A 55,391-nucleotide genomic window follows, 5' to 3' on the forward strand; every position below is an offset into this window, starting at 1 on the left:
CGCCGTCGGTCCGGGTGCTGGAGGACCGGACGGCAACAAGGTGTGCCTGGCACGGCAGCGACTAGCCTCGCCGCGGGCGGGCGCGGTCACTTGGTGAAGGTGAAGTAGCTCCACGCCCCGTACGTCGTGTAGTTCACCGTGTCGCCGGCCGTCGTGCCGCTGATGTAGGCCGAGCGGACCCGGTAGCGGACCCCGGTCGCATGCGTCCCGGTCAGCGTGTACGTCGAGTCGGCAGCCAGCACGGCACTGCGCCACGCCGTCCACTTGCCGCCCGTGTACGACTCGAAGAACAGCTTCTGCTTCCGGTTCGGGTAGTCGGACATGGCCGTGACGACGCGCGGGTTGACGGTCTTGCGGAAGGAGCCGCTCTTATAGGTGCCCACGAGGGTCGTCGAGATCGCGACCTTCGTGTTGGCGACCGCCTTGACCGTACGCGGGGCGTAGCGGGCGTCCCCGGTGAACACGGCCGACACCGTCGTCGTGCGGCGCAGGGCGAGCGAGGCCGTCACGTTGCCCTTGCTGTCGGCGGTCGCGCGGCGCAGCAGCTTGTTCGGCTGGTCGGCGCCGTACGGGTCGGCCCAGATCTCGACGACCCTGTTCTTGTACGTGGCACCCAGGTGCGCCGTGAACGTGGTCGTCGAGTTGTACGCGTGCACGACCCCGTTGCCGCTGATCGTGACAGCGGGTGTCAGCCGGGACACCGCCACGGCACGAGCTGCCGTGGCCGGCTTGTGCAGGGCGTCACCGGCGTACGAGGCAATGTACGTCACGGTGCCACCGACCGCCGGCTTGTCGGACACGGTGAACGCCCCGCCGGCGCCGACGAGCACCGCCGGCAGCTTGACGCCCGCCGGGCTCTCCAGGTCCTTGCGCACCACGGTGACCGAGGTTCCCGCAGCCACGCCGCCGATCGTCCCCTTGAGCGTCAGCGCCGCCCCGCGAGCCGAGGTCGCCGGTCCGGTCAGCGTGAGCGTGGTGGCGGCGGCAGCCGGCGCGTCCAGCTCCCAGAACAGGTGCTCGCCGATCAGGTTTGACTCGATCACGAACGCCCGCGCCCCGCCTGGTTCCCAGGCGACGGTTCCGGGGCTGTACGGATAGCGGCCGGTGAGCGGGAAGCTCCACTGCTGGGAAGCGGTCACGGCGCCGGGCCGATAGAGCGAGGCCTGGCCCCAGCTGTCGGTGACCATTGTCCCGGCGCCCGCGATGCTGTCCACCCCGGCGAAGCCGCCCATGTTCACAGTTCCGGCGAGCGCGAGGCCCGGCACCGACCGGAAGGCCTTGCCCCCGGAGCCGCCGAGGAACAGCTGCTTGCCGTCGCCGGTGAAGGTGAGGGCGGCGTAGTTCGAGATGTCGTCGTCGTACTGGGACTTCCGCTCGACCTCGTGCTCGACGTCGCCGGACACGTCGTAGAGGACGAGGTCGCCCTCGGTCAGCGCCCGGCCGGTGACCGCCAGCAGGTTCGGGTCGGCCGGCGACACGGCGAGCAGCGAGTCCTGCGCGATGTCGCGCGGGTCGGTGTCGTGCACACGGACGGTGCCGTCGGACTCGAGCGAGCCCCAGTTGCCGTACCCGCCGTCCTGCCGGAAGCTGACCCAGATCTTGCCGCCGGCGGGTACCACAGCGGTGGGCGTCCGTGACTCCCCCAGCGGGTAGTGGCGCACGCCGAGCGTGGCGACGTCCACCACGGCCACCTCGTGATCACCGGTGGCATAGAGGGTGCCCCGGTCCGCCGACATCGTCAGGGCACCGGCACCCGGCACGCTGACGGCGGCGGAGCGGACGCCCGCGTAGGTCAGGGCGACGACCTGACCGGCGGCGGTGTCGCTGATCAGCACCCGGCGCCGCGGCGCGTCGACGACCATGTCGCCCGGTGACGACACCGTCGCGGCCGGCAGCGGGATGCCCGCCGACTCGGGCAGGGCGATGGGACCGTCGGCCGCCGAGGCGGAACCCGTGGCGAGACCCCAGGCGGCGAGGGAGCCGCCCAGCACGACGGCCGCCAGTCCGGCCCGGACAACTGTATTGCGCACCTGGCCACGATAGGCGCCGCCGGCGCCGGGATGATCATCCGATCGGACGATACGCGCCCGTACCGACGAGCACAGTCGGAAGTCGCACCACGTGTCGTCAATGTTTCGTGGCCATTGACTCTCCGTCTCAAGAATCTACACTCAGGCTGCAATTTCCAAAAAGGACATAGAGGGGTGCTGATGACCGCCCTCGCTCTGCACGACATCGGCGTCCGCTTCGGCGGCCTGACCGCGCTCGACGGAGTCACGCTGACGGTGCCCGAGGGGCGTACGGTCGGGGTGATCGGTCCCAACGGCGCCGGCAAGACCACGCTCTTCAACGTCGTCTGCGGCTTCGTGCGCCCCTCCGCGGGCCACCTCACCCTCGGCGGCGAGCGCTTCCGCCCCCGCCCGCACCGGCTGGCCCGGCTCGGCATCGCGCGCACGCTGCAGGGCGTCGGCCTCTTCCCCAGCCTCACCGTGCTGGAGAACGTGCAGATCGCCAACCCCGCCACGGCCGGAGCGGTGCTCGAGCGGTGCGGCGTCACGCAGCACCTGAACAGCAGACCCATGACCCTCCCGTACGCGGTCCGCAAGCGCGTCGCCCTCGCCCGCGCCCTGGCCGCCGAGCCGCGGCTGCTCCTGCTGGACGAGCCGGCGGGCGGCCTCGGCGCCGAGGAGATGGCCGGGCTCACCGCCTTGATCAAGGACCTGTCGTGCGGCGTCCTCCTCGTCGAGCACCACATGGACCTGGTGATGGCGGTCTGCGACGAGATCCTGGTCCTCGACTTCGGCAAGCCCATCGCGTACGGCACCCCCGACGAGATCCGCGCCGATCCCAAGGTCGCCGACGCCTATCTGGGGGAGGGCTGATGCTGCGCGTCGAGAAGCTGACGGCCGGCTACGGCGGCATCCCCGTGCTCGAGGACATCGATCTCGACGTGCGCGCCGGCTCGGTCGTCGCCGTGCTGGGCGCCAACGGGGCCGGCAAGACCACGCTGTTGCGTACCCTCTCGGGTCTGTTGCCCCTGCAAAAGGGCCGGATCGTCATCGACGGGCAGGACATGCGCGGGGTCCGCACCGAGGAGATGGTGCGCCGCGGCGTCGCGCACGTGCCCGAGGGCCGCGGCGTGGTGACCGAGCTGACCGTCGACGAGAACCTCCGGCTCGGCGGCCTCTGGCGCAGGGACCGGGCGGACGCCAAGCGCGCCCTCGACGAGGTCTACGAGCTCTTCGAGCCGCTCGCCCGGCGCCGCCGCTTCGCGGGTCACCAGCTCTCCGGCGGCGAGCGGCAGCTCCTCGCGCTCGGCCGGGCCCTGGTCGGGCGCCCGAAGCTGCTGCTGCTGGACGAGCCGTCGCTGGGGCTGGCGCCCCGGATCACCGCGCAGATCATGACGCTGCTCGCCGACCTGCGCGACCGTACGGGCCTGACCGTCCTCCTCGTCGAGCAGAACGTCCGCAGCGCGCTGGCCGTCGCCGACGAGGCCGTGGTCCTGGCCGTGGGCCGCGTCGTCAGCCGGGGCACCGCGCTGGACGACGACCTCCGACACGCATACCTGGGGTTCTGAGTGGACCGATTCGTGTACCTCACCTTCGACGGCCTGAGCCGCGGCGCCGTCTTCGCCGCCTTCGCCCTGGCGCTGGTGCTCATCTGGCGCGCCACCCGCATCGTCAACTTCGCGCAGGGCGCCATGGCCGTCGCCACCGCGTACGCCGGCTTCTCGGTCTCGTCGGCCACCGGCTCGTACTGGCTGGGCTTCGCCGTCGCGATCGTCGCCGGCATCGCGCTGGGCGCGGTCACCGAGCGGGTGGTGATGCGGTTCGTCGACCACTCCAGCCACCTCAACGGCGTGGTCGTGGCGCTCGGGCTGGTGCTGGTCATCCAGGGCGTGCTCGGCATGGTCTACGGCAACGAGTACAGGCCGGCCCCGGCGCCGTTCAGCCGCGAGGCGTTCACGGCCGGCGGCGTGGCGTTGCTGTCGCGCTTCGACCTGTTCGTCTTCGCGGCGGTGGGCACGGTGGGCGTGCTGCTCGCGCTTCTCTTCACCCGTACGGCCGTGGGCCTGCGCATGCGTGCCGCCGCCTTCGCCCCGGACGTCTCCCGGCTGCTCGGCGTGCACGTCGGCGGCATGCTGACCCTGGGCTGGGCGCTCGCGGCGGGCGTGGGATCGCTGGCCGGGATGCTCGTCCTCCCCACCGAGCTGGGCCTGCATCCGAACGCGATGGACGTCGTCTTCGTGAGCGCCTTCACCGCGGCGGTGGTCGGCGGCCTCGACAGCGCCCCGGGCTCGGTCGCGGGCGGGCTGGTCGTGGGGCTGCTCGTCTCCTACGTCAGCGGCTACCTCGGCGCCACGGTCGCGCCCGTCGCCGTCCTGGTCCTGCTGGTCGTGGTCCTGCTCGGGCGCCCGGGCGGCCTGTTCTCGCGCGGAAGGGCCCGAACGGTATGAGCCTCGCCCTCCGGCTCACCCGGCCCCGGCAGGTGACGGGCGTGTGGGCCCTCGCCGGCGTCACGCTGATCCTCGTCCTCACCCTGATACTGCCGCCGTTCCGGACGTACCAGCTGGCCACGGTGGGTGCGTACCTGTGCGTGACGGCGGGGCTGACCGTGCTCACCGGACTCAACGGGCAACTGTCGCTCGGGCACGGCGCACTGATGGCCACCGGCGCGTACACCCTGGCCCTGTGCTGCAACGCGGGCTGGCCGCTCACGCTCGCCTTCGCCGCGGCGATCCTGCTCACCACCGCGGCGGGGGCGGTGATCGGGCTGGCGGCCGCCCGGCTGCGCGGCCCCTACCTGGCCGGCCTGACGCTCGCGGTGGCGGTGGTGGTGCCCGCGATCACCAGTACGTTCGACGACACGTTCAACAGCGATCAGGGCCTGCCCGTGGCGCTCGAGCCGCCGCCGGCGACTGTGACCGTCGAGCAGTGGCAGGCGTGGCTCAGCTGGGGCGGCGCCCTGATCACGATGCTGGCGCTGACCGTGGTGGTCCGGGGGCGCTTCGGGCGGGAGCTGCGCGCGGTCCGCGACGACGAGACGGCCGCCCGGCTGGCGGGCGTGAGCGTCGCCCGTACGCAGGTCCTGGCGTTCGTGATCAGCGCGGCCTGCGCCGGGCTCGGCGGCGCGCTGTTCGCCGTGCTCTCGCAGAGCGTGTCACCCGGCGCCTTCCCGCTCTCCCTGTCGCTCTTCCTGGTCATGGCCGTCGTGATCGGCGGGCTCGGCCGGCTCGCCGGGGCGGTGTGGGGCGCGGTGCTGCTCGTCGCGCTGCCCGCCCTGGCCCACTCGGTCACCGACGGCATCGAGGCGCAGCGGCTCGAGGGCAACCTCCCGCTGGCCCTCTTCGGCTTCGCCCTCATCGCGGTGATGCTCGCCGCCCCCGGCGGGATCGCCGCCCTCAGAATCCCTTGGAGGAGAAAAGCATGAAACGCCTCTGGCCCTTGCTTCTCGTCGCGACCCTCGCCGCCGCCTGCAGCGACAGTGGCGGCGGTGGCGGCACCGCGAGCACCCCGGGCGTCACCGGCAGCGAGATCCTCGTCGGTACGCACATGCCACTCACCGGCCCGGCCGCGGCCGGCTACTCGAAGATCGCGCCCGCCTCCAAGGCGTACTTCGACTTCGTCAACGCCGCGGGCGGCGTGCACGGCCGGAAGATCACCTACAAGATCATGGACGACACCTACAACCCCGCCACGACCCAGCAGGTGGTGCGCGAGCTGGTGCTGCAGGACAAGGTGTTCGCGATCCTCAACGGACTCGGCACGCCGACGCACACCGGGGTGCTCGACTTCCTCAAGACCAACCGGGTGCCGGACCTCTTCGTCGCCTCGGGCAGCCGCAGCTGGGACCAGCCGGACAAGTACCCGGGCACGTTCGGCTTCAACGTCGACTACACCGTCGAGGGCAAGATCCTCGGCACGTACATCAAGAACGAGCAGGCCGGCAAGAAGGTCTGCTTCCTCGGCCAGGACGACGACTTCGGCCGCGACGCCCTCGCCGGCTACGAGAAGATCCTCGGCCCGGTCGCCGCGAAGCAGAGCTACGTCACCAGCAACCCCAACGTCGGCCCGCAGATGGGCGCGCTCAAGCAGGCCGGCTGCCAGGTGGTCGCGCTGGCCACCGTGCCGGGCTTCACCGCGCTGAGCCTCGGCACCGCCGCGAAGATCGGGTTCAAGCCGCAGTTCGTCGTCTCCCAGGTCGGCGCCGATCTCACCACGCTGACCAAGCAGCTCGGGCCCGCGGCCGCGCTGACCGAGGGCCTCGTGTCGGCGAACTACCTGCCGCTGGCCACCGACACGGCCAACCCGTGGATCCAGCTCTTCAAGAAGGCGCACGACCAGTACAACGCCGGCGCCGAGTTCGACAACAACGTCGTCTACGGCATGTCGGTCGCCTATCTCTTCGTGCAGAGCCTGCAGGCCGCCGGCCAGGACCTGACCCGCGACGGCCTCGTCGGGGCGGTCGAGAAGGGCGGCTTCCAGGGCCCCGGACTGGTCCCGCTGCGCTTCTCCGCCGACGACCATTCCGGGTACGGCGGGGAGCAGCTGAGCCGGGTCCAGGGCGGAAAACAGGCGTACTTCGGCACGCCGTACGAGACTGATTCGGAGGACGGGCCCGTCAACGCGTACACGGCAGCGCCCGCCGCCCCGCCGGCGAACGGCGTTCCGGCGGCCTCTTGACAGGCCTGAAACGCTCAAGAAATCTTGCGTACCGATGGAGGCATGATGTCGCAGTTGTCCGGGGCCGTCGCCCTCGTGACCGGCGCGAGCCGGGGAATCGGCTTCGCCATCGCCCAGCGATTCGTCGCGGAGGGTGCACGCGTGTGCATCACGGGGCGTGACGCCGCGGCCCTGGAGACGGCCGTCAAGGACCTCGGCGGGCCCGAGGTGGCGATCGGCGTGCCCGGCAAGGGCGACGACGCCGATCATCGCGCGGCCGTGATCGACACCGTGCTCGGGGCGTTCGGGCCACTGTCGATCCTGGTCAACAACATCGGCATCAACCCGGCGTACGGGCCGCTCGCCTCGCTCGACCTCGGCGCCGCGCGCAAGATGCTCGACGTCAACGTGCTCGGCACGCTCGGCTGGGTGCAGGAGGGGCTGCGCGGCGGGCTGGCGGAGAACGGCGGCTCGATCGTGAACATCTCGTCGGTGTCCGGCGTGCGGCCCGCGCCGGGCATCGCCTTCTACGGCGTCACCAAGGCCGCGCTGATCCACCTGACCGAGGAGCTGGCGGTCGAGCTCGCCCCGGAGGTACGCGTCAACGCGGTGGCCCCCGCCGTCGTGAAGACCCGCTTCGCCACGGCGCTGTTCGAGGGGCGCGAGGAGCAGGTCGCCGCCACGTACCCGTTGAAGCGGCTGGGCGTACCGGAAGATGTCGCCGGAGCCGTCGCCTTCCTCAGCTCGCCCGACGCGGCCTGGATCACCGGCCAGACCATCGTGATCGACGGCGGCAGCACGCTGACCGGGAACATGGGATGAAGCGGGTCGTCGTGACGGGCGCGGGTGGCGGGATCGGCGCCGCCCTCGCCCGCCGGTTCGCCGCCGACGGTGCCCGCGTGATCGTCAACGACGTCGACAGTGCCGCGGCCGACGCGGTGGCCACCGACATCGGCGGGATCGCGGTGCCGGGCGACGCCGCGAACGAGGCCGACGTGCACCGCCTGGTCGAGACCGCGTGGTCGGAGCTGGGCGGCTGCGACCTGTTCTGCGCCAACGCCGGCATCCTGGCCGCGGGTGCGCCGGACGCGCCGGACGCCGAGTGGGAGCGGGCGTGGCAGGTCAACGTCATGTCCCACGTGTACGCGGCCCGCGCGCTCCTGCCCCGCTATCTGGGCGCCGGCCAGGGCCGCTTCCTCTTCACCGTCTCCGCCGCCGGCCTGCTGACCCTGCTCGGCAGCGCGCCCTACTCGGTCACCAAGCACGCCGCGCTGGCCTTCGCCGAGTGGCTGCGCGCCACCTACGCCCACCGGGGCATCACCGTGCAGGCGCTGTGCCCGCAGGGGGTCACCACGGCGATGCTGGCCAACGACGGCGAGAGCGCCAGCAAGGCCCTCCTGGCCCAGGGCGCCCTTTCCCCCGAAGCCGTCGCGGACGTGGTTCTCGAGGGCATCAAATCCGACAATTTCCTCATCCTGCCCCACCCCGAGGTTGCCGACTATTACCGGCTGCGCGCCACGGAGACCGACCGCTGGCTGGGCGGCATGAACAAGATCCAGCGCGCCTTCGAGGGTCTCGCGTGAAGGGCCTCGACCTCTCCTCGCTCCAGGCCTACCTCGGCACCGGCGAGCTGACCGCGACCATGTTCGCCGGGGGACGGTCCAATCTCACGTACGCGGTCACGGACGGCACCCACCGCTGGGTCCTGCGCCGGCCGCCCCTGGGCCACGTCCTGCCCACGGCCCACGACATGGCCCGCGAGCACAAGGTCCTCGACGCGCTGTCCCGGACGGGCTTCCCGGTGCCGCGTCCCGTCCGCCTGTGCACCGACCCGGACGTCATCGGCGCGCCCTTCTACCTCATGGACCACGTCGACGGCACGATCTACCGGGCCGTCGCCGACCTGGAGGCCCTGGGCCCGGACGCGCTGCACGACCTCGTCCTGTCCCTGGTGGACACGCTCGCCGACCTGCACGCGCTGGTGCCCGCGGAGATCGGGCTCGGCGACTTCGGACGGCCCGAGGGCTTCAACGAGCGCCAGGTCCGCCGCTGGAAGAAGCAGCTCGACGCCTCCCGCAGCCGCGAGCTGCCCGGCATCGAGGAGCTGCACGACCGCCTCGCCGCGGCCGTCCCCGCGGGCGGCCGCGGCACGGTGGTGCACGGCGACTACCGCCTCGACAACGTGCTGATCGGCGACAAGCTGCAGGTCAACGCCGTTCTCGACTGGGAGATGTCCACGCTCGGCGACCCGCTGTCCGACGTCGCCCTGATGCTGGTCTACACGCAGCGCCCCCTCCTGCAGCAGGGAGGCACCGCCCGCACGCCGGTCAGCGTCCCCGGCCACCCCTCGCAGGCCGAGATCGCCGAGCGCTACGCCCGGCGGTCCGGCCGGGACCTGTCCGCACTGAACTGGTACATCGCCTTCGCCGCGTTCAAGCTCGCCGTGATCCTCGAGGGCGTCCACTACCGCTTCGTCCACGGCCAGACGGTCGGCGAGGGCTTCGACACCGTCGGTGCGCTCGTGGCCCCGCTGGTCACGCAGGGACTCGCCCAGTTGGAGACGGCCTGATGGATTTCGCGTACGACGAGAAGACCGAGGACTACCGCAAGCGCCTCACCGCCTTCCTCGACAACCACGTGCTCCCCGCCGAGCAGGAGTTCCACGACACGTACGCGGGCGACTGGTCCCCGCCGCCGGTGCTGTCCCGCCTCCAGGCGCAGGCCCGGCTCGCCGGTCTCTGGAACCTCTTCCTGCCCGGCGAGCACGGCGCCGGGCTCACCAACCTGCAGTACGCGCCGCTGGCCGAGCTGACCGGCCGCAGCCCTGCCCTGGCCCCGGCCGCGCTCAACTGCGCCGCCCCGGACACCGGCAACATGGAGGTGCTCGCCGAGTTCGGCAGCCCCCGGCAGCAGGAGCGCTGGCTGCGGCCCCTGCTCGACGGCACGATCCGCTCCGCCTTCGCGATGACCGAGCCGGAGGTCGCCTCCTCCGACGCCACGAACATCGGCACCCGCATCGCCCGCGACGGCGACGACTACGTGATCACGGGCCGCAAGTTCTACATCACGGGCGCCATGAACCCGAACTGCCAGGTCTTCATCGTCATGGGCAAGACCGACCCGTCCGCCGCCCGCCACCTGCAACAGAGCATGATCCTGGTGCCCCGGCACACCCCCGGCGTCGAGGTGCGCCGCGGCATGACCGTGTTCGGCTACGACGACGGCGACCACGGCGGGCACGCCGAGGTGATCTTCGACGAGGTGCGCGTACCGGCGGCGAACCTGATCGGGGACGAGGGCTCGGGCTTCGCCATCTCCCAGGCCCGGCTCGGCCCCGGCCGCATCCACCACTGCATGCGGCTCATCGGCATGGCCGAGCGCGCGATCGAGCTCATGTGCAAGCGGGCCCTGACCCGCACGCCCTTCGGCAAGCCCCTCGCCGAGCAGGGCGTGGTCCAGGAGTGGATCGCCGACGCCCGCGTCCGCGTCGAACAGGCCCGGCTGCTCGTCCTCAAGGGCGCCTGGCTGATGGACACCGTCGGCAACAAGGGCGCCCACACCGAGATCCAGGCCATGAAGATCGTCGTCCCCGCCACCGTCGAGCACATCCTCGACAAGGCCATCCAGACGTACGGCGCCGCGGGCCTCGGTCAGGACACACCGCTCGCCCGGCTCTGGGCCGCCGCCCGTACGCTGCGACTGGCGGACGGTCCCGACGAAGTCCACAAGCGATCCCTCGCCCGCCGCGAACTCCGTCGACATGGAGGACAGTGATGCCGGCCGCCTCGCCCCGCCCGCCCCAGCGCATCGACGGCCGCACGGCCCGCTCCGAGCGCACCCGCGCGGCCATCGTCGAGGCCCACGTCGCCCTCATCCGCTCCGGCGATCTGCGACCGACCGCCGACCGCATCGCCAAACAGGCCGGCGTCTCCCTGCGCGCCCTGTGGAGCCACTTCGCCGACATGGAGGCCCTCTTCGCCGCCAGCGGCCAGCTCATCCTCGAGCAGCGCGACGCCGCCCACGAGCCGGTCCCGGCCGGCCTTCCGCTGCCCGAGCGCATCGCTGCCTACTGCCGCCAGCGGGCCCGGCTCCTCGAGGCCATCGCCCCGGCCGCCAAGGCCTCCTCCCTGAAGGAACCCTTCTCCGAGGCCCTCCAAAGCTACCGGCGCAACCACGTGCAGCGGGTTCGTGACGAGATCGCCGACCTCTTCAAGCCCGAACTCGGCGGCGACAAGCACCTCCTCGACGCCCTCACCGCCGCCAGCATGTGGCCCACCTGGGGCACGATGCGCGACGCGATGGGCCTCTCCCCCGCCGAGGCCGAAGCCGCCCTCACGCGGACGATCACCGCCCTCCTCGCCTCCCGCCCGTAACCCCGCACGCCCTCCCAACCGCCGCGCGGCCCAACCTCCCACCCATGCCCGCGCGGCCCTGTCCGCGCGTGCCCCTCCGCGCGTGCCTCTGCGGCGCCCCTGTCCGCGCGGCCCCTCCGCGCGCTCCTCTCCCTGAGCGGCCCGCCGGCCCCGGCAGCGCGGTGGCAACTGCCGGGGCTCTGCTACCGCAGGTGGTCAGCAGGCGACCCAGGTGCGATTCGTCTTGGACTTCCAGCTGCAGGTGTCGACCTGCTTGCCCGACGCGTTGCGCAGGTAAGCCGTGTCGCCGGTGTTGTTCCAGATGTAGTTGCCGCTGTTCCAGTAGCGGTTCTTCGTGGTGTTGGTGCCCTTGCCGGTGTGCAGCCAGACGCGGCCACCCTTGGCGGCGATGGACACCTTGCCGAACTTGTAGACCCGGCCGGACTTGTCCCGGACCGTGTAGCCGTTGAGGTTCACGGCCTTCGCGCCGGTGTTGACGAGCGAGATCCACTCGGCGTTGAGGCTGGCGTTGCTGCGGTTGTCGGAGCCCGGGGAGTCGTACTGGGCACCGTGGAACCGCAGAGTGGGCGTGGCGGCCGAGGCCGGAGTGCTGACGGCGAGCGTGCCGCCGAGGGCCAATGCTGCTGCCGCGAGGATGCTGACTGTTCTGCGCACCGGACCTCCTGGTGATCAATTGACGGGTGCGTTCCCGCCGCCTGGTTCTGACGGACAGCCGGGCGCGGGAAACGTGTTCGAGCATTCTCGAAGCGTGACGACGTGCCTCCGAAAACCGGCGCCCAGCGGGTCGGGTGGTGTCGCATACCCGTCGGTCGGCCCCACGGTCATCCGTTCGGGTGCGGTCCGGACAGTGGCGCTCGGCGCCGCGCACCCCACAATGCTTTAGTGCCAAACCAGACATCTAGCGATTCCTGGCAACATTGCCTCGAAATGCCGCGAAAGTCGTTCTGGGCCCGGCTTCCGTTCGGCGTCCGCATGACCACCGCCGGCCTCGGTGTCCTCGCCGTCGTGGCGGGCGCCGCAGGGGGCATCGCCGCCCTGACCGGCAAGAACGACCCCGATCGCCGCGCCGGTGACACGGCGATGACGGCGCCCCTGCAGATCCCGGGCGAACCCCGCACCGCCACCGGAGCCGCCGGTGCCGCAGCCGCAGGAGCCGCCGGCGCCGGAGTCGCCGGTCCCGGCGCTGCCGGTGCGGGAGCTGCCGGTGCCGGAACGTCAGGCGCCGGAGCGCCGGGGGCGGCGGCCGCCGGGGCAGCTGGCGCGCCCGGAAAGACGACCGGTCTCCCCGGCACGGCAACCGGCGACGATGCGACCGGCGACCGCGGCGTCCCGCAGCAGGCCGACCGCACAGCGACCCGCGCACCCCGCACGACCGGAGGCGCACCGGAGTCCCCGGCCGGAGCGGGCGCGACCACAGGCACCCGCACCGAACAGGTCACGGAGACGATCCCGTTCCGCACCAAGCTGGTGCGCGACCCGTCGCTCCCCCGCGGCACCAAGCGGGTCCAGAGCCAAGGTGTCCCCGGCGAACGGGTGCTGCGCTACGACGTCACGTACGTCGACGGCCGCGAGACCGGGCGACGCCTGACCGGGTCCACTGTCACCCGCGAGCCCCAGCCCCGGGTGATCGCCTACGGCAACAGCCGTTGGAACGGCGACCAGGGCGGCCGTGGAGACTTCGGCGGCCGCGGCCCGCACGGCGGCCGCGGCGATTTCGACGGCCGTGACGGCCGCGGCGGCCCCGGCGGCCCCGGCGGACCCGGCGGCCGTGACGGTCGCGGCTGGCGGGGCAACCACCCCGGCGAGGACCACCGCCCGGGCATCAACTCCCGGGCCGGCAACAACATCGGCATCGGCAATGGCCGCAGATTCGCCACCGACCAACGCCCGGCCGGCCGCGCCCGCTCCGGCACCAACTCCTGGCGCGGCAACGACCGAGCTTCCGCGGACGGCGGCTTCGGCGGACGCCAGGGCAGCCACCGGGCCGGCGGCTGGGCCGGAGGCTGCGGCCCGGGGGCGGAGTGCCGCCCCATCGGCCGCCACGCTGCTTGCAGCGACGAGAGCACCCCGGCCGAGGAAGAGCTGGTGGGTCGCAAGCTCGGGCTGCTGACCGACGACCAGCTGAACGCCATGCAGGTCACGCTCCCCTGCAACGCAGTCACGCAACTGCCAGGCAACAACAAGCCCGCCCCCGCACCCACCACCGCAGCCGCCGCCGGCACCAGCCCCGGCAAGCAGCAGCCCGGCAACAACAAACAGCAGCCGGGCAACAACAAGCAGCAGCCGACCGGCGACGCGGGCGCTCATCGGCCGGCCGGCAAGGGCAACGCGCAGGCGCCCGGCAGCAACGTCCGCCCCGGCGGCCGGGACATCAAGAACGGCATGCCCGGCAAGCACGGCGTGGACAGCAAGCCGGGAGCCGCGCCTGCCGCTCAGCCGGACGGGGCACCGAAGGCCGGTGACACCGGCGCAGCAAGCCTGATCCCGGGCGAAAGCGCTGCCGGCTCCAGCAGGAACGACGGCGAAGCGGCCGGCACGAGCGCGCCTGCGCCGCGATAGACGAAAGCCGGGCGGGCGCGCGGAAAACGGGTCGCTCCAGGCGGGCGGTGGGCGGAGACTGCGAACTCGTGGACCGATTCGAGGAGTTGTTGGACGAGGCCGCGGCCGTGCCGGTGGAGGGCTGGGATTTCTCCTGGTTCGCGGGGCGGGCGACCGAGGAACGGCCGGAGTGGGGTTATGCCCGGCTCATGGGGGCGGCCATGGCAAAGGCGACGGCCGCTCTGGATCTGCAGACCGGCGGCGGCGAGGTGCTCGCCGGGGTGCCAGTGCCGCCGCCGGTGCTGGTGGCCACCGAGTCGTGGCGGCCGAATGTGCCGATTGCGGCGCGGAATCTACGGGCGGCCGGCGGGGTCGTGGTCGAGGCGGCGGCGGGGCCCTGCCTCCCCTTCCGCGCGGGCTCGTTCGATCTGGTCGTCAGCCGGCATCCCGAGCACACCCCGTGGGACGAGGTGGCCCGGGTGCTGCGGCCGGGTGGCACCTTTCTCTCGCAGCAGATCGGCGCGGGCACGAATCGGGAGTTGTCCGAGGCGGTGCTCGGGCCGTTGCCTCCGCCCGACCGCAACAGTCCCGGGCAGCTGCGGGCGGCGGCCGAGGCCGCGGGGCTGCGGGTGCTGCAGGCGCGGCCGGCCCGGTTGCGGGTGGAGTTCTTCGACGTGGCTGCTGTTGCCTACTTCTTGCGCAAGGTGGTGTGGACGGTTCCCGGCTTCTCCATCGAGCGGCACCGGCCGCAGTTGCGTGCCATCCACGAGAGGATCCAGGCCGAGGGCAGCTTCGTCTCCCACTCCACCCGGGTCCTCATCGAGGCGGTCAAGCCCGGCAACAACGAGCGCGCAGCAACCGGCCACGACAGCAACAGCAACAGCAACGCCGGCAGCAACAGCAAACCTGACGGCAACAACACAAGCGAAGGCAACAACTGAATCTGGGCAACAACTCCCGCGAACGAAGTCCGGCAGCTGACGGGCAAGCATGGCGGGGACGGTGCGGCGGGGCGTGCCGGCGACGATGGCAACGGCCGCCTGCGGGTCGGCGTCGATTCCGGCGTGCGGGCCCACGCGCGGGCCACGCCCAAGCGCGGCGAGACGCTGCACGAGCATGGCGAGGGCAACACAGGCATCGGTAGCGACGAAGCAACAACGGCCCGGGAGGCTGGCCAGGCATGGTGACGGACGCACGACTGCACGAGATGGCCACCCACCTGGTCGAGATCCCGGGCGTGGAGGCCGTACTCCTCGGCGGCAGCCGCGCCCGCGGCACCCACACGCCCGAGTCCGACACCGACCTCGGCCTCTACTACCGCGAGCCCCTCGACCTCCCCGCGCTGGCGGCAGCGGCCCGGCACTTCGCCGGCCCCGGCGCGCAGATCACCGCGCCCGGCGAGTGGGGACCCTGGGTGGACGGCGGCGGCTGGCTCACGGTCGACGGCAGCGCCGTGGACTGGATCTACCGCGACATCGGCCGGGTCGAGCGGGCCTGGTCCGACGCCCGCGCCGGCCGCTACGAGTTCCACGCCCAGGCGGGCCACCCCCTGGGCGTGCCCGACTTCGCGTACGCCGGCGAAGTAGCCCTCGGCAAAGTCCTCGCCGACCGCACGACCACCGTGACCACCCTCCGCGACCAGGCGCAGACCTACCCGCCCGCCCTCCGGGAAGCCCTGGTCGCCGGCCTCTGGGAGGGCGACTTCCTCGTCCGCCTCGCCCGCAAGGCCCTGCCGCGCGCCGACACCAGCTACCTCGCGGGCTGCCTGTTCCGGCTGACCGGCGTGTGCGTGCACGCCCTGCACGGCGCCGCCGGCCGCTGGCTCGTCACCGAGAAGGGCGCGGTGGCCTCGGCCGCAGCGCTGCCCGGGGCGCCGCCCGCGCTGGCGGCACACGTGGACGCGTTGTTCGCGGCGCCGCCGGCCGAGGCGGTGGACATGGCTGCCGACCTGGTGCTGGCGACGGCCGACGCGTGCACGATGATGGGCCGGTGACCGCTGCTGAACCTACCATTCTTGCCACGAGCGCCGGTTTCACCGCCGGGGAGCACGGGCTGTTCGACCTGACGCCGGGGCCGATCCATCATCTGGCCGCGGAGTTGTCCGGCGCCGGGGAGACCGCCCGGTTCTGCATGCTGCACCAGGCGACCGGCGATCCGGAGATCCGGATCGGTTACACGTACGCGGCTTTCGCCAAGACCCGCTACCGTGCGTCGCATCTGCAGCTGTTCCCGATGCCCAATCACCGGGACATGCGCAAGTTCCTGCTGGCGCAGGACGTGATCTGGGTGGGCGGCGGCAGCGTGGCCAACCTGGTCGCGGTGTGGAAGGTGCACGGGCTCGACGAGATCCTGTACGAGGCGTGGCAGTCCGGCGTGGTGCTGGGCGGCGTGTCGGCGGGGTCGATCTGCTGGCATGCCGGGGGCAGCACGGACAGCTACGGCTACGACCTGCGCGCGTTCACGGGCGGGCTGGGCTGGCTGCCGTACAGCAACGGGGTGCACTACGACAGCGAGGCGCAGCGCCGTCCGAAGATGCACCAGTTCATCGCGGACGGCACGCTGCCCGACGGGTACGCGACCGACGACCACGCGGGGCTCGTCTACCGCGGCACCCGGATGGTGGAGGCGGTCGCCGACCGGGAGGGCCCGAGGGCGTACGAGCTGAAGCGGGCAGCGGACGGCACGGTGACCGAGACGCCGCTGCCCACCCGGGTGCTCAGCAGTCCGGGAGCTCCTTGATCCGCACGTGGCGGAAGGACACCTCGTCGTCGGTCCCGTGGTTCTGCAGGCCGATGTGACCCGCCAGCGACCGCGCGGGATCACGGGAGACGAAATCATTGATCAGTACGCCGTTGAGGTACACGCGCAGCCGTGACCCCTGCACCAGCAGCTCGTACGTGTTCCACTGCCCGGGCGGGTTGAGCGCCGCGTCCCGGGCCTTCGCGCGCGGCGCCTGGAACGTGTAGACCGAGCCGGTCGTGCGGTCGGCGGCGTCCGTGGCGTCGATCTGGATCTCGTAGCCCTTGTCGACCGCGGACCACGGGTCGTCGGACGGCGGGAAGCCGATGAACACGCCGGAGTTGTCGTCGCCGGCCATCTTCCAGTCGAGCTTGAGCGAGTAGTTCTCGAACTCGGCGGCGCTGTACCAGAGCAGCCCCATGCCGCCGGTCGACGTGAGCGTGGCGTCGGTGTTGGTGAAGCTGCCCGGTCCGGCCTGCGTCCAGCCGGTGGTGTCGCCGTCGTAGAGCGTCGTGTAGCCGTTCTCCGGCCGGCAGTCGGCGTTGACCAGCCCGGCCGCGTATTCGATGCCGCCGCGCAGGTGGGCCAGGAAGGCCGGGTCCGAGTACGACTCGGCGGTGTGGCCGCCGCCGGTGTAGAAGGACCGGCCGGGCCCGAGCGTCTTGCACCAGGCGTGCGGGTGGTCGGCGCCCATGACCCCGCCGGTGTACGTGCTCTCGTCCAGCGTGGCGAGGATGTGGGCCGTGGTGCGCGGGTTGGTGCGGTAGTCGTACCACTCGTCGGTGCGGTGCCAGCGTTGCGGGAGGTGCGCCGTGGCCGCGTGGGCCCGGTCCTCGAGCACGACGTCGGCTTCCTGGATGGCCGGGTGCTGCCGGAAGTACGCGCCGACGAGCCGGCCGTAGAAGGGCCACTCGTACTCGGTGTCGGCGGCGGCGTGGATGCCCGCGAAGCCGCCGCCGCGCCCGATGTAGCGCTCGAAGGCCTTCTGCTGGCTGTCGTTGAGCACGTCACCGGTGGTGCTGAGGAACACCACGGCGTCGTACTTGGCGAGGTTGCGGGTGGTGAAGGCGGCCGCGTCCTCGGTGGCGGTCACCTGGAAGCCGGGCAGCGCCCGGAGGGCCGCGACGCCGGCGGGGATGGAGTCGTGCCGGAAGCCGGCTGTCTTGGAGAAGACGAGGATCTGAGAAGGGTCGTCGGAGGCGTGGGCGGCGGCCGGCCCGGTGACGAGCGTGGCCGCCACGAGCAGGGCCGCCGCAGCGGCAGATCGCATTCTCATTTCGTACGTGTAACAGCCCAGCGACCACTTTCGATGGATGGCACCGAACTTTTGTCGTGGGCGAAAAAACTACGACGCGTAGTGCAAGATCACGTTGTGCACGTGGTGGGTCTTCTCCGAGCCCCGGAACTCGACCTCGTAGAGGTGCTGGCCGACCGTGATGGCGATCGTGCCGGTCGAAAAGTACTGCCCGGCGAAGCTCTTGTTGCTGACCACGCTCACGGCGCTGATCTTCGAGTAGGGGATGCTCGTGATCGCGAAGCGCTTCCCTGCGAACGACTTGTCCTGGATGATCACCCGGCGCGTGGTCAGCCCGATGAATCCGGTGCCGACGCCGACCGCGTCGTACACCGCGATGATCTGTTCGCCCTCGAGCAGGCCGGAGGCGATCTGCTCGTACTGGCCCTTGCTGTCGTACACCGGTGCCGTCATGGCAGCCAAGATTACTGAGGGCCGACAACCGTCCGGTACGCGTCCTCGATCCTCGCCGCGAGCGCGACCTCACCGTCCGTGATCGCCTCGCCGTCCGACGCGCCCAGCAGGATCTGCGTCTGGCCGTCCGTCCGGTTGATGCGCGGCCGCAGGTGCAGTGTGTCGGCCGCCACCTTGATTCGCTCCGTGAGTGCGGCATGCTGACTGTCGTCACATGCGAGCACGCGCTTGAGCTGAACGCCGTCCTGCGTCCAGCCGCCGAGCACCGCAATAGCGTCGCTCAGGTAATCGGAGCGCGTGGATCGTGTCTTCCAGCCGCGCATCGAGTGCACCTCCCGGGCGGTCGTTGCCGGCTTGTGGCCAAACTGTCGCCGTGTCGTCATGGTCGGTGCTTCACAGTCTTGTCTGCCACGTCAACGATGTCCACGCCCACATATCCGTGTTCTCGTGACGATCGGGACGTTCTCCTTCAACCTGTTCGGTTAAGTTTTGTGGCACGCTTGTCTGTCGTGCCCCATGGACAGCATGTCAGCGGCCGGACATCACCGAGAGTGATCGTTGCGGCGGTGATCGTCACCGATGGCCGCGTGCTGGCGTGCGAGCGGTCCGCCCCGCCCGAGGTCGCCGGTCGCTGGGAGTTCCCCGGCGGCAAGGTCGAGCCCGGCGAGACCGACGAGCAGGCCCTGGCCCGCGAGTGTCTCGAGGAGCTCGGCGTCCGGGTCGCGGTCGGCGCCCGGGTCGGTCCCGACGTGCCGCTGGCGCACGGCCGTGCCGTCCTGCGCGTCTTCGCGGTCGACCTGCTGGAGGGCGACGTGCCGCGCGCGCTCGAGCACACGGCCATGAGGTGGCTGGCCGTCGGCGAGCTGGACACGGTGCCGTGGCTGCCCGCCGACAAGCCCATCGTTGCCGAGCTGCCCGCCCTACTGGGGGCCGGCAGCGCCGATCGTCCGGCGTAGCTCGCGCTTGAGCACCTTGAAGCTCGGCCCCATCGGCAGCTGCTCCACGAAGCGCACCTGCCGCGGATACTTGTGCCGCCCGAGCCGCTCCTTCGACCACTCGATCAGCTCGTCGGCCGTGAGCTCGGCCCGGTCCTTCACCACGACCGCGCAGATCTCCTCGCCGTGCAGCTCGTCGGGCACCCCGATCACGGCCACCTGGACGACCGCGGGGTGCCGGGCCAGCACCTCCTCGATCTCGCGCGGATAGACGTTGAAGCCGCCCCGGATGACCAGGTCCTTCTTGCGGTCGACGATCGAGATGAAGCCGTCGGCGTCCTTGCGTCCCAGGTCACCGGTCCGGAACCAGCCGTCCACCAGCGCCTGCCCGGTGTCGGCCGGCCGGTTCAGATAGCCCGCGAACACGGCGTGGCCCCGGATCACCAGCTCGCCGAGCTCGCCCTGCGGCAGCAGCTCGATCCGCTCCTCGACCTCGGGGCGGGCGATCTCCACCTCCACGCCCCAGACCGGGTGCCCGACCGTGCCCGGGCGCACGCCGAACGACGGCTGGTTGGTGCTCGCCGTCGGCGAGGTCTCGGACAGCCCGTAGCCCTCGAAGATCTGCGCGTGGAAGATCTCGGTGAACTTCTCCAGCACGGCGACCGGGAGCGAGGCGCCGCCGGAGGAGCAGACCCGCAGCTCCGGCAGCTGCTCGGCCTTGGCGGCCGCCTCCAGCAGGGAGATGTACATGGTCGGTACGCCGTGGAAGATGGTCGCCTTCTCCCGGACCATGAGGTCGATGGCGGCCTCGCCGGTGAAGCGCGCCAGCAGGACGAGGGTCGCGCCCAGCCGGAAGGCCGCGTTCATGGCCACCGTCTGCCCGTACGTGTGGAACAGCGGCAGGCACCCCATCAGCACGTCGCCCGCGCGCACCTCGTTCGCGTCGAAGGCGTTGACCGTCGCGTTGAGCACCAGGTTGAGGTGGGTGAGCAGGGCGCCTTTCGGCTCCCCGGTGGTCCCGCTGGTGTAGAAGACGACCGCGACGTCCTCCGCTTCGCGTGACACGTACGACGGCAGGGGCGCGACCGACGCCGCGAGGTCCTCGAGCCGGGGCGTCGTGCTCTTCTCCGCGGGCCCGACACTCGCCAGTCGCACCCCGGCCTTGTGCGCCGCGGTGGTCGCCGTCTGCAGCTGGCTGGAGTGGGCGACGAGGACGTCGGTCCCGCTGTCGCGCAGGACGTACGCCATCTCCTCCGCGGTCAGCAGCAGGTGCACGGGCACGATCCGGGCGCCCACGGCGAGTGCCGCGTAGTAGACCCGGGGGAAGTCGGTGACGTTCGGGATGAGCACCGCGACCGTGTCGTCCGGGCCGACGCCGAGTTCGCGCAGGCCGGCCGCGTACGCCAGGGATTGCTGCCACAGCTCGGAGTAGGTCGTCCGCAGCGGCCCGTCGACGACCGCCACCTTGTCGGGGTATCGCCGCGCGCTCTCCGCGAGGATCGTGGCCAGCGACAGCATCGTCATGCGAGATGACCTCCGATCTTGGTGTACCCGCGCAGCAGGTCGCGCGAGATGATCAGCCGCTGCATCTCGTCGGTGCCCTCGTAGATGCGCATCAGCCGGACCTGCCGGTACCAGCGTTCGAGCGGCAGCTCACGGGTGTAGCCCATGCCGCCGTGGATCTGCAGCACCCGGTCGACCACGTTGTTGACCATGGCGGCGCCGTGCAGCTTGGCCATGGAGGAGGCGTGCCTCGGGTCCCCGCCCTGGTCGACGGTCCACGCGGCGCGCAGGATGAGCCAGCGGGCGGCCTCCAGCTCGACCTCCGAGTCGGCGATCATCCACTGGATGGCCTGGTTCTCGCCGATCTTGCGGCCGAAGGTCTCGCGCGTGTTGGCGTACTCGATCGCCATGCCCAGCGCCCGCTCGGCGATGCCGAGGGCCTGCGACGGGATCAGGTAGCGGCCCTTGCCGATCCACTTCATGCCGAGCTCGAAGCCCTGGCCGATCTCGCCGAGGATGTTGCGCGCCGGCACCCGGACGTCCTCGAAGATCAGCGACGCCGGGCCACCCTCGCCCATGGTCTGGATGAACTCGGAGCGCCAGCCCATCTCCCGGTCGACCAGGAACGCCGTGGTGCCGCCGCCGCGGACGCCCTTCTCCTTGTCGGTGACCGCGACGACGATGACGAAGTCCGCGTCGTTGCCGTTGGTGATGAACGTCTTCTCGCCGTTGAGCACCCAGTCGTCGCCGTCCTGCCGGGCGCTGAGCTTGATGTTCGCGGCGTCGGAGCCGGCGCCGGGCTCGGTGATCGCGAAGCAGGAGATCCGGTCGCCCTCGATCGTGGGGATCAGGAACTCCTGCTTCTGCTGGTCATTGGCGTAGTAGAGGATGTTGTCGGCGTCGCCGCCGAACTTGAACTGCACGAAGGTCCGGCCGATCTCGGTCCAGATCAGCGACTGCAGCACGGCCGGCAGGTTCATGCCGCCGTACTCCTCGGGGGTCGAGAGCCCCCAGAAGCCGAACTTCTTCGCCTTGAGCTGCAGCTCACGCAGCTCACTGCGGTCCAGTCCGGGCTGATGGGCCCGCTCCCGGCGCAGCGCTTCCTGCTCCAGGGGCATGACCTCGCGGGTGATGAACTGGCGGGCGGTGTCACGAACCGCGCGCTCCTCGTCGCTCAGGGAGAAGTCCACGTGATAAAACTAGCGGCGTAAGTTTTCCCGAGTAAAGAGTTTCAGGAGCGTTAAATGGCCCGGCCGCGGCACACCCTGCTGACCCGCGAGCGCATCGTCGAGGCGGCGAGCGCGCTGGTGGACAGCGAGGGGCTGGAGGCCGTGTCGATGCGCCGGCTGGCCACCGAGCTGGGCGTCGCGGGGCCGTCGCTCTACAACCACTTCCCGACCAAGGGCGACATCCTCGACGCGGTCGCCGACGCCGTGGTCGCCCGCGTCGACGTCTCGTTCTTCGCGACCCACGACTGGGCCGACGCGCTGCGGCTGTGGGCGCACAGCTACCACGCGGAGCTCGCCGCCCACCCCCACATCGTGCCGGTGCTCGCCCACGGCCCGGGCCGGCGTCCCGCCGCGCTCGCGATGGCCGACACCGTCTACGGCGGCCTGATCCGCGCCGGCTGGCCGCCCGCCCGCGCGACCCACATCGGCGCGCTGATGCGCTATCTGGTCACCGGCGCCGCCCTGGGCTCCTTCGCCCGCGGCTTCGACGTCGACCCCGGCCTCTACGCCGGGCGCTACCCCCACCTCTCCGACGCGCACCTGCTGGCCGGGCACCAGCACAGCGTCGACGAGGGGGCCTTCGCGCTCGGCCTCGAAACGACGATCACCGGCCTCAGGGCAATCAAGGAGGGTGTGCTGCGATGAAGCGGGAGAAGTTGTACCTCGGCGGCCGCTGGGCGGAGCCGGACTCGGACGCGACGATCCCGGTGGAGAACCCGGCCACCGAGGAGGTCGTCGCCCACGTGCCGGCCGGCACCGCCGTCGATGTCGACCGCGCGGTGGCCGAGGCCCGGGCCGCCTTCCCCGGCTGGGCGGCCACCCCCCGCGCGGAGCGCGGAGCCGTACTCGGCAAGCTGCACGCGGCCCTCGCCGGCCGCGCGGACGAGATCGCCCGCACGGTCGGCCTCGAGCTGGGCGCGCCCCTCAAGATCGCGAAGGCGGTCCAGGCCGGACTGCCCCTCACGGTCCTCAAGGGGTACGCCGACCTGGCCGCGACGCCCGTGCCGGAGGAGACGATCGGGCACTCCCGCATCGAGCACGAGCCCGTCGGCGTGGTCGGCGCGATCACCCCGTGGAACTACCCGTTGCACCAGGTCGTCGCCAAGGTGGCCGCCGCCCTTGCCGCCGGGTGCACGGTCGTGCTCAAGCCCAGTGAGCTGACGCCCCTGACGGCGTACCTGCTCGTCGACGCGGCCGACGAGGCCGGGCTGCCCGACGGGGTCCTCAACCTCGTGACGGGCACCGGGGCCGAGGTGGGCGCCGCGATCGCCGGGCACCCGGACGTCGACATGGTGTCCTTCACGGGATCCACGGCCACCGGGCGGGCGATCTCGCACGCCGCCGCGGACCGGATCGCCCGGGTCGCCCTGGAGCTGGGCGGCAAGTCGGCGAACGTGGTCCTGGCGGACGCCGACCTCGCCAAGGCGGTGAAGGTGGGCGTCGCGAACGCATTCCTCAACTCCGGGCAGACGTGCACGGCGCTGACCCGGATGCTCGTCGACCGGTCGCTCTATCCGGCCGCCGTCGACCTGGCGGCGCAGGCCGCGGCGGCCTATCGGACGGGCGACCCGTTCGATCCGGCGACGCGGCTGGGACCCCTGGTGTCCGCCGCCCAGCGGGAGCGGGTGCGCGGGTTCATCTCGCGGGCGGACGCGCGCCTGGTGCACACCTCCGAGGAGCTGCCGGAGCGGGGCTATTTCGTCCCGGCCACGGTCTTCGCCGACGTCGACCCGGACAGCGAGCTGGCCCAGGAGGAGATCTTCGGGCCGGTGCTGTCGATCATCCCGGTGGACGGCGAGGACCACGCGGTCGAGATCGCCAACCATTCCCGGTACGGGCTGGCGGGCGCCGTCTGGGGACCACCCGACCGGGCCCTGGCCGTCGCGCGGCGGCTGCGCACCGGAGCGGTCGACGTCAACGGGGCGGCGTTCAACCCGTTCGCGCCGTTCGGCGGCTACAAGCAGTCCGGCGTCGGGCGCGAGCTCGGGGCGTACGGGCTGGCGGAGTTCCAGCAGACGAAGGCGATCCAGCTGTGACGGCGTACGTGCGGGCGCTCGTGGCGCGGGAACCCGGCACCCCGCCGGCGGTCGAGGAGATCCACCTGCCCGAGGTCGGCCCCGGACAGGTGCGGGTACGCATCCGCGCCGCCGGCGTGTGCCACAGCGACCTGTCCATGGTCAACGGCACCCTCGCCCCGCCCCACCCGCTGGTCCTCGGCCACGAGGCCGCCGGCGAGGTCGCCGAGGTGGGCACGGGCGTCACCCGGGTCGCGGTGGGCGACCGCGTCGCGCTCAACTGGGCGCCGCCGTGCCGCGAATGCTGGTTCTGCACGCACGGCGAGCCCTGGCTGTGCCCGACCGCCAACGTGGCGGCGCTCGAGAACGGCGCCACGCTGGACGGCGACCCGGTGTACGTGACGCTGGGGCTGGGCGCGTTCGCCGAGCAGGTCGTCGTGCCGGCCCAGGCGGTGATCCCCGTACCGGCGGCCCTGGACTTCGGCGCGGCAGCGCTGCTCGGATGCTCCGTCCTCACCGGCACGGGCGCCGTCCGCAGCACGGCCCACGTGGCGCCGGAGCAGTCCGTGCTGGTCATCGGCCTGGGCGGCGTCGGCCTGTCCGTGGTCGCCGCCGCCCGGGCCGCCGGCGCCTCCCCGGTGATCGCCGTCGACGTGTCCCCGGCCAAGAAGGACCTCGCCGCCGAGGCCGGCGCGACCGATTTCGTGGTCGCCGGCGAGACCCTGTCCAAGGACGTCCGCGCCCTGACCGGAGGCCGCGGCGCCGACCACGCGTTCGAGTGCGTGGGCCGCGCGGCGACCATCCGCTCGGCGTGGCGGGCCACCCGCCGCGGCGGCCAGGTCACGGTCGTCGGCATGGGCCGCGGCGACGACATGCTGCAGCTGAGCGCGCTGGACATCTTCTCGTCGGCGCGGACGCTGCGATCGTCGGTCTACGGCTCGTCCGACCCGGACGTGGAGCTGCCCGTCCTGGCCCGGGAGGTGGTGGCGGGCGAGCTGCGCCTCGGCCACCTGATCACCGACCGCATCGGTTTGGCGGACATCCCGGCGGCGTTCGACCGCATGTCCCGCGGCGAGGGCGCCCGGTCGGTGGTGCTGTTCGGCTAGCCTTCCGAGGTTCCGTCCCGGCGTGCGAAGATCGTCCGATGTCGCTGAGTGCGCTGCCGGCCCGGCCGCCCCTGCGCCCCGTGGAGCTGGTCGAGGTCGACCGGTCGCACAGGTCGGTGCTCGAGAACCTCGGCCAGCTGTTCCGGCACGATCTGTCCGAGTCGTACGGGCTGCTGCCCAACGACGACGGCACCTTCAACAACCGGCCGCTGGACAAGTTCCTGGCCGGGGAGGACCCGGACCGGCGGGCCTTCCTGATCAAGGTGGCGGGGCGCCTGGGCGGATTCGTCCTGACCATGGCGGCGGAGGGTGGCGGCACGGCGATCGACGGCTTCTTCGTCGTCCGGGCCCTGCGGCGCAGCGGCGTCGGCCGGGAGGCGGCGTTGCGGACGATCGCGCTCTTCCCGGGCCGGTGGTGGATCGGCTTCCAGCGGTACAACCCGGGCGTGGAAGCGTTCTGGTCCGACGTCGCCGCCGCCGCGGCGATCGGCGAGTGGCAGATGCACGATCTCCTGCCGGCGCCGCAGGACCGGCCACCGGACACGGTCGTCGTCTTCCACTCCGCGACACCGCCCCCGCACTGACCCGCGTCATCCCCGCGCCCGGGTCGCTCGCGTGTGGCCGCGCGTCGCCCTCGTGGCCGCGTCGCTTTCCCCGCGCGGGCAATCTCAGCCGTCACGGGTGTCCGCAGCCCGCCGCACCGCTGTTGCGGAGCACCAGCCCTGCGTCGCACGCATCCACGTCCTGCCCACCGAGCCGCGCCGCGCCGCGCGCAACAACTATGCAATAGCAGTGCTCGTGAGCCGAACCTGCCGCGCGACACCTACCGAGCAGCAACTACCCGGCAACAGCAAACCGGCGCGGGTCAGCCCACGCCGGTTCGTGGTCGGCAAGGCGCGAGCCGCCAGCGGCACTCTGCCTGCACGCCGACGGCTCGCGGGTCGACGACCGGGGCCTCACCGAGACCCGGGTCGAGCCGAGATCAGGCCTGGCGCAGCGGCGCGAGGGCCTTGCTCCACGCGACGGTCTGGTCCAGCACCGTGGTGAGCGCGGCGGCCTGGTGGTCACCCGGGGTGAACTGGCTGTAGTTCACGAAGTCGGTGGCCAGCGACAGCGTCACGGCGGCGCGGACGTCCGCCATCATCAGCTCGCCGACGATGAGGCGCAGGGTCTCGATGGCGCGGGCGCCACCGACCGAGCCGTAGCCGACGAAGCCGACGGCCTTGTTGTTCCACTCGGCGAAGAGGAAGTCGATCGCGTTCTTCAGGGCGCCCGAGGTGGCGTGGTTGTACTCCGGGGTGACGAAGATGTAGCCGTCGAACTCGGCGATCTTGGCGGCCCAGGCCTGGGTGTGCGGCTGCGAGTACTGCGCCATCGACGCCGGGATGGCCTCGTCGAGGTGCGGCAGCTTGTAGTCGAGCAGGTCGACCAGCTCGAACTCCGCGTCGGTGCGCTGCGAGGCGAGCTCGTGGACCCACTTGGCAACAGCCTCGCCGTTGCGGCCCGGGCGAGTGCTGCCGATGATGATGCCGATCTTCGTCATGACGCGGAGCTCCAGGGATATGCGGGTTAATTTGCTTCGTCAAGGAAATACTCTGTCGTCGCCTGGTGTCAAGGCCGTAGGATCTTTGTCATGCCCCCCACACCCCTCACCGGTCCCGAGCTCGCGGTCATGCACGCGTTCGGCCGGCTGATGGTGGTCATGCCCAAGATGCTCGACGCCGACCTGCAGCGCACCCAGCGCATGTCGCTGAGTGAGTACCAGACGTTGCGGCACCTCTCCGAGGCGCCGGGCGGCGTCGTGCGCATGAGCGAGCTCGCCCACCGCTGCGACATGTCGCTCAGCGGGATGACGCGCCTGGTCAGCAAGCTGGAGTCGCTCGGCTACCTGACTCGCCGGCGCTGCGAGTCGGACGGGCGTGGTTTCGACGTCGAGCTCACCGAGGCGGGGCTCGCGCGGTTACGGCAGGCGTGGCCTGACCACCTGGAAAGCGTACGGCGGCGCATCTTCGACCACCTCGGCCCGCTGGACCTGGGTGATCTGCTGAAGGCCCTGGAGGGCATGAACGGATCGGGCGGCCAGGCATGTCACAGTGCCCCCTGTGACGAGTGATGCACCTTTTGCCCCCGGCACCCCGATCGTCCGCCGCTTCCTGCACCCGGACGGCCGCATAGCGGCAGCCTCCGCCGCCTACGTCATCGCCGACGACGAGCGCGGCCTGCTGCTCTGGAGCGACATCGGCTCGGCCGTCATGCGCCGCACGACCCTGTCCGGTACGCCGACCCGCGACCTCCCGATCAGCGAAGAGCTCGGGATGACCACGATGCTCTCGCCCACAGTCCGGGAGCACGTCAAGTCGCTGTTGTTCCTGCCTCGCGACGCCGCGCACGCCGTGTCGTGGAGCTGGCGGGCCGACGGCGCCTTCGCCGGCTGGTACGTGAACCTGGAGACGCCCGCCCAGCGCTGGCCCGGCGGCGTCGACTCGTCCGACCAGGTCCTCGACCTGCTGGTGACGCCGGACCGCGAGTGGCACTGGAAGGACGAGGAAGACCTCGTGGCGGCGTACCCCCGCGCGCAAGCGGCCTTGATCCGCGCCGAGGGTGAGCGGGTCACAAAGCTTGTCGACGCCGCGGAGTTCCCCTTCAACGGCGCCTGGCTCGACTTCACCAGCGAGCTCGGCCCGGCTCCCCTGCCTCCCACCTGGGACGTCCCGGCGAACCGTCCTTGACGTATTCCTTTATGGGTATACGATTGTCGCATGGCACGAGCAGCGACGACGACGGACGCGTTCAACGCGGTGGCGGAGCCTCGCCGGCGGCAGATCCTCGACCTTCTGATGGCGGGCGAGCGGCCCGTGGGCGAGCTGGTCGAGTTGCTCGGCCTCGCCCAGCCGCAGGTCAGCAAGCACCTGCGAGTGCTGCGCGAGGTCGACCTCGTGCGGGTGCGCGACGAGGGGCGCCAGCGGCTCTACCGGGTGCACGCCGCGCCCCTGCAACCGCTGCACGCCTGGCTGAGCCGCTACGAAGCGGCCTGGAACGACCGGTTCGATCTCCTGGAAGACGTCCTCGACGACCTGATCACGGGCGACACCACGGACGACCAGCGAAGCACCGAGGGGGAAGCATGACCACGACGACCAAGGGCACGGCGAAGGTCACCACGCCGGCGGCCCACCAGATCCTCATCACCCGCGAGTTCAGCGCGCCCGCCGCCCTCGTCTGGCGGGCCTACACGACACCCGAGCTGATCAAACGCTGGTGGGCGGGGCAGCGCGGCACCGTGACCAGCGCGGACGTCGACCTGCGCGTCGGCGGCCGCTGGCGCTACGTGATGGACGCGGGCGGTCACGAGGTCGCGTTCCGCGGCGAGTACAGGGAGATCGACGAGCCGGCGCGGCTGGTCAACACCGAAATCTACGAGGGCCTCCCGGACCCGGACGACCACGCGTCGGTGGTCACGGTCACCTTCACGGAGCAGGACGGGCAGACCGCCGTCCGGATGCTGTGCGAGTACCGCGACCAGGCCGACCGCGACGCCGTCCTCGAGTCGGGCATGGAAGGCGGCATGCAGGAGTCGCTGGACGCCCTCGACGAGGTCGCCGCCGGCCTTTGAGATCATGGGGCGGTGCTGTGGGACCGTACCGCCCGGATCGTGACCGAGATTCTGGCCCCGGCCGTGCTGGTCGCCACGCTGATGCTGCTGGTGGGCTGGCACGCCGGGGCCGCGCCGGGCGTGTCCCGGTGGTGGGGCCTGCCGGGCGCGCTGTTCGCAGCGGGCCTCCCGATGGTGTACGTCCTCCGGGGCGTCCGCCGCGGCAAACTGACCAACCACCACATCCCCGAGCGCGAGCACCGCATGGTCCCGCTGCTGGTCGGCATCGCCTCGGTGGCGATCGGCCTTGGTGCCTTGCTGGTGCTGGGCGCCCCGCGCGACGTGGTCGCCCTGCTGGCCGCCGGCGGCACGGGGTTGCTGGTCTACACCGCCGTGACCCGCTGGTGGAAGATGTCGATCCACGCCGGCGTCGCCGCCGGGACCAGCGCCACACTGGTCGCCCTGTACGGCCCGCTGTTGCTGCTCACGGTCCCGCTGGTCGTGCTGGCGGGCTGGGCCCGCGTCCGCCTCTCGGCCCACACGACGGCTCAGGTCGTCGCCGGAGCCCTGGTCGGCGCGGTCATCGCGGGCTCGGTGTTCCCCGCCCTACGCTGACGGGCCGTTTGGCCTTTGTTGTTGCAAGCGCGTGGCAACTGCAGTGCTTGCGGTGAGCGCGGCACTTGCTATGCGCGGTACTTGCCGCGGCTCGGCACTTGCCATGCGGCACTCGCCGCGAGCTGGGCACTTACCAGGCGGCACTTGTCGCCAGCTCGGTACTTGCCAGGCGGCGGCTCTTGCGTGAGCGCGGCACTTGCCGTGGGCGCCGCTATTGCAGGACCGGTGTTTCCTGGTCGGCGTCGGCAGGTTGTTGCACACGCATGGCAACTGCCACCAGCGCCACGCTGAGCAGGGCGGTGCAGAGGAACGGTCCGGCTCCCGTCAACAGCCCGGTCACTGCGAGAGTCGCGCTCGTCCCGATCGTCTCGGAGATGCTCTTGGCCGCCGTGTGGAAGCCCTGCTGCCCCGGCTCCGACCAGCCGAGCACGAGCGCGCTGATCCGCGGATACATCGTGCCCATGCCCGCCCCGGCAACGAACCAGCCCACCACAGCCACGGCGAGCGGCAGACGGGCGACCACGGTCAGCAGCACCACGCCCGCGCCGACGGCAAGGAGCACCGCACCGGCCCGTACGGCCAGGCCCGCGTCCAGCCGGTCCCCCAGCCGGCCCTGCATCATCGACGCCCCCGCCCACGCCACCGCACCGACGGTGAGCGTGATGCCGGACAACCACGGCGGCAGCCCGTACCTCTCCTGCAACAACAGCGGCAGGTACACGTCCGTACCGATGAAGACCCCACCGGCAAAGGCGGGAAGCGCCACGGCAGCGGGCAGCCCCCGGCGCAGCCGGAAGGTGCCGCCGGGAACGAGCGGACGCAGCGCAATCAGCGTGACCACGAGCGCGACCGGCATCCAGTACCAGCTGACCGCCCCCATCGCGACGACACTGACGGCCGCCACCGCCGCGGTCGCGAGCCGCCGCCCGTCGAACGGCCCCGGCTCGCCCGTGGTGTGCCCGGCCAGCGCCGGCAGGATCAGCACGGTGGCAACAACCACCAGCGCGACCACGCCGAGAAAGACCCACCGCCACCCCACCGCGTCGGCGACGAGCCCGGCGACGAACGGCCCGATCAGCGACGGCAGCACCCACGCGGTCGAGAACGCCCCGAAGACCTTGAGGTGCAGGTCCGCCGGATAGACGCGCGCCACCAGCACGTACAGGACAACGGTGTGACCGCCCGCGCCGAGCCCCTGCACCAGCCGCCCGGCGATGAACGCGGGCATCGATGTCGCCGTGCCCGCGATGACCAGGCCGAGCGCGAACACCGCGACAGCCGTCAGCAGCGGAACCGCGGGCCCGCGCCGGTCGGACCAGCCGCCGAAGCCCACCATGCCGATCACGCCGGTGGCGAGCGCGGAGGAGAAGGCGAGCGCGTACTGCCCGCGCCCACCCAGCTCCGCGGTCACCTGCGGCATGACCGTGGTGACGGCCAGCGACTCGAAGGCGGCCAGGAAGACGAGGCTCCACGCCCCGGCTGTGGTCAACGTGTACGGCCGCCGCAAGATCATGGCAGCACGCTAAAACCTCGAGCGCACTTGAGGTCAAATCGCTCAGTCGCGCTGGGTCAGTCCGCTCACCAGCGCCGTCGCGCCCGAGATCGCGCCCATCCGGACACCCAGGGCGCGGTAGGGGTGCGGGTGGCCCTTCCGCTCGAGCCGCGCCAGCCACCGGCGCTCCAGGAAGCGGCGGCCGACGATCGCGCCGCCGGAGATCGCGAACGCCAGCCCGGTGGCAACGAGCTTGCGCTTGTCGACGGCGGGCTCGTCGGCGATCTTCAGGTCGGCGGCCGCGCGGGCGTCGGCGAGCTCCTGCCGGGCGGCGTTGCCCCGCAGGCCGGCGTCGGTGTGCAGCACGGCTTCCTGCAGGTCGGCGGCCTCGTCGAGCCAGCCTTCGTCCGGCGAGCGCTCCGCCGCCGGCTTGGCGGCGGTGATGCTGGTCCCGACCAGGGCGGCGGCGGCCAGGCCGGCCACCGCGCCGGCGCGCACCAGCCGGCGCCGGCTCGGCGACAGCCCGCCGGCGCCGACCCAGATCCCGGTCAGCACGCCCTGGGTCACGGCCGTCGAGGCGGTTCGCACGTAGAAGTTCATGCGACGACCCTATTTCAGGCCGGCAGGTGCCCGTCGAAGTCGATCGACGAGTAGAGCTTCAGCTTCTCCAGCCGGTGGTAGGAGTCGATCACCCGGATCGTGCCCGACTTGGACCGCATCACGATCGACTGGGTGTGCGCGCCGCCGGAGCGGTAGCGGACGCCCTTGAGCAGGTCGCCCGAGGTGACGCCGGTGGCGACGAAGAAGCAGTTGTCGCCGGTGACCAGGTCGTCGGTGGTGAGGACGCGGTCGAGGTCGTGGCCGCCGCCGACGGCCTTCTCACGCTCGGCGTCGTCGCGGGGCCAGAGCTTGGCCTGGATCTCGCCGCCGAGGCACTTGATCGCGCAGGCGGCGGTGATGCCCTCCGGGGTGCCGCCGATGCCCATGAGCACGTCGACGTCGGACTCGGGGCGGGCGGCGGAGATGGCCCCGGCGATGTCGCCGTCGGCGATGAACTTGATGTTCGCGCCCGCCGCGCGTACCTCGTCGACCAGGCCGCGGTGCCGCGGCCGGTCCAGGATGCAGACGGTCACGTCGGAGACATCGGAGCGCTTGGCGCGGGCGATGCGGCGCAGGTTCTCGGTGGCGCCGGCGTTGATGTCGATCACATCGGCGCAGTCCGGGCCGACCGCGATCTTCTCCATGTAGAAGACGGCGCTGGGGTCGAACATGGCGCCCCGCTCGGCGACCGCGAGCACGGCGACGGCGCCGGGCATGCCCTTGCTCATCAGGGTGGTGCCGTCGACCGGGTCGACCGCCACGTCCACCTCGGGGCCGGTGCCGTCGCCGACGCGTTCGCCGTTGAAGAGCATGGGCGCCTCGTCCTTCTCGCCCTCGCCGATCACGACGACGCCGCGCATCTGGATCGAGTTGATCAGTTTGCGCATGGCGTCCACCGCGGCGCCGTCGCCTCCGTTCTTGTCGCCGCGGCCGACCCAGCGGCCGGCGGCCATGGCGGCCGCCTCGGTGACGCGGACGAGGTCGAGGGCGATGTTGCGGTCGAGGTCCTGGGGGTTGGCGGAGACGGGCACGGGGGCCTCCTCGCGACGGTGCGGGGCTGGTGGTTGTCCCGATCCTCACATGTCCGACCGGCGAAGTCGCTGGGGAAGCGACATGGGTAACAATGGTGAGGTGTCCAGCACCGAAGCCCCTGCCCTCGGCAAACGGGGCGAGCGCCGCCCGCGCGACATGGCGTTGTCCCTGGCTGTCCTGCTCGTCCCCATCGCGCTGGGCATCTTCATCTACCAGTTCTTCCTCGACGGCAACAAGCCGGTGAGCTATGACGCCCAGCCGACGCTGGAGACGGCCCGCGCGGCGGCGTTGTTCCCGGTCAGCGAGCCGCAGGGGCTGGGCGACGACTGGCACGTGCAGAGCGCGACGTTCAAGCGGGAGGGCACGGCCGGCACGCTGCGCCTCGGCTATTCCGATCCGGACGCCAACCCCGTCCTGCTGGTGGAGAGCAACGTCGCCACGGCGAGCTTGATCCCGGCCGAGCTGGGCGACAACCCCAAAGCCACCGGCACCGTACGGGTGGGAGCGCGCGCGTGGCAGCAGTATGACGGCCGCCCGGGCGAGACGGCGCTGGTGCTCCTGGAAAAGGGGCGCACGATGCTGATCGTGGGCTCGACCAAGTCCGACGAGCTGGAGGAGTTCGCCGCCGCCCTGCCGTGACGGGCACGGGGCAGCGCGCCGCAGGGGTCATCCTCTACGCTCCCGCAGTCTGTTTCGCACTGCGTTCGGAGCACCCCTCATGAATCGTCGGCTCGTCGCCGTCCTCGTTCCCGTCGTCGCCCTCGGGCTGACCGCCTGCACCGGCAACGATCCCAAGACGGAGCTGCAGGAGTCGACCTCCGGGCTCCAGGCCGGCAACTACAGCTTCTCGGTGGCCATGCCCGGCGGCAGCAGCGCCAAGAGCGTCGTGCACAAGCCCAGCCACACCGCTTCGATCGACTACGTGTCGAAGACCGCGGACGGCGACGCCACGGTCAACCTGCGCTTCGTCGAGCCGGACCGGTTCATGAAGCTGACGGCCGACATGGGCGACTCCGCCAAGCAGCTGCAGGCCATGCAGGCCGCGGGCGCCGGCGCCAACCCGGCCGACACCAAGCTGGTCCAGGGCCTGCAGGCGATGGTGGACATGTTCAGCGGGAAGACCTGGATGAAGGTCGACATGAGCAAGGTCACCGAGAACGCGGAGCTGAAGGTCGACTTCGCGAACCCGGACCTGACCGGCGTCTCCGACCTGCTCAAGACGGCGGCCACCGCGGAGCGCAAGGACGACGTCATCACCGGCAAGCTCGACGTCACGGCCGCCGGTGACGACACCCACCTGCTCGGCAAGAGCGCCTTCGCGGGTGTCGACGCGACGGCCGGCAAGTCCGTGCCCTACGAGGCGACGCTCGACGACGACGGCCGCCTCACCAAGCTGGTGCTGGACATGCCGAAGACCAGCGAGGCCGAGGCCGGCAAGTGGACCGTCGAGGTGTCGCAGTACGGCAGCGCCGCGCAGCAGGAGGCACCGCCGGCCGACCAGGTGCAGGAGGCGCCCGACTCGGCGTACGAGATGCTGAACTCCTAGCCGTCGCCGCGGGCGGCGCGTGCGGTCTCGATGCGGTCGCGCGCGCCGTCCAGCCAGGTCTGGCAGACGTCCGCCAGCTTCTCGCCGCGCTCCCACAGCGCGAGGCTCTCCTCCAGCGAGGCCCCGCCCTGCTCGAGCTTCTCGACGACCGTGGCCAGCTCGGCGCGGGCCTGTTCGTAGCTCAGCTTCTCGTCGCTCATCAGCCCTCCCGGACCTCCGTGTGCAGTTCACCTTCGGCCAGCCGCACGCGCAGCTGGTCACCTAGGCCCACTTCCGCGGCGCTGCGGACCACGTGACCGTCCGCGCGCTGCACGATCGCGTAACCGCGCTCGAGAGTGGCCGCGGGGGACAACGCCCGCAGCCGGGCCAGGGTGTGCCGCAACTCGTCGTCGGCACGGCGTACCCGATGGTCGAGGCTGCGGGTCGCCCGGTCCCGCAGCGCACCCACCTCGGCCGACCGCTGGTCGATCAATGTCTCCGGCCGGGCCAGGACCGGGCGGGACCGCCACGCCTCCAGCCGGTGGGTCTCCCGGTCGATGTGCGTGAGCACAGCCCGGTCCAGCCGCCGCCGGGCGTGCTCGATCAGCCGGCTCTCCTCCTCCAGGTCCGGCACGATCCGCTTGGCGGCGTCGGTCGGCGTCGAGGCGCGCAGGTCGGCGACGTAGTCGAGCAGCGGCGCGTCCGTCTCGTGGCCGATCGCGCTGACCACGGGCGTGCGGCAGCCGAAGACAGCCCGGCACAGCGCCTCGTCGGAGAACGGCAGCAGGTCCTCGACGCTGCCCCCGCCGCGCGCGATGACGATGACATCCACGCCCTCGTCGTTGTCGAGCACCTTGAGCGCGTCGATGATCTGCGGCACGGCGGTAGGCCCCTGCACCGGCACATTGATCACGCGGAAGTCGACACCGGGCCAGCGGCGGCGGGTGTTCATCAACACATCGCGCTCGGCCGCGGACGCCCGGCCGGTGATCAGCCCGATCCGCTGCGGCAGGAACGGCAGGCGCCGCTTCCGCTCGCGCGCGAAGAGCCCCTCGGCCGACAGCAGCTTCTTGACCTGCTCCAGCCGGGCCAGCAGCTCGCCGAGGCCCACCTGCCGGATCTCGTCGGCACGCAGGCTCAGCGATCCGCGCGCCGGGTAGTACTCCGGCTTGGCGTGCAAGGTGACCCGCGCGCCCTCCGCCAGGTTCGGCGCGCCCGCGTCGAGCACGTCGCGGTGCGCGGTCACGGTGAGGCTGAGGTCGGCGGAGGGGTCGCGCAAGGTCAGGAAGACCACACTGGCGCCGGGGCGCCGGCTGATCTGCGCCACCTGCCCGTCGACCCAGACCCATCCCAGCCGGGCCACCCAGGCGCCGACCTTCTGGCTGACCACGCGGACGGGCCAGGGCGCGTCGGCGGTCGACTTCGGCTCGGGCTCGGTCACCCGCCTACCCTACGGGCGGCGCCTCAGCGGGTCGGGTGGTGGTGCGCGCCACGCTGCCGCGTGTCCTGCTGGGTCGCGCGCTGCAGCAGCGAGACAGCGAGCAGCGCCACGAGCCCTAGGAAGCCCCAGAACAGCAGGTCGGCGAGGAAATGCTGGCTGTCCACGTGCCACCGGCTGCCCACGTCGCGGGCGACGAGCGTGAACGGGTAGCCGTGCCGCTCGTCGAACGCGCTCATGCAGCAGACGGTGTTGTTGCGCGGCAAGGCGCTGAGCACGACGCCGGCGATGAGCACGGCGGCCCCGGCGGCGTACCCGGGAATGCCGGGTCTGGGGTCGAACCAGCCGAGCGCGACCAGCAGCGCGCCACCCACCAGCAACACCGCGTGAAAGAGCAGGTAGGCGCCGTCCGGCGTCGCGTCGGAGCGGTCGATCTCGACGATCAGGTTGAGGATGCCGATCGCGACGGAGAACCAGCCGACGATGAGCCGCAGCGCCGCGCCGAAGGAGCCCCACAGGCCGGGAGCCTCTTCCTCCTCCTCGTCGAGGGCGGGATCCACGTTGCCGACGGCGCTCATGGCCCGAGTATCACCCGCAACCGCCCCCTTACGGGCCAAAACGCCCTTCTCGTGCCTTCGGCCGGAGGTTGCTGTGGTACAGGTCGCAGCCGGGCGACATGCGGCGCGGGGTGCGTACCATTGCCGGGTGACCTCGAATGCCGCTGCCCCCGTCCGCAAGCGTGTGCTCCTCGCGAAGCCGCGGGGCTACTGTGCCGGCGTCGACCGCGCGGTGCAGACCGTCGAGGAGGCGCTCAAGCTCTACGGCGCCCCGGTCTACGTGCGCAAGCAGATCGTGCACAACAAGCACGTCGTGAGCACGCTCGAGGCCCGCGGCGCGATCTTCGTCGAGGAGAATTTCGAGGTGCCCGAGGGCGCGACCGTGGTCTTCTCGGCCCACGGCGTGGCGCCCGAGGTGCACGAGCAGGCCCGCGAGCGCAACCTCAAGGCGATCGACGCGACCTGCCCGCTGGTCACCAAGGTCCACCACGAGGCGAAGCGGTTCGCCAAGGAGGACTACGACATCCTGCTCATCGGTCACGAGGGCCACGAGGAGGTCATCGGCACGGCGGGCGAGGCCCCGGCGCACATCCAGCTGGTCGACGGCCCCGACGACGTGGACAACGTCGTGGTGCGCGACCCGTCGAAGGTGGTCTGGCTCTCCCAGACGACGCTGTCCGTGGACGAGACCATGGAGACCGTCGCCCGGCTCAAGACCCGCCTGCCGCTGCTGCAGTCGCCGCCCAGCGACGACATCTGCTACGCCACGTCCAACCGGCAGCACGTGGTCAAGGAGATCGCGCCGGAGTGCGACGTGGTCATCGTGGTCGGCTCGGCCAACAGCTCCAATTCCGTACGCCTCGTCGAGGTCGCCCTCGGCGCCGGCGCGCGGGCCGGGCACCTGGTCGACTACGCCGCCGAGATCCGGGACGAGTGGCTCGAGGGCGCGACGACCGTCGGGGTGAGCTCGGGGGCCAGCGTGCCCGACGAGCTGGTCATGGAGGTCCTGGCGCACCTGGCCGACCGCGGCTTCGGCGAGGTCACCGAGTTCACGACCGCCGAGGAGCGGCTGACCTTCTCGCTGCCCCAGGAGCTGCGGCGCGACATGCGGGCCGCGGCGGCCGCGCAGGGCTGACCCTTCTCAGCGGGGGCTCGGTGCCGGCCGGCTCGCCTGCCTCTTTCCGCGGCACCTGGCCGCACCACGTAGCGCGGTCCTGATGGCGCTGCACGTCCCATCGCTACCTCCCCCGTTCGCCTGCCTGCTTTCCTGTACGCGCGGGCGCGCGCCTTCGCTGTCTGCCCGGCGTCGTGGCGGCCCCCGGGCCGGGCTGCCGTCCCGCCTTCCCGCGCGTCCGCGAGTCGTGCGCGCTCCTTCGTTGTCTGCCCGGCGTCGCGGCGGCCCCGGCCGGGCTGCGCTGTCCCGTCTTCCCGCGCGTCCGCGAGTCGTGAGGGTGCCCGCGGGCCGGCCTTGCACGCTGCAGGTTGCCCGCGGGTGCCGGAAGCGTAGCGACCGTACCTGGGGTCCGGCGGGTTATCCACAGTTCGCGGTTGTCCACAGGCCGGGCGCCGCCCGGAGGCCGAAAAACATACGGTTCCCCCGACTCCGAAGAACGGGGGAACCGCTGATGTCCTGCTCTACTCGTGCCCCGGGCGGGCCGGTCGGCTCAGAAGTCGCCGCCGAAATCTCCGCCGCCACCGAAATCTCCGCCGCCGCCCCAGTCGCCGCCGCCGAAGTCGCCGCCACCGCCGCCGAAGTCACCGGCCTGGTTGCCGCCGAAGTCGCCGCCCGGATCCCCGCCGAAGTCGTTGCCGCCGAAGTCACCGGCGGCGTCCTGGAAGCCGTCCTGATAGCCGTCGCCGTAACCCACGTCGCCGAAGGCCGGCGAGAAGAGCGCGTCGAAGAGCAGCATGCCGCCGAGCACGCCGGCGCCCGCGCCGAGCGCCGTCTTCCACACCGGCGTCGAATACCAGCCGGCCGGCACCGGGCGGCCCTGCACGCGCCCACCGGGGTAGTAGTAGGGCATGTCCGGACGCGGCTGCGGCCCGGCCTTGTAGTGCTGGCCCTGGACCGTGACCTCGCGCTCCTTGGTCAGCTGGCCGGCGCCCTGTGCTCCGGTGAGGGCGGGCAGCTCGGGACCCGGGTCCAGGCCCATGGCGGTGCGGGCGGCCCGGATGTAGGCGAGCCCCTCGAGCGCCGACTCGCGGGCCAGCTCGAACTGCCGGACCGTCTTCGCCTGCTGCAGCTGGCCGCCGGCCGCGTTGTAGCGCTCGCCGGCGTCGGCCAGGGCCTGACGGGCCGCGGGGTCGTCGCCGTGCAGGTTCATGACCTGGCCGCCCAGCCGCTCGTACCAGCGCTGGGCGTCGGCCCGGGCGTCGTCGAGGCGCTGCTGCTCGCGCGCCGCGCCGCCGCGACGGGCCACCACCACCATCCCGACGACGGCGACCAGCAGCACGAGGACGACCAGCAGCAGAAACACGCTCATGTATCCGACGGTACCCGCGCCGGGAAAGTCGTACCCCTCTGGCAAGCTCGCAGAGTGACCTTCTCGACGCTGGCGGTCGTGCTCCTCTGTCTGGCGGTCGGCGCCGCCCTGGGCTGGCTCGCGGCGCGGTTGCGCGCCGCCGCCGACATCGCCCGGCTGGAGGCGACGGTGCAGGCGCGGCGCGAGGGTGAGCAGCAGATGGAGCAGTCGCTGCGCGCGCTTTCGTACGAGTCCACGGCCCAGTCGCAGGAGGCGGTCGCGCGGGCCGTGGCGCCGCTGCACGACGCCCTGCGCCGCTACGAGGAGCGGGTCGCCGAGCTGGAGCGCGACCGCGTCGACTCCTACGCGGAGCTGCGCGAGCAGGTGCGCGCCATGGGGCTGGTCTCGGGCGAGCTGCGCACCGAGACCAAACAGCTGGTCGCGGCCCTGCGAGCCCCGCAGGTGCGGGGCCGGTGGGGCGAGCACCAGCTCCGGCGCATCGTCGAGGCGGCGGGCCTGCTGGAGCACTGCGACTTCGCCGAGCAGGTGACGTCGGTCAACGATCGGCAGGTCGTGCGGCCCGACATGGTGGTGCGGCTGCACGGCGGGCGGTCGGTGGTCGTGGACGCGAAGGCGCCCTTCGACGCGTACCTGTCGGCGATGGAGGCCCGTGACGAGCGCACCCGCGACGGGCATCTCGACCAGCACGCCCGGGTCCTGCGCGGGCACGTCGACGCGCTGGCGGCCAAGGCCTACTGGACGGCGTTCGACCAGAGCCCCGAGTTCGTGGTGCTCTTCGTGCCCGCCGACCCGTTCCTCGACGCCGCCCTGCAGCGCGACCCGAGTCTCATGGAGCACGCGTTCACCCGCAACGTCGTGCTCGCCACCCCGGCGACGCTGATCGCGCTGCTGCGCACGGTCGCCTACTCGTGGCGGCAGGAGGCGCTGGCCCGCAACGCGCTGGCGGTGCACGGCCTGGCCCGCGAGCTGTACGGGCGGCTGGCCACGCTGGGCGACCACGTGGGCAAGCTGGGCTCGTCGCTGGGCGGGGCGGTGACGGCGTACAACCGGGCTGTGGGGTCGCTGGAGTCCCGGGTGCTGGTCAGTGCCCGCAAGCTGGCCGAGATGGGCGTCTCCGACGAGGAGCTGGCCGCTCCGGCCCAGGTCGAGATCACCCCGCGCCAGCCGCAGGCGCCCGAGCTGCTCGACGACCCGAAGCTGCCGTTCTAGCCCAGGTGACGCGACAGCTCCCGGCGCAGGGCGCGGGGGCCGGGCCAGACCTGGGTCAGGTCGGCGGTGAAGGCGGTGCTGCCGTCCGGCTCCTGCAGGAGCGCGGGCCAGCCCTCGTCCTCCTCGGAGACGGGGTGGACGCGGTCCAGGTCCACCGGCGTGACGTCGAGCACCATCCGGAAGCCGTCGCGGCGGATGACGGCGTGGTCGATGTCCTGCCAGGCGAGCAGGACCGGGTCGCTGCCCTGCGCGGCCAGCTCCAGGCCGGCCGACGACGAGCGCACCCAGGTCCGCAGCGACGAGCGGGCGGTCACGCCGTAGATGCCGGAGGTGATCACGGCGATCGCCAGCCCCTCCAGCACTGTCTCCCACCACGACTCGGCGGGAGCCCCCAGCAACCAGGCCACAAGCGGCGATACAGCGACGTAGGAGACCAGGAGGGCGGCGAAGATGACCGCGCACGTCCGCAACGGGTGCGAGCGGAACAGCACGGCGTCCTGCGCGGGCGCCTCGACCTCCTCCGGCGGGATGGACATGGCTCCTATGCTGCCGTGTCCGCGGGCCGCGCAGGTCCTTCTTGGCGAAGGTAGGCGCGGTAGCGGCGCACCTGGTTCCACTGATAGGCGGCGAAGAGCGTGAACAGGACAGCGGAGACCAGCCGGAAGACGAGCCCGTCCCAGTCCCTGTCGGCTATGTCCTCGGCGGCCAGGTACACGTCGAGGGCGGCCACGAGGGCGAAGACCGCCGTCAGCCAGCGGGTCCGGATGACGCGGGCGGCGCTCTGCCGGATGATCGCGTCGACGCGGGGGTCGTCCGTGCGCCCGTTCCGCAGCGCGCGGGCCACCTCACGCTGGGACGACCGGTCGAGGCCGGACACCAGTTCGGGATTGGCGAGACGCCTCCGGACGACCAGCATCATGGCTGCCGCGCCGGCGGCGATCAGCACCAGGCCGACGCCGATGAAGATCCATCCCCGGGTGCCGGCCGAACCGTCCATGGCCACGCCGAAGGCGAGAACGACCGTTGCCGCGGCGATCGCCGGTACCAGCAGCAGGAGGCGGATGCGCTTCGCCGCGCGCTCGCGTAGCTCGGCTCTGTCCGGGATCGGGTCGGTGCCGGTCATGGGGAGCCCCCGTCCACGTGCGGCAAGCGGTGCCCGGGACGTACCCCGGGCACCGCTCGGCTACACATTGGACGGTTCAGAAGCCGCAGACGATGACCAGCTCGGGGGTGCGGTCGGGCAGCATGTCGAGCTTCCCGATGCGGCCGGCCGCCTTGACGTCGCCTTCCACCGAGGCGAGCCGGTCGAGCAGCACCGCCGGGCCGAGCGCCTCGGCCAGCGGCACCTCCGCCTTCATCGACAGCTTGCGGTCCGACTTGGCCTTGCGGATCTGGCGCAGCGCCTCGCCCGCCAGGTCGAGCAGCGTGGCGTCACCGTCGGGGGCGACGCGGGTGAGCTCGTAGCGGGTCGGCCACGTCGACTGGTGCACCGAGCCGTAACGCCACCACGACCAGATCTCCTCGGTGGCGAAGGGCAGGAACGGCGCGAAGAGCCGCAGCAGCACCGACAACCCCGCCGCGAGCGAGGCGCGGGCCGAGTCGCCCGCCGGGCCCGGGGCGTAGGCACGATCCTTGACCAGCTCGATGTAGTCGTCGCAGAACGTCCAGAAGAACGACTCCGTGGCGGCGAGGGCGGTCGTGTGGTCGTAGGCGTCGAAGGCCTGCGTCGCCTCCTCGACCACGGTGGCCAGCCGGGCCAGCATCGCCCTGTCCAGCGCCGCGGTCACCGGCTTGCGCAGGGCGTCCGCCGCGCCGAGGCCCAGCGCGAAGCGGGACGCGTTGAGCAGCTTGGTGGCGAGCCGCCGGCCGACCTTGATCTGCGACGGGTCGAAGGCCAGGTCGGCGCCGGGGCGGCCGTTCGCCGCCCAGTAGCGGACCGCGTCCGAACCGCTCTGCTCCAGCAGCGCGGTCGGGGTGACGACGTTGCCCTTGGACTTGGACATCTTCTTGTGGTCCGGGTCCAGGATCCAGCCGGACTGCACGGTGGTGCGCCACGGCAGCGTGTCGTGCTCGAAGTTCGAGCGGACCACCGTGTAGAAGAGCCAGGTCCGGATGATCTCCTGGCCCTGCGGGCGCAGGTCCATGGGGAAGACGCGCCGGAACAGGTCCTCGTCCTCGCCCCAGCCGCCGACGATCTGCGGGGTCAGCGACGACGTCGCCCACGTGTCCATGACGTCCGGGTCGGCGGTGAAGCCACCGGGCACGTCACGCTGCGACTCGTCGAAGCCGGGCGGACACTCCGACGCCGGATCGACCGGCAGCTCCGAAACGTCCGGTATGAGAAGCTGGCCGTAGTCCGGCTCGCCAGCGTCGTCGAGCCGGTACCAGACCGGGAACGGCACGCCGAAGAAGCGCTGCCGGCTGATCAGCCAGTCGCCGGTCAGGCCGCCGACCCAGTGCTCGTAGCGGTGCCGCATGTGCTCGGGCACCCATTGCAGGGCCCGGCCGCGCCTGAGCAGCTCCTCGCGCAGCGCGGTGTCGCGCCCGCCGTTGCGCAGGAACCACTGCCGGCTGGTGACGATCTCCAGCGGCGAGTCGCCCCGCTCGTAGAACTTCACCGGGTGGTTGATCGGCCGCGGCTTGCCGAGCAGGTCGCCCGTCTCGGTCAGGATGCGGACGATCTCGCGCCGGGCGGCGTTGACCGTCAGGCCCGCGAACTGCTGGTAGGCGGCCTCGGGGACGCCGGCCGGCCGGTCGGGCAGGAAGCGGCCGTCGCGCCCGAGCACCACGCGCGTGTCCAGCTGCAGGTCACGCCACCACACCACGTCGGTCAGGTCGCCGAAGGTGCAGACCATGGCGATGCCGGTGCCCTTGTCGGGGTCGGCGAGCGGGTGGGCGTACACGGGAACTTCGACGTCGAAGAAGGGCGTGCGGACGGTAGTGCCCACCAGCGGGTTGTCCTCGGCGCAGACCAGCGCGACGCAGGCCGGGAGCAGCTCGGGCCGGGTCGTGTCGACCTCGACCGGCCCGTCCGGGCCATGAAAGCGCAGCCGGTGGTACGCGCCCGGCCGCTCGCGATCCTCGATCTCGGCCTGCGCGACGGCCGTGCGGAAGCCGACGTCCCAGAGCGTCGGCGCCTCCGACTGGTACGCCTCCCCGCGCGCGAGATTGTCCAGAAAGGCGCGCTGCGACACGGCCTGCGCCCGCCGCCCGATGGTCGTGTAGGTCATGCGCCAGTCGACGGACAGCCCGAGCCGCCGCCACACCGCCTCGAACGCCTTCTCGTCCTCGGCGGTCAGCCGGTTGCACAGCTCGACGAAGTTGCGCCGCGACAGGCCGACCGCCGGCTTGGGCGGCTTCGCCGGCGGCTGCCACTGCGGGTCGTAGGGCAGGGACGGGTCACAGTAGACGCCGTAGACGTTCTGGACCCGGCGCTCGGTAGGCAGGCCGTTGTCGTCCCAGCCCATGGGGTAGAAGACGGCCTTGCCCCGCATCCGCTGGAAGCGCGCGACGGTGTCGGTGTGGGTGTACGAGTAGACGTGCCCGATGTGCAGCTCCCCCGATACGGTGGGCGGAGGCGTGTCGATCGCGTACACGTCCGCGCGCTCCTTCGAGCGGTCGAACGCATACGTTCCTTCCTCCTGCCAGTGGCGCGCCCACTTCTCCTCGAGCCCGTCCAGGGACGGCCGCTCGGGGAGACCGCGCGCGAACTTCTCCGTGTCGGTCATCCCGCGACAGTAGAGCCCCGCAAGGCCCGTTGCCAGGAACTTTCAGGCGCGTTCGTGATTGAGGAGCCACGTCTTGACGCCGAGCCCCCACCGGTAGCCCCGCAGGGTGCCGTCGGTGCCGAGGACCCGATGGCACGGGACGAAGAGCGCCACGGCGTTGCGGGCACAGGCGGCAGCGGCGGCCCGGATCGCGGCGGGGCGCCCGGCCAGCTCGGCGAAGCCGCGATAGGTGACCGGCGCGCCGGGCTTGATGTCACGCATGACGCGCCAGGCGTGCGCGGTGAAGGGGCCGGTGGTGTGCTGCTCGACCACGACGTCGTCGAGGGCCGTGAGGTCGCCTGCCAGATATGCGCGTACCGCCTCGCCCGCCGCGCCCGGTGCGGGTGCGGGCCGGACGTCGTCCCGCAGGCTCGCGTGGACCAGCGGCAGCAGGGCGTCCGCCGACGTCGTGAAGCCGGCTGCCCGGACTGCGCCCGATTCGCTGGTCAGATAGGTGAACGGGCCGGCCGGGGTGTCCAGGGTGGCGCTGCGGATCATGCTGACCTCCAGAGTCGCATCAGGGCGTACGAGCGCCAGGGCCGCCAGGCGGTCGCCCGGGAGGCGAGCGCGGCGGGTGAGTCCGGCAGGCCGAGCGCGCGGGCGCCGCGCCGGGCTGCGAGATCGGTGGAGAGGAAGACGTCCGGGTCGCCGATCGCGCGCATCGCAACGTATCCGGCGGTCCAGGAGCCGACGCCGGGCAGACCCTGCAGCTGTGCGAGAGCCTCGTCACGGTCGGCGCCCGGGTCGAGTGACAGCTTGCCGTCGGCTACTGCCTCGGCCAAGGACCGCAGGGTCGCGCGGCGGGCGGCCGGCATGCGGAACGCGGCGTCGGGCAGGTTCGCGATGACGGCGGCTTCCGGAAAGGGCCTGAGCGTGGAACCGCCGGTCGGGGGGCGGGGCGTCGTTCCGTCGTCCGCTGCTTCGGGCGGCGAGGCTGCGGCCAGGAGGCGGGCCAGCGTGGTGCGGGCGCCGGCGACGGAGACCTGCTGCCCGACGACCGCTCGGACGGCCAGCTCGAAGCCGTCGGTCGCACGGGGGACTCGTACGCCGGGCTCGGCCCGCACCGACGAGGCGAGCGCGGGATCCGCGGCGAGCGTGTCGTCGACGGCGACCGGGTCGGCGTCCAGGTCGAGCAGCCGCCGGCAGCGGGCCACCGCGGGCGCCAGATCCCGTACGTCCTCCAGCCGCAGGGTCGCGGAGACGAACCGCTCGGCGGGGGTCAGCGTGACGACGCCCGTGGCGTGCGGCAGATGCAGCGCCTTGCTGAACGATGTCGCGCCCACTTCCTCGATGCCCGGCAGTGCCCGCGCCCGCAAGAAGCCGAGCAGTGCCTCGGCGTGCAATGGCGCCCGGTACGCGAGGCGGACCGTGATCGTGCCGGCCTCGGCCGGCCGGTTCGGGCGGTGGGTGCGCAGCTGGGTGGGCGAGCGGGCGTACACCTCCTGGATCGTGTCGTTGAACTGGCGGACGCTGCCGAAGCCGGCCGCAAACGCGATGTCGGCGAAGCTCAAGGACGTCGTCTCGACGAGGATCCGGGCGGTCTGTGCGCGCTGGGCCCGGGCGAGGGCGAGCGGGCCGGCGCCGAGCTCGTCCGAGAGCATGCGGTGGAGGTGACGTTCGGTGTAGCCGAGCCGGGCGGCTAGGCCCGGCACACCCTCGCGGTCCACCACGCCGTCGCCGATGAGCCGGACGGCGCGGCCGACCACGTCCGCGCGCACGTCCCACTCGGGCGAGCCGGGCGCGGCGTCGGGGCGGCACCGGCGGCAGGCTCGATAGCCGGCCCGCTGGGCTGCCGCGGCGCCCGGGAAGAATTCGACGTTCTCGCGCTTGGGCGTGACCGCGGGGCAGGAGGGGCGGCAATAGATGCCGGTCGTTCGGACAGCCGTGCAGAACCACCCGTCGAAGCGCGGGTCACGGCTGTCGACCGCCCGGTAGCACCGCTCGAAGTCCAGTTCCATGCCGTCGAGTCTGCCGCGGGCACCCCTGCCAGGGCTGGCGGGATTCGGACATGAGCGTGCCGTTCCGCGCCTGGCCGGCAGCCCGTGCACCCGGCGGCCGTAGACTGGTTTCCCGTGAGCCTCACCATCGGGATCGTCGGCCTGCCCAACGTCGGCAAGAGCACCCTCTTCAACGCCCTGACCAAGAACGACGTGCTCGCCGCGAACTACCCGTTCGCGACGATCGAGCCCAACGTCGGCGTGGTCGGCCTGCCCGACGAGCGGCTCAACCAGCTGGCCGAGATGTTCGGCAGCGAGAAGATCCTCCCGGCGCCGGTCTCGTTCGTCGACATCGCCGGCCTGGTGCGCGGTGCGTCCAAGGGCCAGGGCCGCGGTAACGCGTTCCTCGCCAACATCCGGGACGCGTCAGCCATCTGCATGGTCGTCCGCGCGTTCTCCGACCCCAACGTCCTGCACGTGGACAGCAAGGTCGCCCCCGCCGACGACATCGAGACGATCAACACCGAGCTGATCCTCGCCGACCTGCAGACGGTCGAGAAGGCCCTGCCGCGCCTGCAGAAGGAGGCCAAGCTCAAGAAGGACCGCGCGCCCGCCGTCGCCGCGGCGGAGGCCGCGTTCAAGCTGCTCAACGACGGCACGACGCTCTACTCGGGCGCGCAGGCCGCCGGCATCGACCTGGACCAGCTTGCCGAGCTGCACCTGCTCACCACCAAGCCGTTCCTCTACGTCTTCAACGTCGACGAGGCCGAGCTCAACAACGCCGCCTTCCTCGACGAGATGCGTGCCCTGGTCGCCCCGGCCGAGGCCGTCTTCATGGACGCGAAGATCGAGTCCGAGCTCATCGACCTCCCCGAGGACGAGGCCAAGGAGCTCCTCGAGTCCACCGGCCAGACCGAGCCGGGCCTCGACCAGCTCATCCGCGTCGGCTTCAACACCCTCGGCCTGCAGACCTACCTCACGGCCGGCCCGAAGGAGGCCCGCGCCTGGGTCATCCCCGTCGGCGCCACCGCCCCGGAGGCCGCGGGCGTCATCCACTCCGACTTCCAGCGCGGCTTCATCAAGGCGGAGATCGTCAGCTTCGACGACCTCATGGCCGCCGGCTCCATGTCCGCCGCCAAGTCCGCGGGCAAGGTCCGCATGGAGGGCAAGGACTACATCATGAAGGACGGCGACGTCGTGGAGTTCCGCTTCAACGTCTGACGAGTTCTTTGGACGGAACCGCTGCTCAACCGCTTGGCCGGGGCCGGTGGTCAGGGACGCCGGGCAGAACAGCCATCGCGCCCGACCCTGGCCCCGCCCGGCAACAACGTCGCGGCCCGGTGGTCGGAGACAGTCACCGCGCCCGACCTTGGACCCGCCCGGCGACAACGTCGCGGCACCAGTGATCGGAGACAGTGATGGCGCCCGGCCCTGACCCCGGCCCGGCAGCAACGTCGCGGCCCGGTGGTCGGAGACAACCATCGTGCCCCACCCTGAGCGCGGCCCGGCAGCACTGGCGCGGCACCGGTGGTCGGAGCTGGATGGCCGGTTCAGCTACGGCGACCGGCCATCAGCTTGTCCAGGACGAGCTCGATCGGGAACGGGGTCTTCGTGCATATCGCGCGCCGGTGGACTCCGGAGGGCGCGTACGACCGGGTGGGCTCGTCGAGTTCGTAGGCGTGGACCACCGGCAGTCCGGCGTCGTCCTCCTCGACGCGCCAATAGTGCGCGATGCCGGCTTCCGCGTACTTGCGCAGCTTGACCGTCCGGTCGCGGTGCGCTGATTCCGGGGAGGCGACCTCGATCGCCAACAGCACCTGGTCAGGCACGTAGAACCTGCGGTCCGGGCCGTGCCGGGCCGGCCGCGCGGCGAGGAGGTCGGGTTCGACGCGGGTGCGTTCGTCGAGGCGGATCGTCCTCTCCCGCTCGACCTCGATCCCCGCGGGTGCCTGCGCGGCAAGAGCGAGCAGCAGCGCGGAAACAACCCGGCCGTGCCATGCCTCTTCCCGCGACAGTCTGAGCACGAGCACCCCGTCGATCAGTTCGGTGTGCCGGGGCGCCTGGGAAAGCTGATCGAGGTCGTCGGCGTACCAGCCATCGGGACGGGGCGGGCACATCCACTCGGGCACCGCAGTCATGTCGTCACCGTAGCGTCCGGCAACTGCCGTTCAGCTGCTTCGATCATGGCTGATGGCGATGCTTCGGCACCTGCCGATGACCGGTCCTCATCATGCAAATGCCGCGTTCCGGCCTGCTCAGCGATGACTCTGCCCGGCACAAGGCGATGGCCACCAAGCGCGAGGGGCTAACTGCCCAACACGAGCAGACGGCCGCCCAACACGGGCAGACGGCCGCCCGGCACGAGCAGACGGCCGCCCGGCACGAGGCGACTGCCGAGCACGAGCAGACGGCCGCCCAGCACGAGAGGACGGCCGCCGCGCACGAGGAGATGGCTGCGCGGTGCCGGAAGTGCCCCGGCCGCGGCGGAAGCTGCCAGAAGCGACGGAAGCGGTCAGAAGTCGGTGAGGGTGGGGGCGTCGCCGCCGTAGAGGGCGGGGGCCGGGCGGGGGCGCCGGCGGCGGAAGGCGATTGCCGCGGCGACGCCGCCGAGGAGGCCCAGGAGGTGGCCCTGCCAGGAGATGGGCTGGTCGGTGGGGAGGATGTTGTAGATCTGGTACCAGTAGAGGAGGCCGATGAAGGCGGCCACTCCCAGGTTCCACCAGCTGCGCTCGACGAAGCCCCGGGCGAAGAGCAGGCCCAGGTAGCCGAAGACGACGCCGCTGGCGCCGACGACGACGCTGCCGGGATCGCCGATGAACCAGACGCCGATGCCGCTGACCAGGATGATGACCAGGGTCGACCAGAGGAAGCGGCGGGTGCCGCCGGCCAGGGCGAAGGTGCCGACCAGGATCAGCGGGACGCTGTTGCCGTAGAGGTGGTCCCAGCCCGCGTGCAGGAACGGGCTGAAGATGATGCCGTCGAGGCCCTCCGCGTGGCGCGGGATGATGCCGCCGGCGACGTCGAGGTGGCCGGCGCCGAGGCCGACGTCGATGGCCTCGATGAGGAAGAGGACCGGGACGACGGCGCACATCGCGACGAAGGCGCGCCCGATGGACGCGAAGAACGCCTCGCTGCCGAACCGGGTGGCGGATTCCTCGGTGGCATAGCTCATGCCTCGATGGTTACCGACGGAAGCCACCCCCGCCAAATCTGTGAGGTGCCGATCAGCTCAGCTTGCGCGTAGCCGCCCGGATGTCTGCACGGAACGTCGCCACCTGCGTGTAGACGCCGGGGAAGTTGCGGCGGGCGCAGCCGAGACCCCAGCTGACGATGCCGACCTGGACCCAGGCGCTGCCCGAGCGGCCGACCAGGGGACCGCCGGAGTCGCCCTGGCAGGTGTCGACGCCCTTGCCGCTGGCGCAGAGCTGTTCGGCTGGCACGACCGAGATCTGGATCCGCCGGTACGCCGTCGCGCACGTGCGGTCGGGCACGGTGCGCACCGTCCCGTACCGGAGGGTCTTCTCCTGCCTGGTGGAGTGTTCGCTGGTCTGACCCCAGCCGAGGATGGTCAGCGGTCCCTTGAGCTCGCCTCCCACCAGGCCGAGCGTGGGCAGTCCGAGGGCATGGTCGAGCTTGACCAGCGCCCAGTCGTCGCCGTGGGTCTCGTCGCGGAAGCCGGTGGCGCGGATCACCTCGACCGAGTGGGCCGTACGGGCATGCGGGTCGCCGAGGCGGGTGACGCCGGCGACGACTCTGATGGTCTCGTCCTTGCCGGTGCCGGTGACGCAGTGGCCGGCGGTGAGGACCACCCGCGGTGCGGTCAGGGCGCCGCCGCAGCCCATCGACAGGCGCACCATCCACGGGAACTGGCCGGCCCCGGCGACGTCACCGCCGACCACCTCGCGCAGATGACCGCGCTGGACGGTGGCGGAGGCGGGCGCGGCGGTCAGTAGAACGGCGGCAATCAGGAGCACCGACGCGACTTTCCGGACCATGCGGACATTTCACCACCATGAACGCCGAAAAGAGGGGTACGCGCCGAAGCACGCACCCCTCTCCGAAGGAAAAGACTCAGTACCAGCCGACGCTCTCCGAGTGCGACCACGCGCCGCACGGGCTGTCGTAACGGCCCTCGATGTAGCCGAGGCCCCACTTGATCTGGGTCGCCGCGTTGGTGCGCCAGTCCGAGGCCACCGACGCCATCTTGCTGCCGGGCAGGGCCTGCGGGATGCCGTACGCCCCGGAGCTCGGGTTGGAGGCGCCCTCGTCCCAGCCGCTCTCCCTGTTCCACAGCTTGTTGAGGCACGGGAACTGGTCGATGCCGAAGCCGGCGTCGAGCATCAGGGCGCAGCCCGTGGCCCGGTTGCCGCTGAACTCGCTGCACGAGTCGGGGATCGGCCCGACCTCCACCGTGCTGCCGCCCGACGAGGACTCCTCGGACTTCTTCTTCGCCGCCTCGGCGGCGGCCTTGGCCTCCGCGGCCTTCTTGGCGGCCTCGGCGGCGATGACCTTCTTCTCGGCCGCCCGCGCCTTGCTCGCGGCGGCCGACGCCGCGGTGGCGGCCTCGACGGCGGCCTCGCTGCTCACCTGGTTCCGGTACGCCCGGTCGGCGGCGTGCTGACTCTGCCGCTCCCGCAGCAGCGAGCTCTCGTCGACAGTCGTCTGGAACACCAGCTGCGCCTGCTGCTTCGGTTGCTGGACTTCCCGGTCCTTCGCGACGTAGACGCCGCCGACCACGCCCAGGACGAGCAGGCCGACAGATGCCGCGCGGATGCTGACCCGGCCCCAGAGCCGATTCACGAGTGTCCTCTCGTTGGGGGCAAAGACGCGGCGCACCACCGCCGGCTCGAGGCCGGCGGCTCCGCGCACCGCGAGCACCGGCGGCCCCGGAGGACCGCACTTCATGGGCCGCAGTCGATCTCCGACCGCCCCGGCCACGCGAATGATGCTCGTCAGCCACCATGGCTCACCGTGAAGGGGATGTGAAACGACAACGCCAAGCTGTGAACCTAATCACAGGATGTTTGCGCATCAAACTGGACAAAGGCGCGGCTTCTCGCTCACCCGTACGGTATAAGTCGCCTCACCTAGCGTAGTCACCCAAGAGCATTAAGTAAGGCGGGGATCCCGGAGGATCCCCGCCTCGATGGTCACGCAGCGTCAGACCGGGATCTCCTCGAGGAGATCGGTGACGACCTCTGCGATCGGCGAGCGCTCCGACCTCGTCAGGGTGACATGGGCGAAGATCGGGTGGCCCTTCAGCGCCTCGATCACCGCGGTCACGCCGTCGTGCCGGCCGACGCGCAGGTTGTCCCGCTGGGCGACATCGTGGGTGAGGACCACCCGCGAGCCCTGGCCGATGCGGGAGAGCACGGTCAGCAGGACGTTGCGCTCCAGCGACTGCGCCTCGTCGACGATCACGAACGCGTCGTGCAGGCTGCGGCCGCGGATGTGGGTCAGCGGCAGCACCTCCAGCATCCCGCGCGCCATGACCTCCTCGACCACGTCGGCGTGCGCCACCGCGCCGAGGGTGTCGAAGACCGCCTGTGCCCAGGGCGACATCTTCTCGGCCTCGCTGCCCGGCAGGTAGCCGAGCTCCTGGCCACCGACGGCGTACAGGGGGCGGAAGACGATCACCTTCTTGTGCCGCTGCCGCTCCATCGTCGCCTCGAGGCCGGCGCAGAGGGCGAGCGCCGACTTGCCGGTGCCGGCCCGGCCGCCCAGCGAGACGATGCCGATGGACTCGTCCATGAGCAGGTCCAGCGCCACCCGCTGCTCGGCCGAGCGGCCGCGCACACCGAAGGCCTCACGATCACCGCGTACGAGCTTGACGGTCTTGTCGGCGGTGACCCGCCCGAGCGCCGAGCCCTTCGCGGAGTGGATGACGAGGCCGGTGTGGCAGGGGAGGTTCTCCGTCTCCACCAGCTCCAGCTCCTCGCCGGCGTACAGGCCGCTGACCTCCGTCTCGCCGAGCTGGAGGTCGGCCATGCCGGTCCACGTGGGATCGCTGGCCTGGCCGTGCCGGTACTCGTCGGCGGCGATGCCCACCGACGCCGCCTTGACCCGCAGCGGCATGTCCTTGCTCACCAGCGTCACGTCGCGGCCCTCGGCGGCCAGCCCGAGGGCGACCGAGAGGATGCGCGTGTCGTTGGAGTCGTTGCGGAAACCGTGCGGCAGGACGCTCTGGTCGGCGTGGTTCAGCTCGACCCGCAGCGTGCCGCCCTCGTCGTTGCAGAGCACGGGCTGGTCCAGCCGGCCGTGCTTGATCCGCAGCTCGTCGAGCATCCGCAGGGACTGCCGGGCGAACCAGCCGAGGTCGGGGTGGTGCCGCTTGCCCTCCAGTTCGGAGATGACCACGAGGGGGACGACCACCTCGTGATCGGCGAACCGGCGGAACGCCGCCGGGTCGGACAGCAGGACCGAGGTGTCGAGCACGAAGACCTTGCCTGCTGGGGCGGGCTCCGCATCGAGGTGACGGTCGCGGGTCTTGCGGCGTGCCGAGGAGGCGCGAGTGCTGGTCGTCTCGGCCCCGGCGTCAGTACGGCGAGATGTCACAGGCCTGCTCCAGCGGGCGTGCAACCCGGTACGCCCGCGGTCCGCCAATGTCCGGCGCCCGTCACATGACACGGGGTCGGGATGCGGGCCCCGTGGCGCACTTGTCGCAGGTCCGGGCCGGCCGGCTGGCCCAGGATGACCCTGTGCCATGACTAGAACGCTAGCGGTCATCAGCCACCCGCGGTAGTACCGGCTTCGCCACATCCGCAAGGACAATCCGGCCGGGAGTCGGGAATCCGACGCGGAGGGAAACGGCGGGCAACCTGTGGATTCGCGAGGATGCATCGGGCCGGATGCCGGGTAGTCTGGGGAACGTGCCAGAGTCCCCGCGTCCCGCGCATCCCCTCAGCGCCGCAGAGGCCCTGCAGCTGACTGCCTCGCGAGCCAAGGACACCACGTTCTTCTTCGACTTCGACGGGGTGCTCTCCCCCGTCACCGACGACCCCGACGCCTCCCAGCCGGTCCCCTCCGTGCTGGGCGTGCTCGAGGAGCTGGCCACCAGGGTGGCCCGCGTCGCGATCGTTTCCGCCCGGCCGGTCAGCTTCCTGCGCTCGCGCTTCGAGTCCCTGGAGCACGTCGACCTCTACGGGCTCTACGGCCTGGAGGTCTGGCATGACGGCGCGGTGGTCACCGAGCCGGCCGCCGAGCCGTGGGTGCCCGCGATGGCCGAGCTGGCCGACCGCGCCCGCGCCGAGCTGCCCGAGGGCGCCTTCGTGGAATACAAGCGGCTGTCCGTCGCCCTGCACTACCGCACGGCGCCGCAGCTCGGCCCCGAGATCGAGCGGTGGGCCCACGAGCAGGCCGAGAGCATCGGGCTGCGCATCCAGGGCGGCCGCATGGTGGTCGAGCTCAAGCCCCCGGTCGACCAGGACAAGGGCATGGTCATCAGCGCCGGGGTGCTCGACGCCGGCTGCGCCTGGTATTTCGGCGACGACATGTCCGACATCAAGGCGTTCGACGCGCTGCGCGCCCGGGAGGCGGTCGACCCCGCCTTCATCGGCGTGTGCGTGGCGGTCGCCAACCCGGAGACCGGCGCCGACGTCTCCAACGCCGCGGACCTGACGTTGGAGTCCCCCGAGGCCGTCGCCGCCTTCCTGACCGAGGCCCTGCCGACCTTCGCCCGCTGACCGAGGGCCGGGCCGCCACGACCCCGGGGCCAGGCCGGGCCGCCACGATCCGGGGGCCAGGCCGCGCCGCCACGATCCGGGGGCCAGGCCGCGCCGCCACGACCCCTGGGCTGGGCCGGGCCGCCACGACCCCTGGGCCGGGCCGCGACCTCAGGCCCGGCCTCCACGACGCGCCGCCACGCGCCGCCCCGCGCCGCGCACCGAGCGGAGCCGGTCGGCATGCGGCCACGCCAGCCACCGAGCCGAACGGCCGGCGCCGCCACGGGCTCGGGGGCCCCGAGGGCCGAGCCGCGCAGAGCCTCAGCCACGAGCCGGAGCCGAGAAGCTGACCCGGCTGCACGACGCGGCGCTGCGTCCGGGACGCACAGAGCCGTAGCCACGCCACGCCCGGGCCGAGACCCGCGCGGGGCCGTCATCGACGCCCGCCGCCCGCGGCTCGCCCACCCACCTCGGCGCACGCCAACGATCCGAGCCGTGGACCACGCCGGGCCGGAGAGCGCGCCGACCGCGCGCCTCGCGTACACACCGGCACGCCGGAAAGCGCGGACAAAGCGCGGCCAAGAGCACGGGCGACCGGGTCAGAAGCGCGCCAGGGCGAGAAGCTCGTTCAGCCAGGCGGGTGGGTCGTCTTGCCACCAGGCCAGCTGTACGGAGATCGGCGGCGCCTGGCGCAGCGCCCGGTAAGCGACACCGGGCCGCGGGTACTGGTGCGCCGTGGACGACGCGGTGATGCCCACGGCTTGACCCGCGGCGATGAGCGTCAGCCACTCGTCGATCGCTCCCGTCTCCCGGACCGTCGCCGGCCGCGCGCCCGCCGGAAACAGGTCAAGCGTCGTCGTGCCCACCCGCGGGACCAGCGCCACGGTGTAGCGGGCCAGGTCGTCGAGCCGCAACGTCCGGCGCCGGGCCAGGGCGCTGTCCGTGGCGACGGCGGCGTAGCGCGGTTCCTGCCCGATCTCGGCCGTGGCGAAGCGCGGGTCGTCGAGCGGCCGGCGGATCACGGCAACGTCGGCGGAACCGTCGGCCAGGCCCGCGGACGGCTCGTTGACCTGCACGAACACCAGCGGCCGGGCGGGGTGGGCCGCCGCCCACGCCTTCTGCAGGCGGCGGGTGTGCCGGCCGAGGGCGGCCCAGGCGTAGCCGACGCGGATCTCGCCGCGGTCGGCCACGAGCGCCGCCAGGTGGGCCACCTCGTCGAGCACACGGCGGGCCTGGGCGGCGACCCGGGCGCCGGCGGCGGTGAGTTCGACCTGCCGGGTGGTGCGCCGGACGAGGAGGACGCCGAGGTGCCGTTCCAGGGCGGCGACGGCCCGGGAGACCGACGCCTGGGAGATGCCGAGCCGGGCCGACGCGTCGGTGAACGTGCCGGCGTCGGCCACTGCCACCAGCGCGCGGAGCTGACCGAGCCGGACATCCATACGTGCAGCGTATAAGTGCGGCGCCGGGCGCATTTCTCTTCGGCCGCGCCGCCGCGTTGGCTGCAGGGCATGAGAGGGATCGCCGTCATGCTCGGCAGCGCGACAGCCAACCAGGTCGGGGCGGCCGCCGGCGCGCATGCTTTCGCCGCCGTCGGGCCCGCGGGTGTGGTGGCCGTCCGGCAACTGGTCGCGGCCGCCGTCCTGCTGCCCGTCGCCCGCCCGGACCCGCGCCGCTTCACGCGGGCGCAGTGGTGGCCGGTGCTGCTGCTGGCGGGGGTGTTCGCGGTGATGAACCTGAGCGTCTACACGGCGATCGACCGGATCGGGCTGGGGCTGACCGTCACGCTGGAGGTGCTCGGGCCGCTGGCCGTGGCGCTGCTCGGCTCGCGGACCCGCGTCGACCTCGCCTGTGCGGTGGCCGCGGCGGCGGGGGTCTACGTGCTGGTGTCACCGGGCCCGGCGAGCGACTGGGCGGGCATCGCCGTGGCGCTGGTGGCGGCGGGGTGCTGGGCGGCGTACATCCTGCTCAACCGGCTGATCGGGGCCCGGCTGCCCGGGGTGGAGGGGCTGGCCGTGGCGACGTCGCTGTCGGCGCTCGGCTATCTGCCGCTCGCCGTGCTGCTGGCCGTCGGCGGCCGATGGAGTGCCGGCGCGCTGCTGTGGGCGGCGGTGGCCGGGGTGCTCAGCGCCGTCCCGTACGCCGGGGATCTGATCGCTCTTCGCCATGTCCCCGCGCGCGTCTTCGGCATGTTCATGAGCGTGCATCCGGTGCTGGCGGCGCTGAGCGGGCTGATCCTGCTCGGTCAGGCGCTGCGGCCGCACGAGTGGGCCGGCATCGTGATCGTGATCGCCGTCCTGACCGCCACCAACTTGCGACGAACCGAAAGCCGCGCAACACGGACAACCCGGGAAAGGCAGGAAGGAATGAGGAGCCGGAAGGATCAGGCGCCGTAGCGACGCTGCCGGCCGGCATAGGACCGCAGCGCCCGCAGGAAGTCGGTCCGCCGGAAATCGGGCCAGTTGGCGTCGTGGAAGTAGAACTCCGAGTGCGCCGACTGCCACAGCAGGAAGCCCGACAGCCGCTGCTCCCCGCTCGTGCGGATGACCAGGTCGGGATCCGGCTGCCCGGCCGTGTAGAGGTGCTCGGCGATGTGCTCGACGTCGAGGATCTCGGCCAGCTCCTCGAGCGTGCGGCCGGCCGCGGCGTGCTCGTAGAGCAGCGAGCGCACGGCGTCG

At 71.9% G+C, this 55,391-nt stretch carries 57 protein-coding genes and 1 pseudogene (1 of these 58 only partly in view); 31 read left to right on the forward strand and 27 right to left on the reverse strand.

Annotated elements, in window-relative coordinates; genetic code table 11:
- Window positions 1-86 precede the first annotated feature (86 nt).
- Window positions 87-2,030, reverse strand: coding sequence for a hypothetical protein (locus RBH18_RS02785; protein WP_306204254.1), 1,944 nt, complete (start codon window positions 2,028-2,030; stop codon window positions 87-89).
- 180 nt (window positions 2,031-2,210) lie between these two features.
- On the opposite strand from RBH18_RS02785, the gene RBH18_RS02790 reads away from it, so the two are divergent.
- The 10 genes from RBH18_RS02790 to RBH18_RS02835 are packed head-to-tail and all read left to right on the forward strand — an operon-like array spanning window position 2,211 to window position 11,035.
- Window positions 2,211-2,882 (forward strand): ABC transporter ATP-binding protein, encoded by a 672-nt coding sequence (locus tag RBH18_RS02790; RefSeq protein WP_306204256.1) that lies wholly within the window; start codon window positions 2,211-2,213, stop codon window positions 2,880-2,882.
- Window positions 2,879-3,577, forward strand: a complete 699-nt coding sequence (locus tag RBH18_RS02795) for an ABC transporter ATP-binding protein (RefSeq protein WP_306204333.1) — start codon at window positions 2,879-2,881, stop codon at window positions 3,575-3,577. The genes RBH18_RS02790 and RBH18_RS02795 overlap by 4 nt, the downstream gene beginning before the upstream one ends.
- Complete coding sequence (locus tag RBH18_RS02800; RefSeq protein WP_306204257.1) at window positions 3,578-4,456, forward strand: branched-chain amino acid ABC transporter permease; 879 nt, start codon at window positions 3,578-3,580, stop codon at window positions 4,454-4,456.
- On the forward strand, window positions 4,453-5,430 hold the full coding sequence (locus tag RBH18_RS02805) for a branched-chain amino acid ABC transporter permease (protein WP_306204259.1): 978 nt from the start codon (window positions 4,453-4,455) through the stop codon (window positions 5,428-5,430). Before RBH18_RS02800 ends, RBH18_RS02805 begins: the two co-directional genes overlap by 4 nt.
- Window positions 5,427-6,683 carry an ABC transporter substrate-binding protein gene (locus tag RBH18_RS02810; RefSeq protein ID WP_306204260.1) on the forward strand — a complete coding sequence of 419 codons (1,257 nt, stop codon included), beginning with the start codon at window positions 5,427-5,429 and terminating at the stop codon, window positions 6,681-6,683. The genes RBH18_RS02805 and RBH18_RS02810 overlap by 4 nt, the downstream gene beginning before the upstream one ends.
- A gap of 45 nt (window positions 6,684-6,728) precedes the next feature.
- Window positions 6,729-7,484 (forward strand): SDR family oxidoreductase, encoded by a 756-nt coding sequence (locus tag RBH18_RS02815; protein WP_306204261.1) that lies wholly within the window; start codon window positions 6,729-6,731, stop codon window positions 7,482-7,484.
- A complete protein-coding gene (locus tag RBH18_RS02820; protein ID WP_306204262.1) occupies window positions 7,481-8,245 on the forward strand; it encodes an SDR family oxidoreductase in 765 nt (254 codons plus the stop codon). The genes RBH18_RS02815 and RBH18_RS02820 overlap by 4 nt, the downstream gene beginning before the upstream one ends.
- Window positions 8,242-9,231 (forward strand): phosphotransferase family protein, encoded by a 990-nt coding sequence (locus RBH18_RS02825; RefSeq protein WP_306204263.1) that lies wholly within the window; start codon window positions 8,242-8,244, stop codon window positions 9,229-9,231. Before RBH18_RS02820 ends, RBH18_RS02825 begins: the two co-directional genes overlap by 4 nt.
- The gene (locus RBH18_RS02830; RefSeq protein ID WP_306204264.1) at window positions 9,231-10,436 is read left to right on the forward strand and encodes an acyl-CoA dehydrogenase family protein; all 1,206 of its coding nucleotides are present in this window, start codon (window positions 9,231-9,233) and stop codon (window positions 10,434-10,436) included. Before RBH18_RS02825 ends, RBH18_RS02830 begins: the two co-directional genes overlap by 1 nt.
- On the forward strand, window positions 10,436-11,035 hold the full coding sequence (locus RBH18_RS02835) for a TetR/AcrR family transcriptional regulator (protein WP_306204265.1): 600 nt from the start codon (window positions 10,436-10,438) through the stop codon (window positions 11,033-11,035). Before RBH18_RS02830 ends, RBH18_RS02835 begins: the two co-directional genes overlap by 1 nt.
- A 195-nt stretch (window positions 11,036-11,230) precedes the next feature.
- On the opposite strand, the gene RBH18_RS02840 is transcribed toward RBH18_RS02835, so the two are convergent.
- Window positions 11,231-11,689, reverse strand: coding sequence for a lamin tail domain-containing protein (locus RBH18_RS02840; RefSeq protein WP_306204266.1), 459 nt, complete (start codon window positions 11,687-11,689; stop codon window positions 11,231-11,233).
- A gap of 273 nt (window positions 11,690-11,962) precedes the next feature.
- On the opposite strand from RBH18_RS02840, the gene RBH18_RS02845 reads away from it, so the two are divergent.
- From RBH18_RS02845 to RBH18_RS02860, 4 genes are all read left to right on the forward strand, one after another.
- The gene (locus RBH18_RS02845; RefSeq protein ID WP_306204267.1) at window positions 11,963-13,594 is read left to right on the forward strand and encodes a G5 domain-containing protein; all 1,632 of its coding nucleotides are present in this window, start codon (window positions 11,963-11,965) and stop codon (window positions 13,592-13,594) included.
- A gap of 68 nt (window positions 13,595-13,662) precedes the next feature.
- Window positions 13,663-14,514 (forward strand): methyltransferase domain-containing protein, encoded by an 852-nt coding sequence (locus tag RBH18_RS02850; protein ID WP_306204268.1) that lies wholly within the window; start codon window positions 13,663-13,665, stop codon window positions 14,512-14,514.
- 239 nt (window positions 14,515-14,753) lie between these two features.
- Window positions 14,754-15,566, forward strand: coding sequence for a nucleotidyltransferase domain-containing protein (locus RBH18_RS02855; RefSeq protein WP_306204269.1), 813 nt, complete (start codon window positions 14,754-14,756; stop codon window positions 15,564-15,566).
- A complete protein-coding gene (locus tag RBH18_RS02860; protein ID WP_306204270.1) occupies window positions 15,563-16,312 on the forward strand; it encodes a Type 1 glutamine amidotransferase-like domain-containing protein in 750 nt (249 codons plus the stop codon). Before RBH18_RS02855 ends, RBH18_RS02860 begins: the two co-directional genes overlap by 4 nt.
- Here the strand turns inward: RBH18_RS02860 and RBH18_RS02865 are convergent.
- From RBH18_RS02865 to RBH18_RS02875, 3 genes and pseudogenes are all read right to left on the reverse strand, one after another.
- Window positions 16,302-17,582 (reverse strand): annotated as a pseudogene (locus RBH18_RS02865) (ThuA domain-containing protein); the annotation flags it as partial. The gene RBH18_RS02860 and the pseudogene RBH18_RS02865 overlap by 11 nt on opposite strands.
- A gap of 75 nt (window positions 17,583-17,657) precedes the next feature.
- Window positions 17,658-18,020, reverse strand: a complete 363-nt coding sequence (locus RBH18_RS02870) for a PH domain-containing protein (protein WP_306204271.1) — start codon at window positions 18,018-18,020, stop codon at window positions 17,658-17,660.
- An 11-nt stretch (window positions 18,021-18,031) separates the two neighbouring features.
- On the reverse strand, window positions 18,032-18,343 hold the full coding sequence (locus RBH18_RS02875) for a 4a-hydroxytetrahydrobiopterin dehydratase (protein ID WP_306204334.1): 312 nt from the start codon (window positions 18,341-18,343) through the stop codon (window positions 18,032-18,034).
- Between the two features lie 228 nt (window positions 18,344-18,571).
- On the opposite strand from RBH18_RS02875, the gene RBH18_RS02880 reads away from it, so the two are divergent.
- A complete protein-coding gene (locus RBH18_RS02880) occupies window positions 18,572-18,976 on the forward strand; it encodes a (deoxy)nucleoside triphosphate pyrophosphohydrolase (RefSeq protein ID WP_306204272.1) in 405 nt (134 codons plus the stop codon).
- On the opposite strand, the gene RBH18_RS02885 is transcribed toward RBH18_RS02880, so the two are convergent.
- Together RBH18_RS02885 and RBH18_RS02890 are read right to left on the reverse strand one after the other, a co-directional pair.
- Complete coding sequence (locus RBH18_RS02885; RefSeq protein ID WP_306204273.1) at window positions 18,941-20,479, reverse strand: long-chain-fatty-acid--CoA ligase; 1,539 nt, start codon at window positions 20,477-20,479, stop codon at window positions 18,941-18,943. The genes RBH18_RS02880 and RBH18_RS02885 overlap by 36 nt on opposite strands.
- Window positions 20,476-21,648 (reverse strand): acyl-CoA dehydrogenase family protein, encoded by a 1,173-nt coding sequence (locus RBH18_RS02890; protein WP_306204274.1) that lies wholly within the window; start codon window positions 21,646-21,648, stop codon window positions 20,476-20,478. The genes RBH18_RS02885 and RBH18_RS02890 overlap by 4 nt, the downstream gene beginning before the upstream one ends.
- 54 nt (window positions 21,649-21,702) lie before the next feature.
- Here RBH18_RS02890 and RBH18_RS02895 point away from each other — a divergent pair, with 54 nt between their 5' ends.
- Genes RBH18_RS02895 through RBH18_RS02910 form a run of 4 tightly spaced genes read left to right on the forward strand, consistent with a single transcriptional unit; the run spans window position 21,703 to window position 25,392 of the window.
- Window positions 21,703-22,332, forward strand: a complete 630-nt coding sequence (locus RBH18_RS02895; RefSeq protein WP_306204275.1) for a TetR/AcrR family transcriptional regulator — start codon at window positions 21,703-21,705, stop codon at window positions 22,330-22,332.
- A complete protein-coding gene (locus tag RBH18_RS02900) occupies window positions 22,329-23,723 on the forward strand; it encodes an aldehyde dehydrogenase family protein (protein ID WP_306204276.1) in 1,395 nt (464 codons plus the stop codon). The genes RBH18_RS02895 and RBH18_RS02900 overlap by 4 nt, the downstream gene beginning before the upstream one ends.
- Window positions 23,720-24,808: an alcohol dehydrogenase catalytic domain-containing protein gene (locus RBH18_RS02905; protein WP_306204277.1), complete on the forward strand. Its 1,089-nt coding sequence runs from the start codon at window positions 23,720-23,722 to the stop codon at window positions 24,806-24,808. Before RBH18_RS02900 ends, RBH18_RS02905 begins: the two co-directional genes overlap by 4 nt.
- A gap of 38 nt (window positions 24,809-24,846) precedes the next feature.
- On the forward strand, window positions 24,847-25,392 hold the full coding sequence (locus RBH18_RS02910; RefSeq protein WP_306204278.1) for a hypothetical protein: 546 nt from the start codon (window positions 24,847-24,849) through the stop codon (window positions 25,390-25,392).
- A 398-nt stretch (window positions 25,393-25,790) separates the two neighbouring features.
- Here the strand turns inward: RBH18_RS02910 and RBH18_RS02915 are convergent, their stop codons facing one another.
- Entirely contained in the window at window positions 25,791-26,351 is a 561-nt protein-coding gene (locus RBH18_RS02915; protein WP_306204279.1) for an NADPH-dependent FMN reductase, read from the reverse strand.
- Between the two features lie 90 nt (window positions 26,352-26,441).
- Here RBH18_RS02915 and RBH18_RS02920 point away from each other — a divergent pair, with 90 nt between their 5' ends.
- The 5 genes from RBH18_RS02920 to RBH18_RS02940 are packed head-to-tail and all read left to right on the forward strand — an operon-like array spanning window position 26,442 to window position 29,015.
- Window positions 26,442-26,921: a MarR family winged helix-turn-helix transcriptional regulator gene (locus RBH18_RS02920; RefSeq protein WP_306204280.1), complete on the forward strand. Its 480-nt coding sequence runs from the start codon at window positions 26,442-26,444 to the stop codon at window positions 26,919-26,921.
- Complete coding sequence (locus RBH18_RS02925; protein ID WP_306204281.1) at window positions 26,911-27,537, forward strand: DUF402 domain-containing protein; 627 nt, start codon at window positions 26,911-26,913, stop codon at window positions 27,535-27,537. Before RBH18_RS02920 ends, RBH18_RS02925 begins: the two co-directional genes overlap by 11 nt.
- Before the next feature lie 30 nt (window positions 27,538-27,567).
- Window positions 27,568-27,936: an ArsR/SmtB family transcription factor gene (locus tag RBH18_RS02930; RefSeq protein WP_306204282.1), complete on the forward strand. Its 369-nt coding sequence runs from the start codon at window positions 27,568-27,570 to the stop codon at window positions 27,934-27,936.
- Window positions 27,933-28,421, forward strand: coding sequence for an SRPBCC family protein (locus tag RBH18_RS02935; protein WP_306204283.1), 489 nt, complete (start codon window positions 27,933-27,935; stop codon window positions 28,419-28,421). Before RBH18_RS02930 ends, RBH18_RS02935 begins: the two co-directional genes overlap by 4 nt.
- 39 nt (window positions 28,422-28,460) lie before the next feature.
- On the forward strand, window positions 28,461-29,015 hold the full coding sequence (locus RBH18_RS02940; RefSeq protein ID WP_306204284.1) for a phosphoesterase PA-phosphatase: 555 nt from the start codon (window positions 28,461-28,463) through the stop codon (window positions 29,013-29,015).
- A gap of 211 nt (window positions 29,016-29,226) precedes the next feature.
- Here the strand turns inward: RBH18_RS02940 and RBH18_RS02945 are convergent, their stop codons facing one another.
- The 3 genes from RBH18_RS02945 to glpX are packed head-to-tail and all read right to left on the reverse strand — an operon-like array spanning window position 29,227 to window position 32,138.
- Window positions 29,227-30,528, reverse strand: a complete 1,302-nt coding sequence (locus RBH18_RS02945; RefSeq protein ID WP_306204285.1) for an MFS transporter — start codon at window positions 30,526-30,528, stop codon at window positions 29,227-29,229.
- Between the two features lie 42 nt (window positions 30,529-30,570).
- Complete coding sequence (locus tag RBH18_RS02950) at window positions 30,571-31,107, reverse strand: hypothetical protein (protein WP_306204286.1); 537 nt, start codon at window positions 31,105-31,107, stop codon at window positions 30,571-30,573.
- Window positions 31,108-31,121: 14 nt separating this feature from the next.
- Window positions 31,122-32,138: a class II fructose-bisphosphatase gene (glpX, locus tag RBH18_RS02955; RefSeq protein WP_306204287.1), complete on the reverse strand. Its 1,017-nt coding sequence runs from the start codon at window positions 32,136-32,138 to the stop codon at window positions 31,122-31,124.
- 100 nt (window positions 32,139-32,238) lie between these two features.
- Here glpX and RBH18_RS02960 point away from each other — a divergent pair, with 100 nt between their 5' ends.
- Window positions 32,239-32,778, forward strand: coding sequence for a DUF4245 domain-containing protein (locus tag RBH18_RS02960; protein WP_306204288.1), 540 nt, complete (start codon window positions 32,239-32,241; stop codon window positions 32,776-32,778).
- Between the two features lie 79 nt (window positions 32,779-32,857).
- The gene (locus RBH18_RS02965; protein WP_306204289.1) at window positions 32,858-33,685 is read left to right on the forward strand and encodes a hypothetical protein; all 828 of its coding nucleotides are present in this window, start codon (window positions 32,858-32,860) and stop codon (window positions 33,683-33,685) included.
- Here RBH18_RS02965 and RBH18_RS02970 read toward each other — a convergent pair.
- The 3 genes from RBH18_RS02970 to RBH18_RS02980 are packed head-to-tail and all read right to left on the reverse strand — an operon-like array spanning window position 33,682 to window position 35,680.
- Window positions 33,682-33,885, reverse strand: a complete 204-nt coding sequence (locus RBH18_RS02970) for an exodeoxyribonuclease VII small subunit (RefSeq protein WP_306204290.1) — start codon at window positions 33,883-33,885, stop codon at window positions 33,682-33,684. The two genes, RBH18_RS02965 and RBH18_RS02970, sit on opposite strands and share 4 nt — an antisense overlap.
- Entirely contained in the window at window positions 33,885-35,105 is a 1,221-nt protein-coding gene (xseA, locus tag RBH18_RS02975) for an exodeoxyribonuclease VII large subunit (RefSeq protein WP_306204291.1), read from the reverse strand. Before xseA ends, RBH18_RS02970 begins: the two co-directional genes overlap by 1 nt.
- Window positions 35,106-35,128: 23 nt before the next feature.
- Entirely contained in the window at window positions 35,129-35,680 is a 552-nt protein-coding gene (locus RBH18_RS02980; protein ID WP_306204292.1) for a hypothetical protein, read from the reverse strand.
- Between RBH18_RS02980 and RBH18_RS02985 the strand changes: the two genes are divergently transcribed.
- Entirely contained in the window at window positions 35,679-36,794 is a 1,116-nt protein-coding gene (locus tag RBH18_RS02985; RefSeq protein WP_306204293.1) for a 4-hydroxy-3-methylbut-2-enyl diphosphate reductase, read from the forward strand. The genes RBH18_RS02980 and RBH18_RS02985 overlap by 2 nt on opposite strands.
- Window positions 36,795-37,323: 529 nt before the next feature.
- Here the strand turns inward: RBH18_RS02985 and RBH18_RS02990 are convergent.
- Entirely contained in the window at window positions 37,324-38,142 is an 819-nt protein-coding gene (locus RBH18_RS02990; protein ID WP_306204294.1) for a hypothetical protein, read from the reverse strand.
- Between the two features lie 54 nt (window positions 38,143-38,196).
- Between RBH18_RS02990 and RBH18_RS02995 the strand changes: the two genes are divergently transcribed.
- Window positions 38,197-39,351, forward strand: a complete 1,155-nt coding sequence (locus RBH18_RS02995) for a DNA recombination protein RmuC (RefSeq protein WP_306204295.1) — start codon at window positions 38,197-38,199, stop codon at window positions 39,349-39,351.
- On the opposite strand, the gene RBH18_RS03000 is transcribed toward RBH18_RS02995, so the two are convergent.
- From RBH18_RS03000 to RBH18_RS03020, 5 genes are all read right to left on the reverse strand, one after another.
- Complete coding sequence (locus RBH18_RS03000) at window positions 39,348-39,887, reverse strand: hypothetical protein (protein WP_306204296.1); 540 nt, start codon at window positions 39,885-39,887, stop codon at window positions 39,348-39,350. The genes RBH18_RS02995 and RBH18_RS03000 overlap by 4 nt on opposite strands.
- A gap of 5 nt (window positions 39,888-39,892) precedes the next feature.
- Window positions 39,893-40,474, reverse strand: a complete 582-nt coding sequence (locus RBH18_RS03005; RefSeq protein WP_306204297.1) for a hypothetical protein — start codon at window positions 40,472-40,474, stop codon at window positions 39,893-39,895.
- Window positions 40,475-40,550: 76 nt separating this feature from the next.
- On the reverse strand, window positions 40,551-43,079 hold the full coding sequence (gene valS / locus RBH18_RS03010) for a valine--tRNA ligase (RefSeq protein ID WP_306204298.1): 2,529 nt from the start codon (window positions 43,077-43,079) through the stop codon (window positions 40,551-40,553).
- A gap of 42 nt (window positions 43,080-43,121) precedes the next feature.
- Entirely contained in the window at window positions 43,122-43,616 is a 495-nt protein-coding gene (locus RBH18_RS03015; protein ID WP_306204299.1) for a methylated-DNA--[protein]-cysteine S-methyltransferase, read from the reverse strand.
- On the reverse strand, window positions 43,613-45,076 hold the full coding sequence (locus RBH18_RS03020) for a DNA-3-methyladenine glycosylase 2 family protein (RefSeq protein ID WP_306204300.1): 1,464 nt from the start codon (window positions 45,074-45,076) through the stop codon (window positions 43,613-43,615). The genes RBH18_RS03015 and RBH18_RS03020 overlap by 4 nt, the downstream gene beginning before the upstream one ends.
- Window positions 45,077-45,190: 114 nt before the next feature.
- Here RBH18_RS03020 and ychF point away from each other — a divergent pair, with 114 nt between their 5' ends.
- A complete protein-coding gene (ychF, locus tag RBH18_RS03025) occupies window positions 45,191-46,276 on the forward strand; it encodes a redox-regulated ATPase YchF (protein WP_306204301.1) in 1,086 nt (361 codons plus the stop codon).
- Window positions 46,277-46,605: 329 nt separating this feature from the next.
- Here ychF and RBH18_RS03030 read toward each other — a convergent pair whose 3' ends face one another.
- The 5 genes from RBH18_RS03030 to RBH18_RS03050 all read right to left on the reverse strand — a co-directional run bounded on the left by RBH18_RS03030 (window position 46,606) and on the right by RBH18_RS03050 (window position 51,610).
- Window positions 46,606-47,193, reverse strand: a complete 588-nt coding sequence (locus RBH18_RS03030; protein WP_306204302.1) for a Uma2 family endonuclease — start codon at window positions 47,191-47,193, stop codon at window positions 46,606-46,608.
- Between the two features lie 374 nt (window positions 47,194-47,567).
- Window positions 47,568-48,227 (reverse strand): rhomboid family intramembrane serine protease, encoded by a 660-nt coding sequence (locus RBH18_RS03035; protein WP_306204303.1) that lies wholly within the window; start codon window positions 48,225-48,227, stop codon window positions 47,568-47,570.
- Between the two features lie 52 nt (window positions 48,228-48,279).
- Window positions 48,280-49,050 (reverse strand): S1 family peptidase, encoded by a 771-nt coding sequence (locus tag RBH18_RS03040; protein WP_306204304.1) that lies wholly within the window; start codon window positions 49,048-49,050, stop codon window positions 48,280-48,282.
- A 76-nt stretch (window positions 49,051-49,126) separates the two neighbouring features.
- The gene (locus tag RBH18_RS03045; RefSeq protein WP_306204305.1) at window positions 49,127-49,855 is read right to left on the reverse strand and encodes an aggregation-promoting factor C-terminal-like domain-containing protein; all 729 of its coding nucleotides are present in this window, start codon (window positions 49,853-49,855) and stop codon (window positions 49,127-49,129) included.
- 360 nt (window positions 49,856-50,215) lie between these two features.
- Window positions 50,216-51,610: a PhoH family protein gene (locus tag RBH18_RS03050; RefSeq protein ID WP_306204306.1), complete on the reverse strand. Its 1,395-nt coding sequence runs from the start codon at window positions 51,608-51,610 to the stop codon at window positions 50,216-50,218.
- 293 nt (window positions 51,611-51,903) lie between these two features.
- Here RBH18_RS03050 and otsB point away from each other — a divergent pair, with 293 nt between their 5' ends.
- Window positions 51,904-52,737 (forward strand): trehalose-phosphatase, encoded by an 834-nt coding sequence (gene otsB, locus RBH18_RS03055; RefSeq protein WP_372338846.1) that lies wholly within the window; start codon window positions 51,904-51,906, stop codon window positions 52,735-52,737.
- A 578-nt stretch (window positions 52,738-53,315) separates the two neighbouring features.
- Here the strand turns inward: otsB and RBH18_RS03060 are convergent.
- Window positions 53,316-54,155 carry a LysR family transcriptional regulator gene (locus tag RBH18_RS03060; protein WP_306204308.1) on the reverse strand — a complete coding sequence of 280 codons (840 nt, stop codon included), beginning with the start codon at window positions 54,153-54,155 and terminating at the stop codon, window positions 53,316-53,318.
- 69 nt (window positions 54,156-54,224) lie between these two features.
- On the opposite strand from RBH18_RS03060, the gene RBH18_RS03065 reads away from it, so the two are divergent.
- The gene (locus tag RBH18_RS03065) at window positions 54,225-55,109 is read left to right on the forward strand and encodes an EamA family transporter (protein WP_306204309.1); all 885 of its coding nucleotides are present in this window, start codon (window positions 54,225-54,227) and stop codon (window positions 55,107-55,109) included.
- Here the strand turns inward: RBH18_RS03065 and RBH18_RS03070 are convergent.
- Window positions 55,097-55,391, reverse strand: partial view of an isoprenyl transferase gene (locus RBH18_RS03070; RefSeq protein ID WP_306204310.1) — the 3' portion only. It continues 476 nt past the right edge of the window; the window shows 295 of its 771 coding nt (coding positions 477-771); its start codon lies off the right edge, out of view; the stop codon is at window positions 55,097-55,099. The two genes, RBH18_RS03065 and RBH18_RS03070, sit on opposite strands and share 13 nt — an antisense overlap.

Source organism: Actinoplanes oryzae (assembly GCF_030757795.1).
Lineage (GTDB): Bacteria > Actinomycetota > Actinomycetes > Mycobacteriales > Micromonosporaceae > Actinoplanes.

Coding starts and splice junctions, on each gene's coding strand:
- RBH18_RS02895 (WP_306204275.1), top strand. CDS start 21,703: ATGGCCCGGCCGCGGCACACCCTGCTGACCCGCGAGCGCATCGTCGAG.
- RBH18_RS02970 (WP_306204290.1), bottom strand. CDS start 33,885: ATGAGCGACGAGAAGCTGAGCTACGAACAGGCCCGCGCCGAGCTGGCC.
- RBH18_RS03020 (WP_306204300.1), bottom strand. CDS start 45,076: ATGGAACTGGACTTCGAGCGGTGCTACCGGGCGGTCGACAGCCGTGAC.
- RBH18_RS03035 (WP_306204303.1), bottom strand. CDS start 48,227: ATGAGCTATGCCACCGAGGAATCCGCCACCCGGTTCGGCAGCGAGGCG.
- RBH18_RS02935 (WP_306204283.1), top strand. CDS start 27,933: ATGACCACGACGACCAAGGGCACGGCGAAGGTCACCACGCCGGCGGCC.
- valS (WP_306204298.1), bottom strand. CDS start 43,079: ATGACCGACACGGAGAAGTTCGCGCGCGGTCTCCCCGAGCGGCCGTCC.
- RBH18_RS02805 (WP_306204259.1), top strand. CDS start 4,453: ATGAGCCTCGCCCTCCGGCTCACCCGGCCCCGGCAGGTGACGGGCGTG.
- RBH18_RS02920 (WP_306204280.1), top strand. CDS start 26,442: ATGCCCCCCACACCCCTCACCGGTCCCGAGCTCGCGGTCATGCACGCG.
- RBH18_RS02985 (WP_306204293.1), top strand. CDS start 35,679: ATGGCCCGAGTATCACCCGCAACCGCCCCCTTACGGGCCAAAACGCCC.
- RBH18_RS03060 (WP_306204308.1), bottom strand. CDS start 54,155: ATGGATGTCCGGCTCGGTCAGCTCCGCGCGCTGGTGGCAGTGGCCGAC.
- RBH18_RS02915 (WP_306204279.1), bottom strand. CDS start 26,351: ATGACGAAGATCGGCATCATCATCGGCAGCACTCGCCCGGGCCGCAAC.
- RBH18_RS02845 (WP_306204267.1), top strand. CDS start 11,963: ATGCCGCGAAAGTCGTTCTGGGCCCGGCTTCCGTTCGGCGTCCGCATG.
- RBH18_RS03005 (WP_306204297.1), bottom strand. CDS start 40,474: ATGACCGGCACCGACCCGATCCCGGACAGAGCCGAGCTACGCGAGCGC.
- RBH18_RS02855 (WP_306204269.1), top strand. CDS start 14,754: ATGGTGACGGACGCACGACTGCACGAGATGGCCACCCACCTGGTCGAG.
- RBH18_RS02830 (WP_306204264.1), top strand. CDS start 9,231: ATGGATTTCGCGTACGACGAGAAGACCGAGGACTACCGCAAGCGCCTC.
- RBH18_RS02945 (WP_306204285.1), bottom strand. CDS start 30,528: ATGATCTTGCGGCGGCCGTACACGTTGACCACAGCCGGGGCGTGGAGC.
- RBH18_RS03000 (WP_306204296.1), bottom strand. CDS start 39,887: ATGTCCATCCCGCCGGAGGAGGTCGAGGCGCCCGCGCAGGACGCCGTG.
- otsB (WP_372338846.1), top strand. CDS start 51,904: ATGCCGGGTAGTCTGGGGAACGTGCCAGAGTCCCCGCGTCCCGCGCAT.
- RBH18_RS02900 (WP_306204276.1), top strand. CDS start 22,329: ATGAAGCGGGAGAAGTTGTACCTCGGCGGCCGCTGGGCGGAGCCGGAC.
- RBH18_RS02910 (WP_306204278.1), top strand. CDS start 24,847: ATGTCGCTGAGTGCGCTGCCGGCCCGGCCGCCCCTGCGCCCCGTGGAG.
- RBH18_RS02870 (WP_306204271.1), bottom strand. CDS start 18,020: ATGACGGCACCGGTGTACGACAGCAAGGGCCAGTACGAGCAGATCGCC.
- RBH18_RS02810 (WP_306204260.1), top strand. CDS start 5,427: ATGAAACGCCTCTGGCCCTTGCTTCTCGTCGCGACCCTCGCCGCCGCC.
- RBH18_RS02885 (WP_306204273.1), bottom strand. CDS start 20,479: ATGACGATGCTGTCGCTGGCCACGATCCTCGCGGAGAGCGCGCGGCGA.
- RBH18_RS02980 (WP_306204292.1), bottom strand. CDS start 35,680: ATGAGCGCCGTCGGCAACGTGGATCCCGCCCTCGACGAGGAGGAGGAA.
- RBH18_RS02835 (WP_306204265.1), top strand. CDS start 10,436: ATGCCGGCCGCCTCGCCCCGCCCGCCCCAGCGCATCGACGGCCGCACG.
- RBH18_RS03040 (WP_306204304.1), bottom strand. CDS start 49,050: ATGGTCCGGAAAGTCGCGTCGGTGCTCCTGATTGCCGCCGTTCTACTG.
- RBH18_RS02965 (WP_306204289.1), top strand. CDS start 32,858: ATGAATCGTCGGCTCGTCGCCGTCCTCGTTCCCGTCGTCGCCCTCGGG.
- RBH18_RS03030 (WP_306204302.1), bottom strand. CDS start 47,193: ATGACTGCGGTGCCCGAGTGGATGTGCCCGCCCCGTCCCGATGGCTGG.
- RBH18_RS02815 (WP_306204261.1), top strand. CDS start 6,729: ATGTCGCAGTTGTCCGGGGCCGTCGCCCTCGTGACCGGCGCGAGCCGG.
- RBH18_RS02930 (WP_306204282.1), top strand. CDS start 27,568: ATGGCACGAGCAGCGACGACGACGGACGCGTTCAACGCGGTGGCGGAG.
- RBH18_RS02875 (WP_306204334.1), bottom strand. CDS start 18,343: ATGCGCGGCTGGAAGACACGATCCACGCGCTCCGATTACCTGAGCGAC.
- RBH18_RS03015 (WP_306204299.1), bottom strand. CDS start 43,616: ATGATCCGCAGCGCCACCCTGGACACCCCGGCCGGCCCGTTCACCTAT.
- RBH18_RS02950 (WP_306204286.1), bottom strand. CDS start 31,107: ATGAACTTCTACGTGCGAACCGCCTCGACGGCCGTGACCCAGGGCGTG.
- RBH18_RS03065 (WP_306204309.1), top strand. CDS start 54,225: ATGAGAGGGATCGCCGTCATGCTCGGCAGCGCGACAGCCAACCAGGTC.
- RBH18_RS02820 (WP_306204262.1), top strand. CDS start 7,481: ATGAAGCGGGTCGTCGTGACGGGCGCGGGTGGCGGGATCGGCGCCGCC.
- RBH18_RS02790 (WP_306204256.1), top strand. CDS start 2,211: ATGACCGCCCTCGCTCTGCACGACATCGGCGTCCGCTTCGGCGGCCTG.
- RBH18_RS02990 (WP_306204294.1), bottom strand. CDS start 38,142: ATGAGCGTGTTTCTGCTGCTGGTCGTCCTCGTGCTGCTGGTCGCCGTC.